Annotated in this window: 52 protein-coding genes and 2 pseudogenes (1 of these 54 running past the window's edge); 21 read left to right on the top strand and 33 right to left on the bottom strand. The window is 58.5% G+C overall.

What is annotated here, in order from left to right:
- The 5 genes and pseudogenes from PMI22_RS18335 to PMI22_RS18340 all read right to left on the bottom strand — a co-directional run.
- Window positions 1-623 carry the 5' portion of a hypothetical protein gene (locus PMI22_RS18335; protein WP_007945011.1) on the bottom strand. 808 nt of this gene lie to the left of the window's left edge, so the window shows 623 of its 1,431 coding nt (coding positions 1-623); the start codon lies at window positions 621-623; its stop codon lies beyond the left edge, outside the window.
- A gap of 21 nt (window positions 624-644) precedes the next feature.
- Window positions 645-1,265, bottom strand: a complete 621-nt coding sequence (locus PMI22_RS0129340) for a 4Fe-4S dicluster domain-containing protein (protein ID WP_007945010.1) — start codon at window positions 1,263-1,265, stop codon at window positions 645-647.
- Window positions 1,246-1,944: a TetR/AcrR family transcriptional regulator gene (locus PMI22_RS29945; RefSeq protein ID WP_007945009.1), complete on the bottom strand. Its 699-nt coding sequence runs from the start codon at window positions 1,942-1,944 to the stop codon at window positions 1,246-1,248. The genes PMI22_RS0129340 and PMI22_RS29945 overlap by 20 nt, the downstream gene beginning before the upstream one ends.
- A 90-nt stretch (window positions 1,945-2,034) precedes the next feature.
- Window positions 2,035-2,358 carry a ferredoxin FdxA gene (fdxA, locus tag PMI22_RS0129330; protein ID WP_033049108.1) on the bottom strand — a complete coding sequence of 108 codons (324 nt, stop codon included), beginning with the start codon at window positions 2,356-2,358 and terminating at the stop codon, window positions 2,035-2,037.
- Between the two features lie 25 nt (window positions 2,359-2,383).
- Window positions 2,384-3,159, bottom strand: a pseudogene (locus tag PMI22_RS18340) (ferredoxin--NADP reductase).
- Window positions 3,160-3,425: 266 nt separating this feature from the next.
- Between PMI22_RS18340 and PMI22_RS18345 the strand changes: the two are divergent.
- Window positions 3,426-4,367 (top strand): NAD(P)H-dependent flavin oxidoreductase, encoded by a 942-nt coding sequence (locus PMI22_RS18345; protein ID WP_007945006.1) that lies wholly within the window; start codon window positions 3,426-3,428, stop codon window positions 4,365-4,367.
- 43 nt (window positions 4,368-4,410) lie between these two features.
- On the opposite strand, the gene PMI22_RS18350 is transcribed toward PMI22_RS18345, so the two are convergent.
- The 9 genes from PMI22_RS18350 to PMI22_RS18390 all read right to left on the bottom strand — a co-directional run bounded on the left by PMI22_RS18350 (window position 4,411) and on the right by PMI22_RS18390 (window position 17,537).
- Complete coding sequence (locus PMI22_RS18350) at window positions 4,411-5,190, bottom strand: tyrosine-protein phosphatase (protein WP_007945005.1); 780 nt, start codon at window positions 5,188-5,190, stop codon at window positions 4,411-4,413.
- A gap of 125 nt (window positions 5,191-5,315) precedes the next feature.
- Window positions 5,316-7,697, bottom strand: coding sequence for an enoyl-CoA hydratase-related protein (locus tag PMI22_RS18355; RefSeq protein WP_007945004.1), 2,382 nt, complete (start codon window positions 7,695-7,697; stop codon window positions 5,316-5,318).
- Between the two features lie 17 nt (window positions 7,698-7,714).
- On the bottom strand, window positions 7,715-10,150 hold the full coding sequence (locus PMI22_RS18360; protein WP_007945003.1) for a CaiB/BaiF CoA transferase family protein: 2,436 nt from the start codon (window positions 10,148-10,150) through the stop codon (window positions 7,715-7,717).
- A 177-nt stretch (window positions 10,151-10,327) separates the two neighbouring features.
- Window positions 10,328-11,470, bottom strand: coding sequence for an amidohydrolase family protein (locus tag PMI22_RS18365; RefSeq protein ID WP_007945002.1), 1,143 nt, complete (start codon window positions 11,468-11,470; stop codon window positions 10,328-10,330).
- 66 nt (window positions 11,471-11,536) lie between these two features.
- Window positions 11,537-12,622: an acyl-CoA dehydrogenase family protein gene (locus PMI22_RS18370; RefSeq protein WP_007945001.1), complete on the bottom strand. Its 1,086-nt coding sequence runs from the start codon at window positions 12,620-12,622 to the stop codon at window positions 11,537-11,539.
- A 13-nt stretch (window positions 12,623-12,635) separates the two neighbouring features.
- On the bottom strand, window positions 12,636-13,829 hold the full coding sequence (locus PMI22_RS18375; RefSeq protein ID WP_007945000.1) for an acyl-CoA dehydrogenase family protein: 1,194 nt from the start codon (window positions 13,827-13,829) through the stop codon (window positions 12,636-12,638).
- Window positions 13,826-15,109 (bottom strand): MaoC family dehydratase, encoded by a 1,284-nt coding sequence (locus PMI22_RS18380; protein WP_007944999.1) that lies wholly within the window; start codon window positions 15,107-15,109, stop codon window positions 13,826-13,828. The genes PMI22_RS18375 and PMI22_RS18380 overlap by 4 nt, the downstream gene beginning before the upstream one ends.
- Before the next feature lie 37 nt (window positions 15,110-15,146).
- Window positions 15,147-15,977: an enoyl-CoA hydratase gene (locus tag PMI22_RS18385; RefSeq protein ID WP_007944998.1), complete on the bottom strand. Its 831-nt coding sequence runs from the start codon at window positions 15,975-15,977 to the stop codon at window positions 15,147-15,149.
- Window positions 15,978-16,007: 30 nt separating this feature from the next.
- Window positions 16,008-17,537: a class I adenylate-forming enzyme family protein gene (locus PMI22_RS18390; RefSeq protein WP_007944996.1), complete on the bottom strand. Its 1,530-nt coding sequence runs from the start codon at window positions 17,535-17,537 to the stop codon at window positions 16,008-16,010.
- A gap of 252 nt (window positions 17,538-17,789) precedes the next feature.
- Between PMI22_RS18390 and PMI22_RS18395 the strand changes: the two genes are divergently transcribed.
- Window positions 17,790-18,830, top strand: coding sequence for an MDR family NADP-dependent oxidoreductase (locus tag PMI22_RS18395; protein ID WP_007944995.1), 1,041 nt, complete (start codon window positions 17,790-17,792; stop codon window positions 18,828-18,830).
- Window positions 18,831-18,891: 61 nt separating this feature from the next.
- On the opposite strand, the gene PMI22_RS18400 is transcribed toward PMI22_RS18395, so the two are convergent.
- From PMI22_RS18400 to PMI22_RS18425, 6 genes are all read right to left on the bottom strand, one after another.
- Complete coding sequence (locus tag PMI22_RS18400) at window positions 18,892-20,205, bottom strand: MFS transporter (RefSeq protein ID WP_007944994.1); 1,314 nt, start codon at window positions 20,203-20,205, stop codon at window positions 18,892-18,894.
- Between the two features lie 36 nt (window positions 20,206-20,241).
- Window positions 20,242-21,435 (bottom strand): M20 aminoacylase family protein, encoded by a 1,194-nt coding sequence (locus PMI22_RS18405; protein WP_007944993.1) that lies wholly within the window; start codon window positions 21,433-21,435, stop codon window positions 20,242-20,244.
- A gap of 116 nt (window positions 21,436-21,551) precedes the next feature.
- The gene (locus tag PMI22_RS18410) at window positions 21,552-22,487 is read right to left on the bottom strand and encodes a LysR substrate-binding domain-containing protein (protein ID WP_007944992.1); all 936 of its coding nucleotides are present in this window, start codon (window positions 22,485-22,487) and stop codon (window positions 21,552-21,554) included.
- 166 nt (window positions 22,488-22,653) lie between these two features.
- Window positions 22,654-23,637 (bottom strand): aldo/keto reductase, encoded by a 984-nt coding sequence (locus PMI22_RS18415; protein WP_007944991.1) that lies wholly within the window; start codon window positions 23,635-23,637, stop codon window positions 22,654-22,656.
- 27 nt (window positions 23,638-23,664) lie between these two features.
- Complete coding sequence (locus PMI22_RS18420; RefSeq protein WP_007944990.1) at window positions 23,665-24,063, bottom strand: nuclear transport factor 2 family protein; 399 nt, start codon at window positions 24,061-24,063, stop codon at window positions 23,665-23,667.
- Between the two features lie 26 nt (window positions 24,064-24,089).
- Window positions 24,090-25,184: an alcohol dehydrogenase catalytic domain-containing protein gene (locus PMI22_RS18425; RefSeq protein WP_007944989.1), complete on the bottom strand. Its 1,095-nt coding sequence runs from the start codon at window positions 25,182-25,184 to the stop codon at window positions 24,090-24,092.
- 159 nt (window positions 25,185-25,343) lie between these two features.
- Here PMI22_RS18425 and PMI22_RS18430 point away from each other — a divergent pair, with 159 nt between their 5' ends.
- Window positions 25,344-26,495: an epoxide hydrolase family protein gene (locus PMI22_RS18430; RefSeq protein ID WP_007944987.1), complete on the top strand. Its 1,152-nt coding sequence runs from the start codon at window positions 25,344-25,346 to the stop codon at window positions 26,493-26,495.
- A gap of 44 nt (window positions 26,496-26,539) precedes the next feature.
- On the top strand, window positions 26,540-27,226 hold the full coding sequence (locus tag PMI22_RS18435) for a TetR/AcrR family transcriptional regulator (protein WP_007944986.1): 687 nt from the start codon (window positions 26,540-26,542) through the stop codon (window positions 27,224-27,226).
- Between the two features lie 69 nt (window positions 27,227-27,295).
- On the opposite strand, the gene PMI22_RS18440 is transcribed toward PMI22_RS18435, so the two are convergent.
- Window positions 27,296-28,756 carry an acyl-CoA reductase gene (locus PMI22_RS18440; RefSeq protein WP_007944985.1) on the bottom strand — a complete coding sequence of 487 codons (1,461 nt, stop codon included), beginning with the start codon at window positions 28,754-28,756 and terminating at the stop codon, window positions 27,296-27,298.
- Between the two features lie 2 nt (window positions 28,757-28,758).
- A complete protein-coding gene (locus tag PMI22_RS18445) occupies window positions 28,759-30,171 on the bottom strand; it encodes a hypothetical protein (protein ID WP_007944984.1) in 1,413 nt (470 codons plus the stop codon).
- Window positions 30,172-30,566: 395 nt separating this feature from the next.
- Here PMI22_RS18445 and PMI22_RS18450 point away from each other — a divergent pair, with 395 nt between their 5' ends.
- From PMI22_RS18450 to PMI22_RS18465, 4 genes are all read left to right on the top strand, one after another.
- The gene (locus tag PMI22_RS18450; RefSeq protein ID WP_007944983.1) at window positions 30,567-32,234 is read left to right on the top strand and encodes a flavin-containing monooxygenase; all 1,668 of its coding nucleotides are present in this window, start codon (window positions 30,567-30,569) and stop codon (window positions 32,232-32,234) included.
- Entirely contained in the window at window positions 32,231-33,046 is an 816-nt protein-coding gene (locus tag PMI22_RS18455) for an SDR family oxidoreductase (RefSeq protein WP_007944982.1), read from the top strand. The genes PMI22_RS18450 and PMI22_RS18455 overlap by 4 nt, the downstream gene beginning before the upstream one ends.
- A gap of 80 nt (window positions 33,047-33,126) precedes the next feature.
- Window positions 33,127-33,507, top strand: a complete 381-nt coding sequence (locus PMI22_RS18460) for a VOC family protein (protein ID WP_007944981.1) — start codon at window positions 33,127-33,129, stop codon at window positions 33,505-33,507.
- 29 nt (window positions 33,508-33,536) lie between these two features.
- A complete protein-coding gene (locus tag PMI22_RS18465) occupies window positions 33,537-34,301 on the top strand; it encodes an SDR family NAD(P)-dependent oxidoreductase (RefSeq protein ID WP_007944980.1) in 765 nt (254 codons plus the stop codon).
- Between the two features lie 48 nt (window positions 34,302-34,349).
- Here PMI22_RS18465 and PMI22_RS18470 read toward each other — a convergent pair whose 3' ends face one another.
- Window positions 34,350-35,075 carry an SDR family NAD(P)-dependent oxidoreductase gene (locus PMI22_RS18470; protein ID WP_007944978.1) on the bottom strand — a complete coding sequence of 242 codons (726 nt, stop codon included), beginning with the start codon at window positions 35,073-35,075 and terminating at the stop codon, window positions 34,350-34,352.
- 231 nt (window positions 35,076-35,306) lie between these two features.
- Here PMI22_RS18470 and PMI22_RS0129325 point away from each other — a divergent pair, with 231 nt between their 5' ends.
- From PMI22_RS0129325 to PMI22_RS18500, 7 genes are all read left to right on the top strand, one after another.
- Window positions 35,307-36,341 (top strand): zinc-dependent alcohol dehydrogenase, encoded by a 1,035-nt coding sequence (locus tag PMI22_RS0129325; protein WP_007944977.1) that lies wholly within the window; start codon window positions 35,307-35,309, stop codon window positions 36,339-36,341.
- 153 nt (window positions 36,342-36,494) lie between these two features.
- Entirely contained in the window at window positions 36,495-37,244 is a 750-nt protein-coding gene (locus PMI22_RS18475) for an electron transfer flavoprotein subunit beta/FixA family protein (RefSeq protein WP_007944975.1), read from the top strand.
- A gap of 2 nt (window positions 37,245-37,246) precedes the next feature.
- The gene (locus tag PMI22_RS18480) at window positions 37,247-38,176 is read left to right on the top strand and encodes an electron transfer flavoprotein subunit alpha/FixB family protein (RefSeq protein ID WP_007944974.1); all 930 of its coding nucleotides are present in this window, start codon (window positions 37,247-37,249) and stop codon (window positions 38,174-38,176) included.
- Window positions 38,177-38,284: 108 nt separating this feature from the next.
- On the top strand, window positions 38,285-39,406 hold the full coding sequence (locus tag PMI22_RS18485) for a Re/Si-specific NAD(P)(+) transhydrogenase subunit alpha (protein ID WP_007944973.1): 1,122 nt from the start codon (window positions 38,285-38,287) through the stop codon (window positions 39,404-39,406).
- Window positions 39,407-39,417: 11 nt separating this feature from the next.
- Window positions 39,418-39,771: an NAD(P) transhydrogenase subunit alpha gene (locus tag PMI22_RS18490; RefSeq protein ID WP_007944972.1), complete on the top strand. Its 354-nt coding sequence runs from the start codon at window positions 39,418-39,420 to the stop codon at window positions 39,769-39,771.
- Complete coding sequence (locus PMI22_RS18495) at window positions 39,768-41,201, top strand: NAD(P)(+) transhydrogenase (Re/Si-specific) subunit beta (protein WP_007944971.1); 1,434 nt, start codon at window positions 39,768-39,770, stop codon at window positions 41,199-41,201. The genes PMI22_RS18490 and PMI22_RS18495 overlap by 4 nt, the downstream gene beginning before the upstream one ends.
- A gap of 135 nt (window positions 41,202-41,336) precedes the next feature.
- Window positions 41,337-41,534 (top strand): DUF7740 domain-containing protein, encoded by a 198-nt coding sequence (locus PMI22_RS18500; protein WP_007944970.1) that lies wholly within the window; start codon window positions 41,337-41,339, stop codon window positions 41,532-41,534.
- A 404-nt stretch (window positions 41,535-41,938) separates the two neighbouring features.
- Here the strand turns inward: PMI22_RS18500 and PMI22_RS31345 are convergent, their stop codons facing one another.
- The 7 genes and pseudogenes from PMI22_RS31345 to PMI22_RS18520 all read right to left on the bottom strand — a co-directional run bounded on the left by PMI22_RS31345 (window position 41,939) and on the right by PMI22_RS18520 (window position 47,805).
- Window positions 41,939-42,262, bottom strand: a complete 324-nt coding sequence (locus PMI22_RS31345) for a hypothetical protein (protein WP_157214426.1) — start codon at window positions 42,260-42,262, stop codon at window positions 41,939-41,941.
- 103 nt (window positions 42,263-42,365) lie between these two features.
- Window positions 42,366-43,031, bottom strand: a complete 666-nt coding sequence (locus tag PMI22_RS18505) for a helix-turn-helix transcriptional regulator (protein WP_007944969.1) — start codon at window positions 43,029-43,031, stop codon at window positions 42,366-42,368.
- A gap of 19 nt (window positions 43,032-43,050) precedes the next feature.
- Entirely contained in the window at window positions 43,051-43,683 is a 633-nt protein-coding gene (locus tag PMI22_RS18510; protein ID WP_033049115.1) for a hypothetical protein, read from the bottom strand.
- A 345-nt stretch (window positions 43,684-44,028) separates the two neighbouring features.
- Window positions 44,029-45,417 (bottom strand): undecaprenyl-phosphate glucose phosphotransferase, encoded by a 1,389-nt coding sequence (locus PMI22_RS18515; protein ID WP_007944967.1) that lies wholly within the window; start codon window positions 45,415-45,417, stop codon window positions 44,029-44,031.
- A 210-nt stretch (window positions 45,418-45,627) separates the two neighbouring features.
- Window positions 45,628-46,167, bottom strand: coding sequence for a transcription/translation regulatory transformer protein RfaH (rfaH, locus tag PMI22_RS30470; protein ID WP_007944966.1), 540 nt, complete (start codon window positions 46,165-46,167; stop codon window positions 45,628-45,630).
- A 452-nt stretch (window positions 46,168-46,619) separates the two neighbouring features.
- Window positions 46,620-46,912 (bottom strand): annotated as a pseudogene (locus PMI22_RS30465) (bestrophin family protein); the annotation flags it as partial.
- A gap of 104 nt (window positions 46,913-47,016) precedes the next feature.
- Window positions 47,017-47,805, bottom strand: a complete 789-nt coding sequence (locus PMI22_RS18520; RefSeq protein WP_007944965.1) for an alpha/beta hydrolase — start codon at window positions 47,803-47,805, stop codon at window positions 47,017-47,019.
- A gap of 99 nt (window positions 47,806-47,904) precedes the next feature.
- Between PMI22_RS18520 and PMI22_RS18525 the strand changes: the two genes are divergently transcribed.
- Window positions 47,905-48,849 carry an aldo/keto reductase gene (locus PMI22_RS18525; protein ID WP_081502766.1) on the top strand — a complete coding sequence of 315 codons (945 nt, stop codon included), beginning with the start codon at window positions 47,905-47,907 and terminating at the stop codon, window positions 48,847-48,849.
- On the opposite strand, the gene PMI22_RS18530 is transcribed toward PMI22_RS18525, so the two are convergent.
- Window positions 48,846-49,517: a glutathione S-transferase family protein gene (locus PMI22_RS18530; protein WP_007944962.1), complete on the bottom strand. Its 672-nt coding sequence runs from the start codon at window positions 49,515-49,517 to the stop codon at window positions 48,846-48,848. The genes PMI22_RS18525 and PMI22_RS18530 overlap by 4 nt on opposite strands.
- Window positions 49,518-49,647: 130 nt before the next feature.
- Between PMI22_RS18530 and PMI22_RS18535 the strand changes: the two genes are divergently transcribed.
- A complete protein-coding gene (locus tag PMI22_RS18535; protein ID WP_007944961.1) occupies window positions 49,648-50,019 on the top strand; it encodes a nuclear transport factor 2 family protein in 372 nt (123 codons plus the stop codon).
- Window positions 50,020-50,063: 44 nt separating this feature from the next.
- Here the strand turns inward: PMI22_RS18535 and PMI22_RS18540 are convergent, their stop codons facing one another.
- A complete protein-coding gene (locus tag PMI22_RS18540) occupies window positions 50,064-51,455 on the bottom strand; it encodes an aldehyde dehydrogenase family protein (RefSeq protein WP_007944960.1) in 1,392 nt (463 codons plus the stop codon).
- A 100-nt stretch (window positions 51,456-51,555) separates the two neighbouring features.
- Here PMI22_RS18540 and ptrR point away from each other — a divergent pair, with 100 nt between their 5' ends.
- Complete coding sequence (gene ptrR, locus PMI22_RS18545; RefSeq protein ID WP_007944959.1) at window positions 51,556-52,434, top strand: putrescine utilization regulator PtrR; 879 nt, start codon at window positions 51,556-51,558, stop codon at window positions 52,432-52,434.
- A 122-nt stretch (window positions 52,435-52,556) separates the two neighbouring features.
- Here ptrR and PMI22_RS18550 read toward each other — a convergent pair whose 3' ends face one another.
- Entirely contained in the window at window positions 52,557-53,468 is a 912-nt protein-coding gene (locus PMI22_RS18550; RefSeq protein ID WP_007944958.1) for a LysR substrate-binding domain-containing protein, read from the bottom strand.
- A gap of 146 nt (window positions 53,469-53,614) precedes the next feature.
- Here PMI22_RS18550 and PMI22_RS18555 point away from each other — a divergent pair, with 146 nt between their 5' ends.
- The 3 genes from PMI22_RS18555 to PMI22_RS18565 form a co-directional block, all read left to right on the top strand.
- Complete coding sequence (locus PMI22_RS18555; protein WP_007944957.1) at window positions 53,615-54,916, top strand: NAD(P)/FAD-dependent oxidoreductase; 1,302 nt, start codon at window positions 53,615-53,617, stop codon at window positions 54,914-54,916.
- 39 nt (window positions 54,917-54,955) lie between these two features.
- Window positions 54,956-56,044, top strand: coding sequence for a polyamine ABC transporter substrate-binding protein (locus PMI22_RS18560; RefSeq protein WP_007944956.1), 1,089 nt, complete (start codon window positions 54,956-54,958; stop codon window positions 56,042-56,044).
- A 207-nt stretch (window positions 56,045-56,251) separates the two neighbouring features.
- Window positions 56,252-56,942: hypothetical protein (locus PMI22_RS18565; protein ID WP_007944955.1), on the top strand; the 691-nt coding region annotated here is incomplete at its 3' end.

Here is a 56,942-nt window from a genome sequence, read left to right as displayed (position 1 = left end):
TTGCTGACGCGGTCAATGACTCGGTGGGCATAGATTTCCCGCGGGTCGTCGTAGTGGGTATGGATGATCCATTTGGCGTTATAGACCTTGGCCAGTCCATAAAGCGTACCGACCTCGGTTTCGATGGCGATACCGCGATCAAATGGCGTAGCTCCGCGTACCATGTTGTTGCCTTTGAACGCTTCGCGGAAACCATAAAACTCGATGATTTCTTCAGCTTCCTTGAAGCCCAACCAGGCGATAACCACCAAGCGCAGGCTCTCACAGCCGGTGCGCTGTTCAACGACATCACGTACGGTCTTGATCATCTCTGCATAGGCAAACCCGCCGAGAATGCCGAAGCCATGTTCAGAACATAGAATATTGACGCTGTCCTTGGGCTGAATCATCGACATGTCGATATCCGCCAACACCGCTTCAGTGGCCGCACGGATGGCGCTGACGTCTTCGCCGCCGTGATAGATCGCCTCGGGAATATCCGGAAACAACTCGCGGACCTTCAATGACACAAGCCCGGCAATATCTTTGGCACGCTGAGTGGGCGGGCCTTTCGGACCGTAGATCGAAGCCATGACCACTGGTGGTTCAATCACCGGATCGAATGAGGTGCTCTGAACGTTCATGACGAATCCTCCTTCGAACCGTTAGACCGGCACGACTTTTTGGGCGGCCGCTTCGGCAGCCAGGGTTTGAGTTTCTTCTGCAATGTAGAATTGCGGATAACGGCTTGCCACCTCGGGCGATATGTCAGAAGGGACATAGGAGGTGTCGTAGAACTGGTTTTTTGAATGCGGCATTGGAGCAACGCCCAGAAACGTCTTCAGCAACCGGTGGGTTGGGGCGAAGCAGTACATCAAGCAGCCGGACTGCACGCCGGTGGCAAGCGCAACATCGGCCATGGTGTGCGCACCATTTAGAATTGCCGCAGCAACTTCACGGGCGCCGGTCATGCTGCACGGGCAAACCATTTTGTCTGGGTCGATTTCTGCGCGATGGCAAAGATCAACGACGTCGGCTTCAGGAGCAGATTTTGGATCGGTGCCAAACACCAGCGGGGATTCCCGCTCCGGGGCAAGCAGTGCGTCGTCATCGCAGACATCCACGCAGCGAAAGCAGGCTACACATTTGTCGTTGTTGACCACCGCCAGCGCTGCCGACTTGGGGCCCTCCATCACAATGGCCCCCGTCGGACAGATGTGCTCGCACAGGTAACAGCCCGTGCAATTTTCGGTGAGAACCTCGATCTTATAATTCACGCTTTTCATGAGATTGTCCTGGTGGGGCTGGGCTATGCTGGCGCAAGGTATTCATAAAGTTCTTGAGGGTCTGCACAGCCTCATTGAGGTGTTCCTTGCTATCGGGTTCGGCAAAGAGTGTGTTTACCAGGCCCCAAATGCTTGAGGTATAAAAAGTGGCAACACTGCTGGCGTCGACATCAGCTCGTATCACCCCGTCGCGTATACACAGTTGCAATGCATGCCTGACTCGCTGAATGAGAACCTGGGAAACGGCCTTGAGTTTTTCCCGTAGAGCTGAATCGGAGGAAAAAATGGCGGTGACGCAGAGAATCATTTCGCCGCGCGCAGCCAGGTTGGAATCGCTGCCATCGAGCATCGAGCGGTAGTTTTGCCAGCTCTCGTCCAGATGACATTCCAGCTGCTGCCACGCCAGTTGGCCATCGGCATCGTCGGGCAGTTTCAGTACATGGGCTTGCAAGTCGCGGTTGCCCATGTCTTCAAGTAGCAATTCCCCAAGTTGGGTTTTATTTGCGAAGTGATACTGCGCAAGGCTACGGCTGTAACCTGCGCGTACGCCGATATCGGCGAGACTCGTGCTGTCATAACCACGCAACGCGAATAGCTCCAGTGCGGCCTCACACAGTTTTGCCTTGGCAATGGCGTTGCGTTCTTCCTGGCTACGGCTGTTCTTGATAGCAGTCGGCATGTTTCTGGTTCCTGGCGGGTAGTTGGACGCTCAACCCTTATGATACTTGCTGAATCGCAGCAAGTATCATTCCGAAAAAAATAGCGCTGCTTAACGCTCTAACTGTTTGAGCTTGCCTTTCTTCCCATCCCAGATGGCTGCATCTTCGAGCGCGGCCTTTTGCGTACTGATGTTTGGCCAGAGCTGCGCCAGTTCGGCATTCAGTTCAAGGAAATGGGCGTTTTCTTCCATCAGATCGTCTGCGGCAACAATGGCAGCGGCCGGGCACTCTGGTTCGCAAAGTGCGCAATCAATGCATTCGTCTGGATGAATGACCAGCATGTTCGGCCCTTCGTAAAAACAATCGACAGGACATACTTCTACACAGTCGGTGTATTTGCATTGGATGCAGTTATCGGTAACGACGAAAGTCAAAATCAGTACTCCACGCTGTCAGCAGTCATTGGTCGACAAAGGCACGCTCGATCACATAGTCGCCAGGTGCACCAATGTGCGGGAAACGACAAAACCCAGTTCGTTGAGCAGGTTGCAACTGTCTGTGAGCATTGCCGGGCTGCCGCAGATCATGAAACGGTCTGTGGACGGATCAGCAGGGGGGAGGTCAAGGTCACTGAATAGCTTGCCGCTTCTGATCAGGTCGGTCAGGCGACCCTGGTTGCGGAAGTTTTCACGGGTGACTGTCGGATAATAGAGCAGGCTTTCGCGGACTTTTTCGCCGAAAAACTCGTTATCGGGCAAGACCTTATCGATGAAGTCGGCATACGCGAGCTCGGAGACGTAGCGCACGCCATGGACCAGTACGACCTTTTCGAATCGCTCATAGGTTTGCGGATCCTGGATCACGCTGATGAAGGGCGCCAGACCGGTGCCAGTAGACAGCAGATAAAGGTGTTTGCCTGGCAGCAGGTCGTCGAGGATCAATGAGCCCGTTGGCTTCTTGCTGACAACAATGGGATCGCCAGGTTTGAGGTGCTGCAGTTTCGACGTCAGTGGACCGTCGGGTACCTTGATGCTGAAGAATTCGAGGTGCTCTTCGTAGTTCGGGCTGGCGACACTGTAGGCGCGAATCAACGGACGGCCACCGTCCTCAAGACCGAGCATGACGAACTGGCCATTGCTGAAGCGCAGTCCTGGATCCCGTGTAGTACGGAAGCTGAACAGGTTGTCATTCCAGTGATGAACATTCAGAACGCGTTCGGTCGTAAGTTTGCTCAAGGTGCGATCCCCTTCTCTGATCAGTCATGTGATGGTGTGGATGAGCAGAGCTTATTTTGTTTACTGAACGTCAGCAAGTATTTTATGTGTTAATGATGTGTATGATTGTGCTGGCCGTCGTCTTCTCGAAATGTCGTCCGATTTTCTTGACCGCCGGCGCGCCCTGATCCGTTGATTACCTTCGAACAACGTAAAAAAGTGTATATCATACGAATGATAAATTCTGCGGCTCACGGTCGCTTCCTGTAGCACAGAGGCCATGAGTCATGAACAAGATTGAACTGTTGCGCAGCCTGCGACTGCCCTTGATGGCCGCGCCGATGTCAATCGCTTCGAGCCGCGCGTTAGTCAGTGCGGCGATCCAGGCAGGCATCATGGGTTGCTTTCCCACCCATAACGCTGCGCGCGAGGGCGGCCTGGCGCTGTGGGTTGACGAGTTGCAGACCGTGCAGCGCCAGGGGCGTGAGCGGGGTGAGGCCATCGCGCCATTCGCGGTCAATATCAATGTCTCGCGGGCCAAGCCTCAAGCGGTGCTTGCTGAAGAAATCGCCGTGTGCCGCAAGGCCCAACTGCCAGTGATCACCAGCAACGCCGGCAACCCCAGCGAGTTGGTCAAGCAGGTCCATGACTGGGGCGGTCTGGTGATCCACGACGCCACGACGGTGGAACAGGCCGAACGTGCCATCGCCGCCGGCGTCGATGGAATGATGCTGGTCTGTGCCGGAGCCGGCGGTCTGGGCGGCCTGTTGTCGCCCTTCGCTTTTGTGCCCAAGGTGCGGCAGATGTTCGACGGTATCATTCAGTTGGCCGGTGGCGTGGCCGACGGTGCCGGCATCGCTGCCGCGCAAACTCTGGGCGCCGATATGGTGTGCATGGGTACACGCTTCATCGCCACGGTCGAATCCGGTGTCGATTCAGGGCATAAACAGATGCTGACCGAGGCAGGCAGTGCCGATGTGCTCTGGACGGATGCGATCTGCGGCATCCCGGCGAACTTCCTGGCGCCCTCGATCCGCCACAATGGTCTGGATCCGGCGTGCCTGCCGGCGCTCGTCGATGGTCGCGCCAACATCCCCGCGTCGATCAAACCCTGGAAAATGGTCTGGAGCGGTGGCCACAGTGTTGAGTTGATCGAGCATGTGCCAACAGTGGCGCAACTGCTGCTGGAGTTGGAGCAGGGTTACTGGAAGGCGAGGGGCGCGGTGTAAGTGCCTGGCAGTGCATTCCCCTGGACGTCTTTTCAGGATTGCCTTAAGCCAATAACCGCTCGCGAAGTTTGCCGACAGCATGTTCATCCAGCCCTGCACAGGTATGCAGATAATTTTCCACAGAGCCGAAGTTTTCCTTCACTTCATCGAGCGCAGCATCCAGGTAGGCGGCGTCAACTGCCATCATGGGGTGGATGACGTCATCTGGCGGCACACCTGCGAAAAATGCTTGAAGCGAACGTTTCAGTGAAACCTCGCCGCGCACGCCATCCCAGTACATGCCACTCTTGAGGTAGTCTTCGAGGATAGCTTCACGATCGACCCCTAACGCACTGAGCAAAATGGCAGACACGAACCCGGTTCGATCCTTGCCAGCAGTGCAGTGGAACACCATTGGCACGCCATCATCTGTCAATAAACGGTCGAAAAGTGCTCGTAACTTGCCAGAGAAAGCGTAAGGAAATTGCCGGTAGATAGAAACCATCGCACGTGTTGCCACTTGCCTGGTTGGCGTGTCCACCAGCAGTTTTATCATCGATTCCTCCCCTGCGCGGACGTCGGCCGAGATGTCCAGATGCAGCAACTCAGTGCCCTTGTTCAAAGGCCAGCGGGAGGGGCTGCGGTCGCATTCATGCTTGCTGCGAAGATCACAAACCAGGCGAATACCCAGCGTTTGAGCCACTTCAAGGTCATTTTCGGTTAATTGCGAAAGGCCCTCTGATCGAAACACCAGGCCATGGCGGATTGACCGCCCATCTCTGGTAACAGTGCCGCCCATGTCACGAAAATTAGGTGCACCCGCCAATAAGGGCGTATGAGGCATGAATGTTCTCCTGAGGAACATCGGCGTTGAATTAGTCACCACAACTCTCATTCGCGGGCACAACCCGCCCCCACAACTGGCAAAATGGGGGCGGGCATTGCGGCTTGCCCGTGAAAGGTCCGGTGCTAGCGGTTCTTCCAGACCGGTTTGCGCTTCTGCATAAACGCCATGGTGCCCTCGATACGGTCTTCACTGTTGACCACTTTATCAATGGCCTTGTACGGAACGCGCACCGCCTCGGTTTCGCTGGCGTAGAAATCCTGTTCGTTGAGCAGTTGCTTGCTCAACCGGATACTATTGGGCGAGCACTCCAGCAGCGTCTCTGCCAGTTCCCGGGCCGCCTGCAGGGCCGTGCCCTCGGGGACCACTCGATTGATAAAGCCCAGCCGCTGGCCTTCCTCTGCACCGACGCGGCGGCCGGTAAGGATCAACTCCATCGCCAGCTTGTAAGGGATCTGGCGGGTCAGGCGCTGCAGGCCCCCGGCACCGGCCAGCAGGCCAACACGCACTTCGCTGAGGGCGAATTGGGCGGCACTGTCGGCGACAATAAGGTCGCTGGCCAGGGCAATTTCGAAACCGCCGCCCATGGCAAATCCGTTCACCGCGCAAATGATCGGTTTCTCGCGATTGAGGCGCGCCGTCAGGCCGCCGAAGCCATTGCGCGGCATCCACATGCGCCGGCCGGTGGAGCTCGCCTTGAGGTCATTGCCGGTGCAGAAGGCGCGGGTGCCGGCGCCGGAGATAATCGCAACCCACAAGCTATTGTCAGCTTCGAAAGCATTGAAGATCTGGTCCAGTTCGTCGTTGCCTTCGGGGGTCAATGAGTTGTTGACCTCAGGCCGGTTGATCATCACCTCGAGAATCGGCCCGCGGCGCTCGACTTTGATGAACTCATACTCATCGAGCAGGTGCGTGGGGGCCGGCGGCACCAGGCGATCGAGGGAATTCTGGCTCATGGCGAAGCGGTTGGCGCCTTGCACAAGACGCACGCAGATCTTCAGGTCCAGGCCGTCCTGACCGCTAAACGCCTGGAGTGCCTCGGCATCTTCGGCCACGCTGTTGGCGACGAAGCGTTCGCCTGTACGGTCAAGTCGGCCAATGACGATGACTTCCTTGGGCCCTTGTTTGTCATGCAGCACGGTATAGCTTTCGACGCTGCCCCAGCCCGTTGGCGACAGGTTGAGTGCAGGGGCGGGCAGGGCGTCGATGCGCGCCTGTTGTGCACGGCTGTCACAGGTTTTGAAAGGTTTTGGTGTCGTGGAGTAAACACCCACCGCATGGGTGGACAGGAACCCGCCATTGGCACCGACCAGGCCCAGCGAGCCTGGGTCGGCGCGCAGGCGCTGGACCACTTCAGCCAAGGCGTGCATCGAGTAATTGTTGCCCGGCCCGCCAAAGAACGGCAGACCGCCAGTCAAGGTCAGGCCACGCGGGTCATTGGCCTTGAGACCCAGGGCATCGATGGCGCTGAAGACGGCGATCGGGAAGCAACTGTAAATGTCCATGTAACGGATCGCGTCGATACCGACACCGGCTTCCTGCAACGCCTGCTCATAGGCCAGGGCCATGGCCGGCGAGCTGCCCAGATCTTCACGTTCGAGCACCGAACGTTCGTCCAGGGCGCTGTAGCCGTGCAAGTAGACCCACTTGTGTTCCGGTACGCCGAGTTCCCGTGCCATGCCTACGGTGGTCAACAGCACCGCGGCGCCCTGGTTGACCTGGTCGCGGGCGACCACCGAGATTGGATGCGGGTCACCAATCAGGCGGTTTTCGGCACTGATCGTGGCGATCGCTTGCGCACTCCATTGTTTCTGGCTGCTGGCATGGGGGTTGGCCTGCGCCACGTCACTGAACGGCGCCATCAGACGACCCATTTCCAGTGCATAGTCTTCGCGAGACAGCCCCAGGCGCTTGCGGCGGGCTTGCTCGAGCAGCGGGTAGACCGTGGTCGGCATCAGCATGTTCTGGTCGTTCATGTGCTTGGTGCGCATGGCGCCCACGTTCCAATGACGATCATCCAGCTCGCTTGGGTATTCCTCGGCCCAGTCCAAGGTCTGTTTGGCGGCCTGGGCGGCGCGTTGTGTCGAGGCCGCTTCGGCGCCGCACAACAGCGCCAGGCGCAGCTCACCGGCATGCAGGCGCTCGCAGATCTCGCCCACCAGTTTTTGCGGCTCATCGCCGCACGCCGGGGAGTAGACCTGTACACCTGGAGTGGCGCCCAGCCGTTTGGCCACTGCCGCCGGTACGTTGTTGGGGCTGCCGAACGGTGCGCGCAAGTGACGCATTGGCGCGGGCGCTGAATCGGCGACGGTACGAATGGCGTAAATGGCGTCGATGCGACTGGCCAGTTCAACCGCGCCCTGTGCATCGGCACAGGCGGCTTTTGCAGCTTCGGCCGTAAGGTCGGTAGGCGAAAGCTGACGGTAGCCGGCATCGTCCAGACGTTCAGAATACTGGCCGACGCCAATCAGTACCGGAGTCGAATCGTTAATCAAAGAGTTGCTCATGTTCGGATCCTTATAGGTCATGCCTTGGCAGGCGTGGCGGCAACGTCTTCCAGGTGCCCGTCGTTGATCAATGCGTCAATGTCACCGGGTGCCAGCCCAAGCAGGCTGGCCGCCAGCTCGCGGGTGTTCTCAGCCTGCAAAGGCGCTGGCTCCAGAGGCGGTTCGGGCATATGCAGCGAATGGACAATACGGTTTTCAGTAGGCAGCGGATCGGGCCAGCCAGGTTGCACCAACTCACGTATGAAGTGGCGAGCGGCGAAGTGCGGGTCGCTGCGGTAGTCGCTCAAGCGCTGCATGAAGCCCGCCGGCACGCCGCCCGACTGTAGCGCTTGGGTGACCGCCTGCGGGCTGCGCTGCGCCGTCCACGCCGCTACCAGGGCATTGACTTGTTCGCGGCGGGCCAGGCGTCCTTGTGTTGTCGCAAGGCTGCTGTCGCCGGCCAGGTCCTGGCGCTCCATGGCAGTGAGCAAGCGCTGCCAATCGTCGTCGTCACGGACTGAAACCGCGCACCATTGATCGTCTCCGGCGCAGGCGAATACCCCGTCCGGTACTTGCCATGACGAGTGGTTACCCTGGGCCTTGAACGAACCCGGTTGCAGGGACTCAAGCAAGAACTGTTCACTGGCACTGTTGAGGAAAATCTCGGCCTGGGACACGCTGACAGTCCCCCCCAGACCCGTACGCTCACGGCGCAGGAGCAGCGCCAGAACACCGATTACCGCAATCCGCCCGGCCGTATGGTCAGGGAAGATGGTCACGCCATCGCCGAAGAACTCCGGCATGTCCGGGTAACGCCACAATGAGGTCAAGCCGGTGGAGGCGCGCACCAGCGGCCCGTAACCGGGCGTGCGGCTTTGCGGCCCGGTATTGCCCATGGCGCTGCTGTCGAGAACGACGATGCCGGGGTTGATTTGCTTGAGTACGTCGTAACCCAGGCCCAGCGAGTCCAGGGTGCCGGGTTTGAAATTCGACAACACCACATCGGCCTTGGCCACTAGCTGCTTGAACAGGTCGCGGCCGGTTTCGCTGCGCAAGTTGATGCCCAGGCTGCGCTTGTTGCGGTGGCCCAGGGCGATCGAAGGGGTCATGGGGGTGCCGGTGCTGGATTGACGACCACCGTCCGGGAAGGCCTTGTTCTCGATCTTGACGACTTCTGCCCCCTGATCGGCCATCAGTCGACCGGCTTCGGCGCCAGCGACAATCACGCCCAGGTCAAGGACTCGCACGCCCTCGAGCGGGCGACGCATGAACGCATGCTCGCGACTGCCGGCATGTTTATCGGCTTTGTCCGACTCGCCCAGCAGCGCCTCGGTATCGGCGCCCAGCGTCGGTGCTGTATGACGGATACCGGCGCGTAGGCCATCAAGCTCCAGGTAACCGGACGGCACTTGACCGCGAACGCCCTCGCTCAGTTGCAGCGGCACGAAGGCGCCGCGAGCCTGGAAGTGCTCGTCCTCGAGAACCTGAGAAGGCTCGGCAACGATTGCGATCGGCACGCCGTGTTGCTGACCTGTGAGCAAAAGTTCAGCAGCGGTATGACGGGCGAACAACTCGCCGGTCAGGGCGTTGATCTCAGTACTTTTGGACCTGCGCTTGACGAGGCTGAGGTATTGCGGGTCATGAAAGTCATGGTTGGGTCCCAGCCAGTCGCGCAGGCCTTCCCATTGCCGAGGGTTGAGTGCGCAAATACGTACGAAACCATCTTTGCAGGCGATGATCGGGTACAACGGCACGGCCTCTGGCCGGCCATGGCTGGTGGAATCCAGCGCTGACTTGCCGGCCTGGGCGCTGCCGGTGACACCAAGGCCTGGGTCCATCACCTGGGCGATCGCTTCGTGAATGGAGAAATCCAGGTGGTCGCCGCATCCGGTCTTGAGGCGCTGCCATTGGCCGAGCAAGGCGGCCCAGGTAGCCTGAACGGCTGCTGATTCCCAGCACAGTTTGCCCGGTGGCAGCAGCGGAGTATGCCCGGGCTTTCCGGAGCGGCAAAGCACACCGCCAAGCGCCGCGTGCACGGCGTGGCTGGCGTGATAGTCGCTGTAGGGGCCGGTAAGACCAAAATCGCTGATCGACAGCACGACCAGGCCAGGATAGCGGTTGCGCAACTCATCTGCCCCCAGGCCGAGTTGAGCCAGAGCGCCGGGGCCGCTTGCGTCCAGCAACAGATCGGTGCTGGACAGTAGATGAATGAAGGCTGCCTTGTCGGCGTCGGCATGCAGGTCCAGCACCAGGCTGCGCTTGTTGGCATGATGGGTCGCGAAGTACAGGCTGGTGCCCTCGAACATCGGGGCAATGTGACGGCTGGCGATGCCTTCTGGCGGCTCGACCAGGATGACCTCGGCGCCCAGATCAGCCAGCAAACGCCCGGCCGTATCTGTCTTGCCGTCGGCCAGTTCGACAACACGCATGCCCGCCAGGGGCAGCGTCGGGTCGGTGGAAGCTGCGTAGGCCATGCTTCATCCTCGATGATTCGTAGTGTTGTTATTGTTGGAGACTGCTCTTAATCAACTATATTATTATAATAGTTGTTGGGCAACGTTCTTCACTTTGGAAGTTCCTGAGGCCCGCAAATAGTGTTAGTCGACACGTTCGTCATGGGGTGCGATGCGCACACCCCATGTGTTCAAGGCTCAGGCCGAGAGTGCCCGTGCGGTTTCTTCGTGCACGGTTTTAGGGTCGATACCGAACATCTTCGCGGCATTGATGCCCAGTACCGCAGCCTTGTCGGCATCGGTGAAGTGCGGCACGTGTTCGAACATGCCTTCTACCAACTCGCGCGAGTAAGGGAAGGTGCCCTCGCTGTGTGGGTAATCGGTGGCGAACAGGAAGTTCTCGATGGTTAACCCTTTGGCCGTCAGCAGGCAGCCCAGGTCGTTCTGGAACGAGCAGTGCACCTGATCGCGGACGATCTGACCGGGCATGCGCGCCAGTTTGGGATGAATCGACGGCGCATGACCTACGTACACTTCATCCATCCGCTCAGCCAGGCCCAACAACCATCCGGCACCGGCCTCAACGAACAGAATGTGGGCATTGGGATTGCGGTCCAGAACGCCACCGCCCACCAAGGCGCTGATCACGTCAACGGCGTCGTTCATTTGCCGCGAATAGTTGAACAGTGCGCCACCAGGTCCGCGCAGAGCGCGCAGGTTGACGTTGCCCACGCCGGTGTGGAAAGCCAATGGAATGCCTGCCTCGCCACACAGAGCGAAGAACTCGTCCCACGCTGGATCGTTGAAGGCCTGGATCGAGTCGAAGTTGACGGTTGGCATCATTACCGCTCGAAAGCCGATGGCGATGATGCGTTTGAGTTCCGCAATACCGTCTTCAAGGTTCACAAGAGGGATGACCGCTGCTGGCACCAGTTTGGAGCGCACACCCTCGACGTAGCCCCAGGCCCAGTCGTTGTAGAGACGAGCGCATTCGCGGGAGGCTTCGGCATCGGTGATGCGGGAGATCAACAGACCAAGGCTGGGGAATACCAGTTCAGCATCGACGCCATCACGCTCCATGTCGGCGAAGCGCGCTTTGAGTTCTCGGGTGCCCAGGCGACGGATGTCGACGAGGTCGTCCGACTCTCCGACTTTGTGGCTATGGAAGCCGAGCGGGATCTTGAATTGCGTCACTTCGCCAAGGCGGTTCAGGCGCAGTTTTTTCTCACCGTCGATCGCCACATTGGGTGCCCATTGCTGCAAATGATCAGGCAGGTTAGCGGTGAACAGGTCTGCTGGTTCGACGATGTGGGCGTCGCAGCTGAATACGAATGGGCGCATGGTAACTCTCCTGTCAAAGACTTCGTTGGCGTGCGATTGGCCGCCGATTCTGATTTTCAATACGGATCAACGGTTGCCTGCCAGGTTCTGGCGCAGGCTCAGGGGACTACCAAGATGCGCCGAAAGGAACATGGCGCGCTTGAGATACAGGTGCAGGTCAGCCTCCCAGGTATAGCCAAAACCGCCATGCAACTCGATGGTCTTGCGCGCTACGCGTAAGTAGGCATCGGCCAGATGGGCTTTGGCCAGTGCGGCGTGACGGCTGGCGCCAGGTGCGCTGGAAGCGACACACTGGGCTGCGTGCCAGACCAGAGGGCGGTTGGGTTCGCCGTCCAGGGCAATTTCAGCTATTTGGTGCTTTACGGCCTGGAACTGGCCGATCGGCACACCGAACTGTTCGCGTATCTTGGCATATTCGGCTGACAGCTCTACGCATTTGCCGATACCACCAGTCGCCTGTGCGGCTTGCAGGGTCAGGCCAGCATCAACCAGCGCCTGGCTGCAGGTGTTGCCTGCCGCAAGCGGCTGGATATCACGTTCATTGACCTGGAAGTCGGCAAGAAATCCGATGGGGTCGACGCAGGGTTTGTCCTGCCTTACCAAGCTTGGTGCCTGTGGATCGATCAGGCCCAGACCGCCACCGGCCAGGCCGGTCACGATCAGCGTCGGCAATTGACTACCGGAAACCTCCAGATTGCCCAGTGTCAGGGTCTGTTCACCGCCTGCTTCCGCCTGCCAGCTATCGGGCTGGTAGCAGCCTGGTCGGCCCAGCAGGGCGACACTACCGACCAGTTCACCACTGGCCAGGAGCGGCAGCCAGCGGGCTTTCTGTTCGGCACTGCCGGCTTGGTCAATGGCTAGGCAGCAGAGCTGATGGGCAATGAACGGCAGCGGCGCTGCGCTCGCACCGATCACTTCGTTGATCAACGCGGCGTCGAGCAGCGAAAGTCCGATGCCGCCATCGTCTTCGGCGATCAACAGACTGGCGAACCCCAGTTCGGCAAACGCTTGCCAGAGGTCAGCGAGGTCCTGCTGCCAGTCGCCATGGCGATCGGCGATGCGGTGCAAAAACAAGGGCTCGGCGTGTTCGGCGAGGAACTTGCGGGCGGTATCGACGAAAGCCGTCTGGTCATCATTGAGCAGGTAGTTCATGGCTGTTTCGCCTTCAAGATGCCATCGCCGGATCGCGGGGCAAACCCAGACCGCGTTCGGCGATGACATTGCGTTGAATATTGGAAGTGCCGCCGGCAATGGCAATGCCCAGCGAGCCCAGGTACTGGTTGAGCCATTTTTCCGGCCCTGCTTCGGCTTCACGGCCAAATGGCGAGAGCATGAAATCGTCGCCGAGAACATCTCGGGCGATGTCGGCCACTTCTGCGGCGATGCGGGTAACGATCAGTTTGTTCATCAACGCCACGCTACCGGCATCCTGTCCGGCCAGGCGTTGGGCGAACTGGCGCTGCATATTGTGGTAATGGGCGCTGACCATGCCTTCCAGAACAATCAGGCGGTCCTGGGTGCGAGGTTCCTCGATGGCCGGGCGACCGTTGTACTGGCAACGGCCGGCCAGCTCCACCAACTTGCGATGCAAGGTCACCGACCCTTCGGCGGCGCCGATGAAACCGGCGCGTTCGGCTGACAGCGTGGTCTTGGAGACTTTCCAGCCTTCGCCGCGCTGGCCTACGATCCAATTGGCCGGAGTGCGGGCACCATCAAAGAAGATTTCGCTGAATTCTTCGCTGCCGTTGATCTGCCGCAACGGGCGGATGGTTACGCCAGGCTGCCGCAGGTCAACCAGCAGATAGGAGATGCCAGCGTGTTTGGAGGCCTCAGGCTCGGTGCGCGCCAGCATGAACAGGTAGTGAGCCTTGTCCGCGCCGGAGCTCCAGATTTTCTGGCCATCAATGACCCATTCATCACCTTCCAGGCGCGCCTTGGTGCGGATCGAGGCCAGGTCTGAACCCGAGTTCGGTTCACTGTAACCCTGGGCCCAGCGGATCTCACCACTGAGCGTAGGTGGGACGAACTGGCGCTTTTGCCATTCCTCGCCACACCCCAGCAAAGTGGGTACCAGCATGCCGTAGCCAACGCCAGGCACTTCCATCGGTGCCCGGACGCGGTTGAAAACCTCCTGAATAATTTGCGCCTTCAGGATATCGGCCGGTTGCTCCGAACCGCCGTAGGCTTTTGGCACGTTGCGATACAGATAGCCGTGCTCGGTGGCCAGCAGTCGAAAGGCCCGCTCATTGGCAGCGCGTTCCGGTCCCTTCACGGGTTGCCAGTGAGCTGCCAGGAACGCCTCGACTTGCGCACGGAAGGCGAGCAGTTCGGGGGTGTCGAGAAAGCCGTTGCTGCTCATGGCTTGCGCTTCCCGGCCAGCAGCTCCCAGTGCCGTGCCATCATCTTCGAGGCGCGGGTTTGCAGTTCGAGGGGTACAGGTGGCAGCACCAGGGCACCATCACGGCTTGGGAGGGCAACCACGGCATCGCACAACACCGTTTCTTCACCGCGCTGGTTGGTCATCTTCACCTTGACGTCTACCAGGTTGAGGCCGTTCTCCACACGCTTGCCGACCACTTCACCGCTGATGAACTGGGTGTCGCCCATGTAGTTGAACTTGCGGATTTCGTCGTACTGCTTGAAGACCCAGCCGTTGTCGCCGACCCAGTCGGTGAGGTAGCGGAACAGGTAGTTCTCGCGCATGACGCCATAGTCGTACGCCATCGGGTTGCCGATCGCCTGGGCCCACTCGCTGTCCCAGTGCAGGCGCTGTGCAACGTCCGGGATGCCGTAGGCATTCTTGACGTAGAAAGGGGCAATGCGCTTGCGGTTGTTGTTCCACATCCGGCCGCTGCGTAGACCATAAGGGACCCAGCCATAGCCGCCACCGTGAAAGTTGACCACGTCGGTGACGGTCAGTGGACCACTGGCACCACCCGGCAGTGCGCTGCCAATTTCCAGGTCTTCGAAATACAGGGGTTCGGCACCGCGCGAGCGTTCGGCCGAATAGACTTCATCGATGTGCGCCAGGTCTTCTTCGGTGTAGGTGGCTGGCTGGATGTCCTTGTACTTGCCGGTTTCACGGGCCTTCTTGCGTTCGGTAAGGATTGCCCGGTAGCGATAGACCGAAACGACCTCGCCACGCTGGTTCACCTTGACCTGACTGTTGAAACGCGTGACCGAACGGCCGGCGAACTCCGACTGCTTGACCTCCAGGCCATCCTCGCCACCGAAGCTATAGAGTGTGTCGCCCGGGAAGATTGGGCGGTAGAAGGTCCACTCGCCACCGGAGATGAACATGTGAATGCCGCGGAACAGGCTCTTGGTCGCTGCCTTGAGCTCTTCGGGCAACGGGTCTCCGAGCATTGGCCGGTTGATCACACCCGCCATCATTGATGGCGCGATCACCGAGCCCCAACGGCTGCTGGCAGCATGCTCGGGGTTGCAGAACAGCGGGTTGTCGCTGCCGCAGGAATAAGCGAACGAGCGAATGTTGTCGATCGAGGCGGTACCGATCTGTTCCTGGTCGCGACTGGCGAGGTCGACGTGCAGCATCAGCTTGGCGCGCTCGATATCGTGGTCAGTCAGTTCGTAGGCGGTGGCTTTCTTGAAATCTTCGGTCAGGGTCTGCTCGGACATGATATCTCCGTCTGTTCTTCGCGTAGTCGAGTGAGGTTCAGCTACCGCTGAAAACCGGGTCGCGGCGCTCGATGAAAGCGCGCACAGCTTCTTTGTGGTCGTTGGTTTGGGCGCTGAGGACGTTAAGGGTCGCCTCCAGGTCCAGGGATGCCGGCAATGACATCTCCATCGCAGCATTGAGGTTCTGCTTGATGTAGCGTTGGACGATCGAGGAGCCCGAGGCGAGTTGCCGCGCCAGGGCATAGGTGTTGTCTTCCAGCTCTGCATCGCTCACCAGCCGCGAGGCATAGCCGATTCGCAGGGCTTCGGCGGCGTCGAAGCGCTCCCCCAGCAGCATTAATTCGCGGGTCTTGGCGGTACCCAACAGGCGGGTGAGGAAATAACTGACACCATAGTCACCGGACAATCCGGCCTTGGCGAAGCCGGTCATGAAACTGGCGTTGTCGGAAACAACCCGAAAGTCGCACGCCGCTGCGATGGCCATACCGACCGAAACGGTGGCGCCGCGGATCATGGCGATGGTCGGCTTGGGCATTTCGAACAATTGGCGAGTGGCGTCCATGTTGCCGCGCAACCAGTCGATACGAGTGGCCAGGCTATCGGGTGCCTTTGGCTTTTCCGGCTTCGGTTCAGACTGGTCGGATGGATCTTTTTTCGGCTTGCCGGCCAAATCACCACCGGCACAGAAACCACGCCCGGCGCCGCGGATGACGATGACCCGGGCTTCGGGGTTTTTGTTCGCCTGGCCAACCGCTTCGGTAAACGCGCGCATCAACGGTGGATTGAAGGCATTCAAACGCTCGGGTCGGTTGAAGGTCAGCGTCAGAACGCCGTCTTCAAGGTCTTGCAACAGCACTTGCTCGGACATGGGTCCCTCCGGACGGCCAGGTGGTTGGTTTCAGACGGCGGTTTGTGCAGCGACTTCGGGGGCGCTGAACAACTGGCGCACTTCGTGCTGGCTGATTTTCAGTGACGGCGTTCGTGGCAAGGTGTCGACCACCATCCAGCGCACCGGAACCTGATAGGCCACCAGTTTTTCTCGGGCAAACGCGATGAGTTGGTGTTCGTCCAGATCGACCCCCGGACGGACTTCCAGTGCGGCAACAGGTACCGCACCCAAGCGCGGGTCAGGCAGGCCGACTACGCAGATTTCCTTGACTGCCGGATGTTCGCGCAGCACGTGTTCGACATCCCGTGGCAGCACCTTGAAGCCGCCACGGATGATGGCCGAGTCGGAGCGTCCACGAATGAAGATGAAACCATCTTCGTCGATTTCGGCAAGGTCAGTGGTGCGTACCCAGCGGGTGGCGTCGACCTGTGCCGAGCGCACTTCCAGCAGTCCGATGTTGTTGTTGTCTATCACCTCGTGGGTCACCAGGTCGATGATTCGGACCTCGCAACCGGGCTGGGCGCGTCCTACCGAACCGCGCTTGTACTGAGCAAACTCTTTGTGATCGCGCAGGCTCCAGCCAGCCACTGCACCGGCGAACTCTGTGGCGCCATAGGCATCGAGCAAAGGAATGTCGTAGCGAGTTTCGAACTCAATCTGCATGTCCGGGTCAAGCGGAGCGCTGCCGGTACGAATCGCCAGCAGGCTGTCGATGTCGCTCTTGGCCACATCGGCATCGAGGATCATGCGAATGGCTGTCGGTGGCAACGAAACCATTTTCGGGCGATAGGTTGCTACCGCTTGGCTCCACTCCAGAACCGAGAATTTCTCGAGGATCACAATCGGCCGGGCAGCGACGATAGCTGCGACGGCGAAATACATGCCGCCAATGTGCACCAAGGGAGTGGTGAGCATGGCCGGGCTTGTTTTCAGGGTCAGGCCGTCGGTGGCCTTGCCTGCTTCGTAATGCGCCGCATCGGACAGCGAGGCTTCGAATTTGACGTAGGGCAGTGCGATGCGTTTGGCGGGGCCTGTGGTACCGCTTGAGAGCATCAGGATCGCTGTTTCACGCTGGTCGGGTAGGGTGGCGGGATCAAGTTTGATGCCAACGCCCGGTTGGGTCGCGACGGTCAAGGTGTCGCCACTGCTGATGCTCAGGCCCAGGCAGCCCTTGGCTTGCGCGGCAGCTTGAATTGCGGGTGCCTGCCAGTCCTGCTCATCGGCAATCAGTGCACCGATCTGGGTCGCTTCCAGGTCATGGGCAATTTTTTCGGCCGACTGAAAGGGGTTGAGGGTCACCACACAACGCCGTGAAGCCAGGATTTGCAAAAGCACGCTTACGTGGGCTGGGCGATTGCGCAGCAGAATGCCTATCGGTGCACCTTCACCCAGGCCTGCATTGGTCAGCAGGTCATTGGCTTGAGTCATCAACGATGACATCTCGGCCCATGAGTACCAGCGCTGCTTGTACTCCAGTGCCGGCGATTCCGGGGCAAGCGCAAGTACGCTGCGGATTCTCAATGCAAGGTCAAGCGTCATAAGCGTGCTCTCATGTTGTGGTCCATTCGCCCCAGGGAGGCATGGCAAGTGCTGATGAAATTATCATATCAATGAGCTGTATGATTAAGCAAATTCTTTCCCATCGATTTTTTCACCTGCTTACCCGAGAATCCCATGCAGTACGTGGGCTGTGGCAAGGCTCGCGCTGTGCGGCTTGAAAAAATGCGTTTTTTAATATTCCCGCTTTATCATATATACAATTCGTACAATAAATACAATTGGAGGTGGAGAATGTCCCTGTCGTCGATGCCGGACAACATCATCGTCCGTCTGAACCGCGTTCCGGATCCTGGAGTGCTGCCAGCCGATATTTTTGATCTGGTCACCGAACCTGTACCCGAACTGCGATCCGGACAGATTCTGGTAGAAATTCTTTATCAGGCCATCGATGCGGGAAGCCGCGGCATGCTGGACAGTGCTGCGGGATATGTTCTCACCGTGCCGCCAGGAGATCGCTTGCCTGCTTCCGCCAGTATTGGCCGGGTCTTCAGCAGCCTTTCTGATCAGTACGGCGAAGGCGTGCTGGTACGCTTGTTCGGCGGCACCCGCCAACGCTACCAGCGCATCGATCCAAGCCGCTGTGTTGGGCTTCAGGTGCTGGAACCCGACGTTGGCGAGCCTCTGCACTACCTGGGCATCCTGGGAATTACCGGGTTCACCGCCTGGCTGGGTATCACCGATATTTGCCGTCCAGTACCCGGCGAGACGGTGTTGATTTCTGTCGCGGCCGGAGCGGTGGGCAGTGCTGCCGGTCAGTTTGCCAAGGCCTTGGGCGCGCGAGTCGTTGGTATTGCCGGCGGTGCGACGAAGTGCCAATACGTTCGCGATCAGTTCGGTTTCGATGATTGCGTGGATTACAAGGCCGCCGACTTTACCGAGCGCCTGGCACAGGCATGCCCGCAAGGCGTGAACAGTTATTTTGAAAATGTAGGGGGTGCCGTGCAGCGAGCAGCGTTCGCGCTATTGCGTGATTTCGGTCGAGTGGCGATGTGTGGCCAGGTGGCGCAGTACAACGGTGGGGGCGAGGTGCCCGGGGCCAATCTCATGACCGTGGTGAACCGACAGCTTGAGGTGCGTGGTTTCCTGGCTCATGTGCATTACCACAGGCTGCCCGAGTTCATGGCCCAAGTGGGGCAGTGGTACCGCGAAGGCAAGCTGGTTCAACCCTGCAACGTGGTCCAGGGGCTGGAAAACCTGCATGAAGCCATCAACTCCTTGGTCGAGGGGCGCAATATCGGTCAGCAGGTGCATCAGCTCACGGCTAGCCGTTGATCATACTGTGCAGCGCCGTCCGGTGGTCGACGGCGCCTGTCCGTGTACTGTCCTGGAAGGCTCAACTCCTTCCAAGTGACGGGGCTAGTTGTTCGCGGTCAGCCAATGCCTGCCCACCTTCGTCGCCGGCGCCCAGAATTTGCTGTCGAGTGAGATGGGGATTGATCCCGACAAAGCCGAGCAGCGCGACGGCCAGTGTACAGATACCAAAGCTTGCGATTGCAGTTTCGAATCCATGGGCGATGTCATTACCGCTCAATGCAATCAGCTGCCCAACCAGGGCGGGGGTCACGATGCCAGATGAGGTTTGCACGGCATTGTGGATAGCCAGCAGCGATCCCCTTTGCTGCGTCGGGGTGAAATAGGCAATCAGGGTCATGCTGAAGCTTGGCAATGCAGCCAGCAACGCGGTTGCCAGAAACATCAGGGCCAGCTTGACGCCGGGTTGGCTGCTCATTGCGATCATGGCCAACATCGCACCACCTGAAACACAACAGAGTAACGGCGGTGCAACCAGCGCCCGGAACACGCTGGCACCCCGTTTATAAGCCCGCTGAGCAAAAGCTGGAATCATCAACCCACTGACGATCGCCAGCGTCGTCATGCTCAACAGATAGGCGCTGAGCGCCTCGGTCTGAAGTCCGATCCCCTTTTTCAGGTAAACGATCGTCCAGCTGAAGCCGAGGGCAGCGGGGGTGTAGCAGAAGAACGCCAGCAGGGTCAGGCAGATGAATGTGCGATTCAACAACAGCCGACGGTAGGCGACCGCCTGGGTGTCAGGCAGTGCAGTGTCAACCTCGCTGTGCTGATTGCCTTCACAGCCAAACGCCAGCCACAGCAGCATCCATAGGCATCCCGCAGCAGCCAGCGTCAGGTAGGCCATGCGCCAGCCGAATCGTTCAATGGCCAAAGGCAGTATCAGTGCGCCGATCAAGCTGCCGATCATGATCGATGTGTAGATCAGCGAAGACGGAAGCATGCGTTCGGAGGGTTTGTACCACTTGAATGCCGCATGTTGCGTGACTGCAGTCGCAGGGCCCGTGCCAGCACCGAGTAGCACCCGGCTGGCAATCAGCGTTGTAAGCTGACTGCTGAATGCAACCATCGCTTGTGCCGCCATCCAGACCAGTGACATACCGACCAGGATCCAGCGCGTCGGGCAGCGATTGGCCAAAAAACCCACCATGATCCCGCTCAAGGAATACAGCAGGAAAAAAGCACTGCCGACCATGCCATATTGTTCGGGTGTCAGCTTCAGTTCATCGATGATTTGCACACCGGCGAAGGCGAAAATGGTTTTATCCAGTGCACTGATGATCATCACCGCCATCAGCAGTGCCACGATGATCTGACGTTTCTTTAGGCCTTGGGTCATGTCGTTCGCCTCCTGGCGATACTGGAGGGGCAAACGTCAAACCAGGTAGGTCTGTACCAGGCGGGCCCAATAGCTGGCGCCATAGGCGATGACCTGATCGTTGAAGTCATAACCCGGATTGTGCAGGGCATGGACCTCGCAGCCGGTGGCAGCGCCGTCGCCATTACCGATCGCAACGTAGCAGCCGGGTTTACGTTCAAGCATCCAGGCGAAATCTTCGCTGCCGAAACTGCTTTTGCCGGGGCTGGTGAGGAGATTCTTCTGTCCCACCAGCTCAGTGATGACCCGGCGCGCCAGGAGGGTTTCCGTCTCGCTGTTGTTCAGGCAAGAAACCAGAGGGCGATAATCCATTTCCAGGTCCATGCCATGGATCATTGCCACGCCTTGAGCGACCTCATTAATGCGCTGCTTCAATTGTGCGCGCACCTGTGGGTCGACTGCCCGGATGCTGAGTTTGAGCGTGGCATGGGCGGGAATCACGTTGGGCGCGTCCCCAGCGTTCAGGGCACCGACGGTAATGACCGCGGCTTCGGTCGCCGCTATGCTGCGGGACACGATGGTTTGCAGGGCCAGCACCATTTCGGCGGCTGCAACGATCGGGTCTCTGGCCAGGTGAGGCATTGCACCATGGCCACCTTGGCCGATCAGGCGAATGACTGCCTGGTCCGACGACGCTCCCAGCGTACCGCTGCGAGCGGAAAAGCAGCCCACGGGCAATCCGGGGGCATTGTGCAGCGCATACACGGCATCGCAGGGAAAACGCTCGAAAAGACCGTCTTCAATCATGCGCAAGGCGCCGCCAAGGGTTTCCTCCGCCGGTTGGAAAATCAGGTTGAGCGTACCGTTGAAGCTTCGATGCTCGGCCAGGTAGCGGGCGGCGCACAGTAACGTTGCCGTATGCCCGTCGTGCCCACAGGCGTGCATCTTGCCGATGTGTTTGCTCTGATAAGGCAGGCCATTGTCTTCCTCGATGGGCAGGGCATCCATGTCGGCGCGCAAGCCGATGGCGCGCGTTCCTTCACCGGCCTTCAGGACGCCGACGACACCGGTTGCGCCAACGCCCTCATGGACCTGGTAACCCCATTGACGCAAGTAAGTGGCCACCAGTTTGCTGGTTTCGCGCTCCTCGAAACCCAGTTCGGGATATTGGTGTATGTGTTGGCGAATGGCGGCAAAATCGGATTGCATTGCCACGATTTCGGGAAGAAGACCAAGGGGTTGCTGGGACATGCCGGAATCTCCGTTGAGTAAGGCGGGTGATTCGCAGCATGCCAAGCTCTGGCGCAGTGGAGTAATCGTCTATGGGTATAGGCATAGCGCTTTTGTATGGCGAACATGCAGTGAGTTCAGTCGGCCAGTACTTCGTGAGTCGCCTGGGGCTGCCCAATGGCACAGCGGTTGCCGTAAAACTCGTAGACGATGTCTTCTGCCAGGGCGGCAGCTTCGCGGGTGAGAAGCCCGGTTTCGCGGCTAACCATGGAAAAGGTAAACGATGGTACAGGTTCAATCACCTGCAAGACCTGCAGGTGATTGCGTAAATCACCCAACGCCATCCCGCGCCTGGCCCAGAAACTGACGGCGTCCGTACGCGTGGCCAACTCCAGGTACATGACCAGGGAAGAGCAGGTCATCAGGTTGTCCGGTGGCGCCAGTCGTTGTTCGGCGAACATCTCGGCGAGCGGTGAGTCTTCAATGCGGTCAGGCAATATCCAGTCCAGATTACGGATGTCATGTAATGTGCGTAAATCGCTTTTGGGGTGATCCTTGCGAACGGCCAGAGCACCCGGCTCCTGGTACAGCTCCACGCATTCGAAACCTTCCAGTTTGCGTGCGCCGCCATACGAGGTGAGCACCAGATCCAGTCGTCCCTCACGCAGTCCTTCGATCAATTTATTCGGGCGCAGCTCTTCGATCTGCAAACGGACTTGAGGGTGGCGTTGACGGAACCGGGCCACGCAATCGACGAACCGTGTGCTTGGGGTCACGGGTGAAACCCCGAGCGTGACACTGCCGTCCATAGAGCCCTTGAGTGTTTCGATCTCGTGTTTGGCCCGGCGAACTTCCTCGACGATCAGTCGTGCCCGAGTGACTAGATGTTCACCGTACTGCGTGAGTGTGATGCCGCGGTTCGAGCGCACCAACAGGCTTACCCCCAGTTCCGCCTCAAGCTCCTTGATACTGCGCGATAGCGAAGGTTGGGAAATGTGCAGCGTCCTGGAGGCTTCCTGAATACTGCCGCTTTCACAGATAGCCAACAATGCGCGTAGCTGGTGAAATTTCATGGCAGCAAGGAACCTGGGATAATTGACAGGAAAGTTGGATTTGAGTGATCGGCTCCCGGGCGACATGGGATGCCGGTTTGGGTGGTCGACACTCTATCAGGGGAGGCAGCATGCGGTTAGCTCGGCGCCGGGAGGCGCCTGCCAACTTTGATGCGGTACGTGTTACTCAGTTGAAACCAACCACCGCATGCGGAAGGTACGGCCCTTCCAGGCGCTGCCGTTCTTCAGTGGTCAATTGCAGGCTCAGCGCGGCGATGGCATCGGTCAGATGATGGGGCTTCGAGGCGCCGATCAGCGGCGCGGTAATTCCAGCGCTCTGGATGACCCAGGCCAGCGCGACTTGAGCCCGCGGTACATTCCGTTCGGCAGCGATAGTGGCCACCGCTTCGACCACCTTGCGATCAGACTCGGCTGTATGTTGGGTGTAATAGGCTTTGGCGGCGTCATCGCGTTCTGCGCGATCGCTGCTCTGATCCCAATCTCGCGTCAACCGCCCGCGTGCCAGTGGGCTCCAGGGGATTACCGCGATGCCCGCATCCCGGCACAGCGGGATCATTTCCCGTTCTTCTTCCCGGCTGATGAGGTTCAGCTGGTTCTGCATTGACACGAACGGGGTCCAGCCGTGGCGCTGCGAGGTGTGCAAGGCTTTGGCGAATTGCCAGGCGTACATGGACGAAGCACCGATATGCAAAACCTTGCCTGCTTTGACGAGGTCGTGGAGGGCTTCGAGGGTTTCTTCGATGGGCGTGCGGTAGTCCCAGCGATGGATCTGGTACAGGTCGATATAGTCGGTGCCCAGCCGCTTGAGGCTGTTGTCTATTTCGTTGAAAATAGCTTTACGCGACAAACCGCTGACATTGGACGCGCGCCGTGAGTTGAAGTAGACCTTGGTGGCAATCACCACCTCATCGCGTTGAGCGAAATCGCGCAGGGCACGGCCGAGAATTTCCTCCGAGTTGCCGTCGGAGTAGATATTGGCGGTGTCGAAAAAGTTGATACCGCTCTCTATTGCCTGCCGGATCAGTGGTCGGCTCTTTTCTTCGTCCAGCGTCCAGGACTGTGCCCCTCGATCAGGTGCGCCGTAAGTCATGCAGCCTAAGGCCAGCGATGAGACTTCAAGACCGGTGTTGCCAAGTTTCACGTAATTCATTTGGGTTCCAGTAATGACGTTGGTTGCTCAAGGCATCATGGGTTGGAGACTGCGCTCGGCAAACTTCCAGCCTTGTTCGGTATGCACATAGCGGTCTGTGTAGCGCAGGGTGGCACCCAGTGCCCAGCCCGAGTCGCCGGCGCGAAGGATCAGCATGTCCATGCTGCCGGACGCTTGTGCAGGCGAAGTCACTTCGATGAGCGGATTCATGAACAGATGGCGGGTCTTGCCGGCTTTCAATGTGGCCTGCAGCCATTGCTCGATTTCGGCTTGGCCTGCGCATTGCTTTCCAGGCAATGAAAGAACACCGTCGGTGGTAAACAGCGCAGCAAAGCCTGCTGCGTCCGGGTCATCAGCCAATTGCGCATAGCGTGCGATCAGTTGGCGAATATCACGTTCGGCCGCCAGTGTTTCGATGAGTTCCATGGGCAATTCCTCGTGGGTAATGCAGACTAGTAAACGATCACAGAGCGTATGGACTCGCCACGTTTCATCAGCTCAAAACCTTGGTTGATCTCGTCCTGCGCCAAGCGATGGGTGACGAGTTCATCCAGGCGGAGTTTGCCTTGGCGGTACCAATCAAGAATCTTCGGTGTATCAGTGACCGGGTTGGCGTCACCGATGAAGGTGCCGCGAACGGTGCGTCCGAAATAGAAGGATGTAGCAGGCAAGCTGATCTGCTGGTTGAAGGGCGGTACGCCCACTGCCAGGCAGACGCCCCAGAAAGGGTTTACCAGTTCCACGGCTTGCTTGAGCACCTCCACGTTGCCCACGCACTCGAATGCGTAGTCCGCCGAACCGCCCAGAAGTGTCGTGATGTGCTGGGCCAGAGGCTCGTCAAGGTCATTGGGGTTGATGAAATCGGTTGCGCCAAACAGGCGGGCTGCCTGTTCCTTGCTGGCGCAGGTGTCGATTGCAATGATGCGCCCGGCGCCTGCGAGCCTGGCTGATTGCAACACGTTCAGACCGATGGAGCCGATGCCCCAGACGAGCACTGAACTGCCACTTCGGACTTTGGCGTTGAACAAGACAGCCCCTACGCCTGTCATCACCCCACAGGGCACCAACGCGGCGGATTCGAACGGCATTTCGTTGGGAATTACCGTCAGGTTGTAACTGCGCAGCACGGTATGGCTGGCGAAGGTTGCAGCCTGCCCCATGGTCATCAGTGGTTCTCCATTCCAGGTGAACGCAGACGGACGCAGGCGCGCCAGCGCGATGTCTTCGCAATAGTTGGTGAAGTCTGAGCGGCAGCACCGGCAATGTCCGCAATGGGGGACGTTGTTGAGAATGACGTGATCACCAGCTTTCACGTTCTTCACGTCCTTGCCGCACTCCAGGACCACGCCTGAACCCTCGTGACCAAGAATGGCCGGAAGCTTCAGGGGGAATTTACCTTCGTTAATGAAGAGGTCGGTATGGCAGAGCCCGGAAGCTTTCAGTTCGACCAGCACCTCGTCGTCGGCCGGGGGCCTGAGGTGAACATCTTCAATTGTCAGGGGCAGTCCGTTTCCATGAGCCACTGCGGCTCTCACCTTCATATTCATTCACGTTCCCCGGTGGGTAGGCCTTGATAGTGGCGGCACAGAATAAATCAGGTTAATCGTATCTATTATATATATAATTGTTCAAGCTGTTCTTTTTACAGCAGGAGGCACCATTGAGCAATCCGTGCGCCAACCTGCATGCAATCCAGGGAGATGACGATGCAACTGCCCGGTAAGGCATTTCGCGTAAACACCGATGAGGCGGTATTAACTGACCTCGCCAGGCGTCTGGCCCAGGTGCGCTGGCCTCAGACCCCGACGAGCGCTGGATGGCGACAGGGCAGCGCCTTGCCCTATATGCAGGATCTGGTCGAACACTGGCGCAATGACTTCAACTGGCGAGCCTGGGAGGCGCGGATCAACCGCTACGAACAGCGCCTGGTGGATGTCGACGGTCAGATCATTCATGTCCTGGTCGAGCAAGGCTCGGGTGATGATCCCTTGCCGCTGATGCTCACTCATGGCTGGCCAGGGTCGTTCCTCGAATTTATCGACCTGATCGAGCCGCTGGCGCACCCGGAACGCTTCGGTGGGCGCGTCGAAGACGCCTTTACTGTGGTGCTGCCGAGCCTGCCGGGCTACGGTTTTTCTTCGGCGCCGCTTGAACCGCTGGGGCCGCGTGCTATCGCCAGCCTTTGGAGCAAACTGGCAACCGAGCACTTTGGTTTCAAGCGCTACGCCATCCAGGGGGGGGATTGGGGCGCGGTGGTGGGTGGATTGCTCGCTCGTCTTCATCCACAGAACCTCGTCGCGGCGCACTTGAACATGCTCGGCGGTCTACCGGTCCTCGGCGCTGATAGCGCGTTGACGCAGGAAGAGGGTGCCTGGCTGGCGCGCCTTGGCGCATTGCAGCAAGAGGAGGGTGCTTACCAGCAGGTACAGGCCACCAAACCGCAGTCGCTGGCTTATGGCCTGACCGATTCACCGATTGGTCTGGCAGGCTGGATCGTCGACAAATTTCAGGCCTGGACCCTCGGTGCCAACGAGAGTGTTCCTCCCTTTGACCGGGATTGGATGCTCGCCAACCTGATGCTCTACTGGATCAATGGCATCAATGGTGCGAACTGGCTGTACCAGGCCGCTCGCAGTGGAGGCGATACGCGCATTGCCGCCCATGAGTGCAACACAGTGCCAACGGGCTTTGCGCTATTTCCGCATGACCTGATCCCGCCGCCGCCACGTAGTTTCCTTGAACGGATCTTTGATGTACGTCACTACCGAGTCTACGAGAGCGGTGGGCATTTCCCCGCACTGGAGCAGGGGACGGCGCTGGTAGCGGACATCCGTGAGTTTTTCCGCGCCTTCCGTTGACCAGGACGGATGGTGTCGCTATTGCACTATAGGGGGAAGGGTACATGTCCAGAACCGTCGATATGCATGCCTTGCCGGAAGGCCGGTTGCTGATCGAAATTCCCGAAACACAGCGCAAACAGCCGCGACAAGCACGCTCGATCGCTATGGTCGAGGCGCTTAAACAAGCTGCCGTGCAGATACTGGAAGACGAGGGTCGTGATGCGTTGTCCTTGAGCCGGTTGTCTGAGTATTCGGGCGTTTCGGTGAGCTCGATCTACGAATACTTCCCCACCCTGGACTCGCTCATTTCGTCGATTTTCGATGACTACCGCAAGCATCAGCATGCGAAATTGCTTGAGGATATTGGCAATCTGCCGGCCACCAGCACGCTCTACGACGGCCTGCTGTTGATGCTGCGCACCTTCTTGCGCCTGCGTCGCAAGCAATGGCTGATCGATCGCGTCTTCAGTGCCAAGTACCTCCACTACAGCGAGTTGCAACGCATGGACATTGTGAAGCCGGACAGCCTGCCGCAGTCTGAGTTGACCTCGGCGTTGATGCAGCGCTTCTCGACAGAGCTTGCCGTGCAGGACGCCGAGAAGGCGCTGTTCATTGCTTATCACGCAATACCGGCGCTGACTCGGGTTGTCGCCCTGGAGCGCCCAGAGTATCTGGAGCAGGACGACACCGCGCAGATGATTGCGCGCATGCTGCACGCACTGCTGTGCAAGCCGAACACCCTACCTTGAGCACTTGATTAAACAACGCAGCCGGGTTACCCGATCTTCCGGCAGCGGTGCAAGGCGCTACGTGATGTTTTAGTCAATGTTCGGGCGTTGCCAAGGCCCGGGTATGCGCTCCGGCGAGCAGATCTCATTGACGATCCACTTGCCCATGCGCCGCATGGGTTCGATCGAATCCTGTGGCAACGCCCAATTCAGTGCGATGGCATAGCCCAGCGAAACAATACGTTGGGCGCCGTGAAGCGGCAGGCGGTCCTTGAGTTCGTCCTTGAGGTTTTCAGGGTAGATACCGACGGTCTGAGTGGACGCATCCACTGCATTCATCACTTCATCCAGCGAATCCACTGGAATCAGGTTGGCCGTTCGGTCATTGAGCGATGCCGCGAAGGACACCGGGTCGGGCAATTGCGACACGATCACTGCGCCTTCGCCTTCCTCGCCGCCGATTACGCGATACCATTCGTCTTCCAGGCGCAGCGAGCGCAGGTGGGCGGCCAACTCCGGGTCATAGCGCTTGGCTGGGGTGCTGATGCTGGTAGGCAAGGACTGCAGCGCGGCGTAGACGTGCTCGCCAAACTGGTTGAGTTGATTGAGCCCTGCCTCGTCAGTACCGGAAACGGCATACACCACACGAGCGTTGACGCAGCCCTGCTGATTATGTGCACCCATGTCGCAGGCCAGGCGCAGGGCAGCCTCGCGCATGCGTTCGGGGCAGCTGAAGGTCTCGGCGCCGAGGATGCTGACGCTGCGCTTCGGGTCGAGGGAAATCAGCTCAAGTCCGGGCTGGATGTATTGGGTGACATGTTTGATCGACGCGAATCCGCCCCAGGCGACGATCTTCTCGAAGTTCTGCGGCTTGTACAGTTTCGCTTCGAATTCCTCGTCGCCGCCACGCCAATAGGCAACGCTGATATGTCGGGTCAACGGATGGTCCGGGGCCATGTCGATCATGGTGCGGGCGATGGCGGCGGCGGTGAATGGGTCATTGGACGGCGCTTTGATCAGTGCATCGCTGCGCAGGATCATGTTGCGAATGATGGTCAGCAGCGACAGTCCCGGTGAATTGCCCGCGACGATGTGCAGCGTGCGCGCGCCAAAGCAACGGATCTCTGCATCGCGGCCGTCGTTCAGCGTTTTGCGTACCCAGCCTTCCAGGTAGTCGATGCCGATGGATTGTTCAGCTGCTTCCCGGATGGACCGGCGGTCGAGCATGCGTGCCAGGCCCATATACTGCGACTTGACCAGGGGTGGGGTGGTCGGCGCAGTGGCGTAGGACAGCTCGCAGGCCTCCTGCAGATGGTGGTTTTTCGAGAATTCAAGCCGGCTCGCCAGTTCATCGGTGTAGTCGAGGATATCGTCGAAACGCAGTCGGTACTGATCCGCCAATCTGGCCGGGTCGCGCAGTGGCAAGCGATCAAGGTAGCGATGGGCATCAGGCGTGTGAAAGCGCAGGTCGCCGCCTCGACCACCAATCTCGATCAAATGATCGGTGATGACCTCGCCACGGATGATCATTGGTGCGATGGGTGCGGACATCGTTATTCTCCCAGATTGTTCAGGAAATCCATGGCTTCCTGGTGTGCGCTTTCGGTACCGGCACAGGTGATTTTGTCGTCGCCGCCATTCTTCTCGCTGTAGCGCTGCACTTCACCGACGATATAGCGGCTGGTGCGCCCGCAGGTGCAGGGCTGATCCCATTCGATAGTGATCTCGTCACCGGATATGAAACCGCCCCAGCGCGAGTCGGCGCCCAGGTCGAAGAATGCGGCGCGCCCGGTAACGCGGCCGTGACGGGGCAGTGGTTGGCTGGTTTGCGGATCAAGCTGGAAAGGGATCGCCAGGTGTGACAGATGATAGTGGCCGTGCTCGCAACGCATGTGCGTGGTCAACACTTCGCTCATTGCATACAGTTCGTGCAGTTGACGTGCACCGGTGAAGCGCAAAATATCCTCGCGCCAGCCTGGCGGTTGCACCAGACCTTTGGTGCCGCCGCCGGTGCTGACGTAGGAGTCGGCGGCGAACACACCCTCCAGACCTGCCTCAAGGCCAGCCTTGGCCATATTGTGCAGCATGTTCCAGGTGGCCCAGGCGTAGATACGCTTACCACGCAACTCTTGTGATATGTGCTCGAAAAATTGTTTGAGGTGCGCCGGCATCTTCGTCTGGAGCGCGTCATGCTCCTCCTTGCGCGCCAGTATGGCCGGGCTCACTTTCAGCCGGTCCAGGGTGCCCTTGGCCTGGGCGCCCTTGATACGTGCCGACAGGTACAGGACATCGGAACTCATCTTTGCCGGATAGGCAGCGTGGAAGTATTCCTCGCCACGCAGAAGGTGCTTGACGACTCCGTCGTTGCCCCGCGCGTGCGCCGAGCAACCCGAACGGAAGAACGGATAGGCCACATGCAGCTCGGGGCGCTCACCCCGTAGCGGGCCGCCGAGGTTCCAGACGCTCATCTGCTTCATTGCGCCACTCTTGTCGATCTCGCTCTGGCTGTGCGGCAGGAAGGACACCGTGCCTGACGTCCCGGTGGAATGAGAGATACGCAGTTCCGGCAGGGCGGCATCCATGACTTGCAGCCATTCGTCGATGCCTTGGCAATGAGAGACATCGACGTCTTCGACAGGATGGAGTGTGAGCTTGGCCAGCCATTTGTTGATTTGCTGGAAGCGATTGTTTTCCAACAACGATGGCGGATAGGACTTGTACATGGTGTGGTCGAACAGCAGCGGGATAACGTCATCGACACTGTCGATGCTGACCACGCCTTCGGCATTGGCGAGCTTGCTCAGCATTGGAATGGCATCGCGCAATTGAGTGAATCGTTGCTTCAGACCTGCAAGCTGCAGAGCGTCCACTTCCTCGCGGGGCAGGTGTTCCCAGGTATCAAGGGAGTAATCCGCGAGCATGGGCGGGTCGGTTAACAGCCATTGGGTTTTTGTTGTAATTGTCATGTTCACGCCCTGACTCATTGGGTGGAGATGCCGAGTATAAGGTCGTAAAAAAGCGCGTATCTCCGGATTGGAAGTTGTTGGTCTTAATGTCTATGTTGTTGATTTTAATTACTTAATTTTCTGTTTTTGAGAGTCGGTTGGTTATGGCTCCGCATTCAGTCAGGGAGGCCCGTTCATGCGGGCGCCAGCATAGTTCGTCTGTTACTCTTGCCCAGGTCGTTAAAACGTATTAATCATATTTATGATTGATGTGTATAAACACAACTTCTCGATTTTGCACAGTCTCTGTGCCAATGCGAAATGGATCGTGTTCGAAAAATTTCTTTGATGCTTAATCATAGTAATCATTCATGTAGAGACTGAATGTTGGGCCGCAGCGTCCAGGAGAAATCAAGATGAGCAAAGCACAGCAAAACAAGGCCAACCCCGGCGCGCATGAGTTTGATGTCGTTGTAGTGGGGGCGGGATTCGCCGGGCTGTACCTGATTCACAGCCTGCGCCAGAAGGGTTTGAGTGTCCGAGCCTTCGAGGCCGGCGCCGAGGTGGGCGGCACCTGGTTCTGGAACCGTTACCCGGGTGCCCGTTGTGATATTGAAAGCGTGATTTATTCCTACTCTTTCTCCAAAGAGCTGCAGGATGAGTGGCGCTGGTCAGAGCGCTATGCGACTCAGGCTGAAATCCTTGCTTACATCCAGCATGTCGCCGATCGTTTCGAGCTGCGCCAGGATATCCAATTCAATACGCGTGTCAGCGCGACCACATTCGATGAAAAAAGCGAGCGGTGGACTGTCGAGACCGAGCAAGGGCAACACGTCAAGGCACGTTTTGTGATCATGGCGACCGGTTCACTAACCGTTCCCAAGCCTATCGACATTCCAGGGCTGGAGGACTTCAAGGGCGCCTGGTATCACAGTACCAATTGGCCTGCTGAAGGCGTGGACTTCACTGGTAAGCGTGTAGGCTTGGTTGGCACTGCGTCGACCGGTGTACAGATGGCTCCGCTGATCGCCCAGCAAGCGGAACATCTCACCGTATTTCAACGCACCGCCAATTTCGTCTTGCCTGCGGGGAACCGTCCGCTGAGCGAAGATGAGCAGCGTCATTACCGCGAGATCTACCCACAAATTCGTGAGAAAACACGATATTCCAACGGTGGTTCTCACTATCAGGTCAATGATAAGTCGGCTATTGCAGCAACACCGCAGGAGCGTGAGGCACGCTACGAAGAAAACTACCGGATCAATGGCCTCGCGTATCTTGGCTCGTTCAACGACTTGCTGACAAATGAAGCTTCCAACACCACGGCGGCGGAGTTCATTCGCGGCAAGATCCGCAGCATTGTGAAGGACCCGGCGGTGGCCGAGGATTTGTGCCCGAACGATCATCCGTTAGGCTCCAAGCGCTTGTGCATTGGTAGCAATTATCTGGAAACCTTCAACCGGTCCAACGTCAGCCTGGTCAACCTCAAGCGCACGCCTTTGGAGCGCATCACCGCCGAGGGCATGCGTACCTCCGAGCAGGAACTGCCGTTCGATGTGCTGGTGTTCGCAACAGGGTTCGACGCGATCACCGGTGCGTTGTCGCGCATCCAGGTGACTGGCCGAGACGGCCTGAAACTCAAAGACAAGTGGAAGGATGGCCCGCGGTGCTATCTGGGACTTGCAACGGCTGGCTTCCCGAATCTGTTCATCACGACTGGCCCCCAGAGTCCAGGTGCGCTGGCCAACGTGGTGGTGGGCATCGAGCAACATACAGACTGGATCATGGATTGCATCGGCTACCTGCAACAGCAGAATAAGTCCCTGATCGAGGCGACCCCGGACGCCGAAAACGCTTGGGTGGAGAAGGTTGCGGCGCTGGCCCAGCTCACGCTTCATCGCAAGGGCGCGTCCTGGTACTCCGGGGCCAATGTGCCGGGTAAACCACGGGTGTTCATGCCTTTTGTCGGTGGTTTCGGTAATTACCGGCGCCTGTGCGATGCCGTCGCTGCCAATGGCTATGAAGGCTTTGTGCTGTCGGGTTGCACCGCTGGCGCAGCGGTTGAACAGGAGGCATTGGCATGACTCGAAAGATCTTGGTTACTGGCGCGGCCAACGGCATCGGCAAGGCAACCGCTGCATTGGCTGAGGCCAGGGGGTTGAAGGTCATTCGTGCCGATTTGCATGAAGGTGATGTGGTCGCTGATCTTTCAACCGCCCAAGGGCGGGAGGAGTTGATTGCCAGTGTGCAGGCATTGACCCCCAATGGGCTTGATGGGGTGATTACTTGCGCGGGCCTGCTGGTATCCAGCACCACCAGTGCCAGCTTGAATTACTTCGGTTCTGTCGACGTATTGGAAGGGTTGCAGCCGTTACTGCTCAAGTCGCCGGCGCCCCGTGTGGTCCTGGTGTCCTCGCGCATGGCCTATGCCAATGGGGCTGATTCGGCGCTGGTCGAATTTTACCTGGCCGGAAATGAAAAGGCCTCCAGGGAAAGGGCTCAGGACCTGGCAGCACGTGCCGAGGCGCAGACTGAAAGCCGCCTGGTCAATCAGCTCACGCCTTTGGGGATCTACGCCAGTAGCAAGGTCGCCATCGCCCGTTGGACTCGGCGCGCGGCAATAAGTCCTCGCTGGGGTGGCAGCGGCATCATCGTAAACGCCGTGGCCCCGGGTTTCATTGAAACCGAGGCGGGCCTGGCATTGCGCGAACATGCCGTGCGTAGCCAGGTGGTGCGTGACATGCACCCTCAGGTGTTGGGCCGTTATGGCCGTCCCGATGAGGTGGCGGAACTGATGCTATGGCTGGCCAGCCCCGCCAACAGTCTGATGATTGGGCAACTGCTGTGCATCGACGGTGGTACCGAGGTGCTCGAGCGCGGTGATTCGCACTGGTAACAGGTAACAGGCATTTTTCTGGGATCAAGCCCCGGCTGTTTGATTGACAACAATAACAACACCCATCAGAGAGGTTACCCATGATCGGCTACGTCATGATTGGCTCCAATGACATTAAAAAGTCGCGCCGCTTTTACGATCCATTGATGAAGTTCCTCGGCGCTGCCCCCAAGGCAACGGCGTCCGATGAGCGCGTTGCATATGTCCCCGCTGGCGGGTCGCCCGTTTTAGCCCTGACACGCCCCTATAACGGTGAACCCGCTTCTGCGGGCAATGGCACCATGATTGCCCTGCCTGTGGCCTCTCGTAGCCTGGTCGAGGAAGCCTATGCGCTGGTCTTGAGCCTGGGCGCTGTCGATGACGGGGCTCCTGGTGTGCGCAGCGATGGTGTGAACTCGTTTTACAGTTGTTACTTCCGCGATACCGTGGGCAACAAGCTCTGTATTTGTCACTTCGGTTGATTTTTTTACTTCGGAAAAAGGATTGAACAATGCAAATTGCAGGAAGAAACTTTCTGGTGACAGGTGCGGCGTCCGGCATGGGGCTGGCAACCGCTGAAAGATTGCTGGCAGCGGGTGCAAACGTGACGTTGGTGGATCAAAACCCGACGTTGAGCCAAACGGTGGAAGGCCTGGGCGAAAAGGCTCTGGCCTTCACGGGTAACGTTTCCAGCGAAAGCGACATGCGTACGGCCGTGGATTTGGCCGCCCGAGGTGGCGAGCTTCACGGCGTCGTGCATTGTGCCGGTGTCGCCGACCTCGACCGGCTTCTGGACGATGATGGTCATCCGGCCAGTCTGGATCGCTATCGCCAGGTGCTCGATATCAACCTGGTCGGTACGTTCAACGTGATGCGTCTTGCCGCAGCCATCATGCGCAAGAATCTCCCGCAAGGGGTCGATGGCGAGCGAGGCGTTATCATCAACGTGTCCTCCATCTGCGCGTACGAGGGTACGGTAGGTACCTGCGGGTATGCGGCTTCCAAGGGCGGGGTCATCGCCATGACATTGCCGGCGGCGCGGGAGCTGGGGGACTATGGTATCCGGGTGATGTCCGTTGCTCCGGGTACTTTCGGCACGCCAATGCTGGCAGACAAAGTGGCTGATCGTGTGCAGGCTTCAGCGCAGGCCACGCCTTTCCCTCGGCGCTTGGGCCAGGTCGAAGACTTTGCACTGCTGGCAGAGCAAATTATCGTGAACGTAATGTTCAATGGCGAAGACATTCGCCTGGATGGTGGTCTCAGGCTGCGATACTGATTTGATGATGCGGCTTGTCGGTTCGACAAGCCGCATCCTGCTTGGCACTCAAGCGCCGAACAGGAACCCTCCATCTACCGGCAGGGTAACGCCGGTGATGAAGGAAGCATCGTCGCTGCACAGAAAACCTATCGCCTTGGCAATCTCTTTTGCCTCACCAAAACGCTTCATCGGTGTGCGACGCTTGACGCCCTCCAGAAAGTCCTCCGGCAACCCGCGCAAAATTGCACTGTCGACCCATCCCGGTGCGACGGCGTTGACCCTGACATTGTGACCCACCCATTGCGCGGCCTGCTGGCGAGTCAAGGTCACGATTGCACCCTTGGACGCCACGTATCCCGGGGTGTTGGGGCCTGCGAATGCCATGGCCATGGAGGCGAAGTTGACCACCGCGCCGCCTCCGCTGCGAGCGATGACAGCTGCGCCTTTGAGCACGCTGTAATGCACGGCCATCAAATCCACCTCGATCACTTTGCGAAAGCCTTCAGGTTCAAGCTCCTTCGCGCCGAGGGTGATGCCTGCTGCCGTGATCAGGAAATCCAGCCGGGGAAGTGCATCGAAGAAACGGTCCACGGCGGGATAGTCGGTGACATCAAGCTCGCAGGTTTCAATACTCAGATGTGAGGCAAAACGTGCCGCTTCGGTTTGCAGGCCAAGGGCATAAACCTGGGCTCCAAGGCTGGCAAAGTATTCGGCAGTTGCGAGCCCCAGGCCTGAAGTGCCGCCCGTGATCACGGCAACCTTTCCCTTGAATGCATCGGCGTTCAAATTCATGTTTGATCCTCTTTATTGTTGTTGGGCTGTTGACCCGGTTTACGCCAGCGTCCCGGTTTGCTGTCCGGGGAAACACACAGCGACAAGTGGCCGGTGACAGAGCGTGCTTTGAAAATAAACATTGTTATGATATATATGATTAAGCTTGTTATGTGGCAGGCTTTGGAAAAAACCATGAGAGTTGGAACCGTTCATGCCGACGTCCACATCGACCACTTATGAGACCCCCCAATGAGTAACATGCATGCTGCGGTGCTGCATGGACGCCATCACATGACCATTGAAGAGGTCAACGTTCCGGCTCCCGGGCCAGGGGAAATACTGCTCAAGGTTGAACGCGCGGGCATTTGCGGCAGTGACTTGCATATCATCGAGTCAGATTCCGCGCAGGCTGCCGTGCTCGGTCATGAGTTCGCCGGAACCGTGGCTGAGCTGGGGCCGGGCATTGAGCGCTTTAAGCTCAACGACGGCATTTGCAGTCTGCCCATGATTGGCTGTGGTCGCTGTGTCCACTGTCTGAGCGGCGATCCCGCCCATTGCCCGACCACGCGGATGATCGGCATGAATATGCCGCGCAATGGAGCGTTCGCCGAATACGTGATTGTGGGTGAAAAAGAGACCTTCCTGCTGCCACCGGGTGTCGATGCTGCGCTTGGAGCACTGGTCGAGCCTTTGGCGGTGGGGCTGAAAATGGTCGAAGCCGTGCACTGGAAGCCGGGCGAAACCCTTGCAGTACTCGGTGCGGGTCCTGTGGGCCTGGCAGTTGTCGTGTGGGCGAGAGCATTGGGATTTGGGGATATTGTCGTCAGTGACCCGGTGCAGGCCCGCCGCGAACTTGCCCTGAAGCTGGGCGCCACCGCGGTCTGCGATCCTTCGTGTGAGGAGGTCGCCGGGTTCTGTGAGCGGGAACTGGGCGGCGCGCCACACTTGGTTATTGAATGCATCGGCCGCCCCGGCAGCCTGGACCTGGCCTGCGCACTGGCGCGAAGTGGAGGGCGGGTGGTTATCGGCGGGTTACACATGCACGAGGAATCAACACGGCGAATCGTCCCATTCCTCAAGGAGCTCAAGATCAGCTATTGCATGATGTACGAGGCCCGTCACTTCGATTACACCTTGAAGATGCTGGCTCAAGGGCGCATTAATCCGCGACCGATGATTACCCACGAGGTGAGCCTGAGCGAATTGCCGGCCACTATGGCGGCGCTGGCACAACCCAATGCTTTCGGCAAAATCCTGGTCGCACCGGGTCGCTTGCGATCTTGAATTGAGGCAGATGATGTTGTCTCGGATCTACGCAGGCTCCAGCGAGATTCAACGCCTGTTGATTGCTCGCGAACTAACCCACTACCTACCGGTTGTAACTACCTTTGAGCATTTGCCCTACGGCTTTGCTCTTTTTTATCGAAGAGAAACCTTATGAAAGTCCTCATCGCAATCAAACGGGTGGTCGATTACAACGTCAAGGTTCGCGTCAAGGCGGACAACTCTGGCGTCGACCTCGCTAACGTGAAAATGGCTCTGAATCCCTTCTGCGAGATCGCCGTTGAAGAAGCTGTACGCCTGAAAGAAAAAGGCGTTGCGACTGAAATCGTCGTCGTCTCTGTCGGCCCGACCACCGCTCAAGAGCAACTGCGCACTGCGCTGGCTCTGGGTGCCGACCGCGCCATCCTCGTCGAGTCCGCCGAAGATCTGACTTCCCTGGCCGTTGCCAAACTGTTGAAGGCTGTTGTCGACAAGGAACAGCCTCAGCTGGTGATCCTTGGCAAACAAGCCATCGACAGCGACAACAACCAGACTGGCCAGATGCTCGCTGCCTTGAGCGGCTACGGTCAGGGCACGTTCGCTTCGAAAGTGGAAATCAGCGGCAACAGCGTTGCTGTAACCCGCGAAATCGACGGCGGCGCGCAGACGGTCTCCCTGAATCTGCCGGCCATCGTCACCACCGACCTGCGTTTGAACGAGCCGCGCTATGCGTCCCTGCCAAACATCATGAAAGCCAAGAAGAAGCCTCTCGAAGTGCTGACTCCGGAGGCTTTGGGCGTTTCCACCGCCTCCACCAACACAACCTTGAAAGTCGAAGCGCCGGCTGCCCGCAGCGCGGGTATCAAGGTCAAGTCGGTGGCTGAACTGGTCGAGAAACTGAAAAACGAAGCGAAGGTGATCTAATCATGACTATCTTGGTAATCGCTGAGCACGACAACAAGGTTGTGGCTCCTGCCACCCTGAATACCGTTGCTGCTGCCGCCAAAGTCGGTGGTGACATCCACGTTCTGGTCGCAGGCCAAGGTGTTGGAGTCGTGGCTGAAGCCGCTGCGAAAATCGCTGGCGTGAGCAAAGTATTGGTAGCTGACAATGCTGCCTACGCGCACCAGTTGCCGGAAAACGTCGCGCCGCTGGTTGCAGAGTTGGGCGCTGGTTACAGCCACATCCTGGCTGCCGCCACTTCCAACGGCAAAAACATCCTGCCGCGCGTTGCCGCTGCACTGGACGTTGACCAGATCTCCGAGATCATCTCGGTAGAAAGCGCCGACACCTTCAAGCGTCCGATCTACGCCGGTAACGCCATCGCTACCGTTCAGTCGAACGCTGCAGTGAAAGTGATCACTGTACGTGCCACTGGTTTCGACCCGGTGGCATCAGAAAGCGGCTCGGCAATCATAGAAAGGATTACCACCGTTTATGATTCTGGAAAATCGAACTTTGTTGATGAAGAACTGGCCAAGTCCGATCGTCCGGAACTGACCGCTGCCAAGATCGTCGTTTCCGGCGGCCGCGGCATGCAGAACGGTGACAACTTCAAGCACCTGTATGCCCTGGCCGACAAGCTCGGTGCTGGCGTCGGTGCCTCCCGCGCCGCGGTCGACGCAGGTTTTGTACCCAATGACATGCAGGTCGGCCAGACCGGCAAGATCGTTGCACCGCAGCTGTACATCGCGGTCGGTATCTCCGGGGCTATCCAGCACCTGGCCGGTATGAAGGACTCGAAGATCATCGTTGCGATCAACAAGGACGAAGAAGCGCCGATTTTCCAGGTGGCGGACTACGGGTTGGTGGGTGATTTGTTCGACCTCGTTCCCGAGCTGGCACAAGCCCTCTGATCTCTGGCCTGGCAACCACCAGGCATAAGCAACTGGCCCTGCCCATGGATGCGTGTCGATGCATCCATGGGCAGGACTTTTCCAGGATTTTTCACCGGAGAACAATACGTGCATATCGGTGTTCCTCTCGAGACCTTTACCGGCGAGACGCGGGTTGCCGCGACTCCCGAAACCATCAAGAAGCTGATTGGCCAGGGCCATAAGGTCACTGTGCAAAGCGGCGCCGGCATCAATGCCAGTATTCCGGACAGTGCCTATGTCGCCGTGGGTGCCGCCATCGGTAACGCTGCCGCCGCCTTCGGTGCCGACCTGGTACTGAAAGTCGTCGCACCGACCGACTATGAACTGGCGCAGTTCAAGAACGGTGCCGTTCTGGTGGGCATGCTCAATCCGTTCAACAATGAAACCATCGCCAAGCTGGCCGAGTGCGGCATCACCGCCTTTGCTCTGGAGGCCGCGCCACGCACTTCCCGCGCCCAGAGCCTGGATGTGCTGTCGTCGCAAGCCAACATCGCCGGCTATAAAGCCGTGCTGCTGGCCGCGCATCACTACCCGCGCTTCATGCCGATGCTGATGACCGCGGCGGGCACTGTGAAAGCAGCGCGCGTGCTGATTCTGGGCGCCGGCGTGGCAGGTTTGCAGGCCATTGCAACCGCCAAGCGACTGGGTGCGGTGATCGAAGCCTCCGACGTACGCCCTGCAGTGAAAGAGCAGATCGAATCCCTCGGCGCCAAGTTCGTCGACGTCCCGTACGAGACCGATGAAGAGCGCGAATGCGCCGTCGGTGTCGGCGGTTACGCCCGACCGATGCCGGCCAGCTGGATGCAGCGCCAGGCCCTGGCCGTGCACGAACGCGCCAAGCAGGCTGACATCGTCATCACCACTGCACTGATTCCGGGCCGCAAGGCACCGACACTGTTGAGCGCGGAAACCGTGGCGCAGATGAAACCGGGTTCGGTGGTCATCGACCTCGCGGCGGGCCAGGGCGGCAACTGCCCGCTGACCGTAGCGGATCAGGTGGTCGTCGAAAACGGCGTGACCATCGTTGGCCCGACCAACCTGGCCGGCGCGGTCGCGGCAGACGCTTCGGCACTGTATGCACGCAACCTGCTGGACTTCCTGAAACTGGTCTTCACCAAGGTAGGCCAGTTCGAAATCAATCTCGAAGACGATATCGTCGCCGCGTGCCTGATGTGCCGCGACGGCCAGATCGTGCGCAAGAACGGCTGAGGATAAAAACAATGGAAGACATGCTGATTTCTCACGGTATCTACAACCTGATCATCTTCGTGCTGGCGATCTACGTCGGCTACCACGTGGTCTGGAACGTGACACCTGCACTGCACACACCACTGATGGCGGTCACTAACGCCATCTCGGCCATCGTAATCGTCGGCGCCATGCTCGCCGCCGCCCTCACCGTGACCCCGCTGGGCAAGACCATGGGCACCTTGGCCGTGGCCCTGGCCGCAGTGAATGTGTTTGGTGGCTTTTTGGTCACCCGGCGCATGCTGGAAATGTTCAAGAAGAAAGCTCCGGCAAAAGCTCCGGCCGCCAAGGCCGTAGTCGTCCAGGGAGAGGTGCAGCAAGCATGAGCATGAACCTGGTTACTTCCCTGTATTTGATCGCCTCGGTCTGTTTCATCCAGGCGCTCAAGGGCCTCTCGCACCCCACCACGTCGCGTCGCGGCAACCTGTTCGGCATGCTCGGCATGGGCCTGGCGATCCTGACCACGGTCGGTTTGATCTACAAGCTCGGCGCTGAACTGGCTCAGGACGGCATCGTCTACGTGATCGTCGGCCTGCTGATCGGCGGCACCGCCGGTTCGATCATGGCCAAGCGCGTTGAAATGACCAAGATGCCCGAGCTGGTTGCCTTCATGCACAGCATGATCGGCCTGGCCGCTGTGTTCATCGCCGTGGCTGCCGTGGTGGAGCCACAGTCGCTGGGCATCGTCCAGCAACTCGGTGACGCGATCCCGGCCGGCAACCGTCTGGAACTGTTCCTCGGTGCGGCGATCGGTGCAATCACCTTCTCCGGTTCGGTTATCGCTTTCGGCAAGCTCTCCGGCAAGTACAAGTTCCGCCTGTTCCAGGGCGCACCGGTCCAATTCAACGGCCAGCACAAGCTGAACCTGCTGCTGGGTCTGGCCACACTGGCCCTGGGCGTGACGTTCATGCTCACCGGCGACCTCAACGCCTTCGCCTTGATGCTGGCCCTGGCCTTCGTGCTCGGCGTGCTGATCATCATCCCGATTGGCGGCGCGGACATGCCGGTGGTGGTGTCGATGCTCAACAGCTACTCCGGCTGGGCAGCGGCGGGCATCGGCTTCTCGCTGAACAACTCGATGCTGATCATCGCCGGTTCGCTGGTAGGTTCGTCCGGTGCGATCCTCTCCTACATCATGTGCAAGGCGATGAACCGCTCCTTCTTTAACGTACTGCTCGGCGGTTTCGGCAACACAGCCGACGCAGGTCCCGCAGGCGCCCAGGAAGCCCGCCCGGTGAAGTCCGGTTCGGCTGACGACGCGACCTTCCTGCTGACCAACGCCGACACCGTGATCATCGTCCCTGGCTACGGCCTGGCGGTTGCACGGGCGCAGCACGCACTGAAAGAACTGACCGAGAAGCTGACCCATCGCGGCGTGACCGTGAAGTACGCCATCCACCCGGTGGCCGGTCGGATGCCTGGCCACATGAACGTATTGCTCGCCGAGGCCGAAGTGCCTTACGACCAGGTGTTCGAGATGGAAGACATCAACTCCGAGTTCGGCCAGGCCGACGTGGTACTGGTGTTGGGCGCCAACGACGTGGTCAACCCGGCCGCGAAGAACGACCCGAAATCGCCGATTGCCGGCATGCCGATTCTCGAAGCCTTCAAGGCCAAGACCATCATCGTCAACAAGCGCTCAATGGCCAGTGGCTACGCCGGTCTGGACAACGAATTGTTCTACCTGGACAAGACCATGATGGTGTTCGGCGACGCCAAGAAAGTTATTGAAGACATGGTGAAGGCGGTCGAGTAAGTTTGGCTAATGACGACTCTGCCAAACAGGTTTCGGTTCCCAGAAAACCGGAGATGTGAAATGTTTACCGTCCTCGGTTTTGCTTTCGCAGCGAAAAGGCGCAGTCAACAGCTATTCTGAGTTATAGGGCGTGTTATGAACCTCTCTGACGCAACACTAGTGCTGCTACTGGCGGCTCGAATCCATGGAACGGATGAGGCTGTCAGGGCTTCGGCGAAGAGCGTTGTGAAGAAGCTGCCGCGCAGCAAGCGCGATCTCATTTACAAGGTGATTGACGCAAAAAACCCCCTTCAACTCGTGGGCTTTATTGCTGAAAATCTGGATGAGTTATGAATCCTTGTGGTCATGTCGTCACGAGCGTCGCATCTTGTCTTGGCGTTGCTGACAGAGTTGGATTTGCTCTCTCTATGGCTTGAATGTCCTGTTCTGGGGCAGGACATTCTCGCTTCTCTGTTGAGGCGCCGCCGAACTCAGCGACCTCAATTTTCGCGGCAACCTCTGTGCCTTGCTTACAACTCCTACATTTTTCCTTTGGTATAATTGCTAGCGTAAGCGACTTCAAAGTGAAGTTCGCTCATTGAAGGCGGTGAGCGGTCTTTGCTAGGAAGGAAGGATTGGAAGGTGATGGATCACTCGTTCCCGTTGAAGGTTGTTAATTAAGCGAAAATTGAATCAATGCGCGATCGGATGGATGACGCAGGAGGCACGTTTCAGTCCAGCCGTTAGTGAAAAAAAATTCAAACGTAGTAAAAACTCATGGCTGATTCGCGTGCCGGGTAGGGACCATGCCAAACAAGTCCGTCGAATCCTACAGGCCTTGGGGTGGAGGAGCGCAGTCGGATGAGTTCACCGGATCGACTAAGCCAATCTGGCTGGTTGAGTCCTAAGGTTTGACATTGAAGTTTTCCGATCACATTTCCGCCGAGCAGTGCGCGGCGAAACTGGAAAACGCGTAAATACGGCCCATGTTCTGTCACGACCTCCAGCGACAAACTCAAGGTTGGGTAACTGATCGCTTTGGTGATCGCTTTGGTGATTGGTTTGATGGTCGGCGGTGGCATTTTCTCACTGCCACAGAACGTCGCCCCAAATGATGCTCGACTCTGAAGAAGCCTGCCAGCGGGACAATGCCGGAAACTGGCAGCAACGGCTGTCACGCAAGCGCTAGGCTGGCTTATCGGTATTGGCTGAAGCAGCCTCTGTCGCGGTGTCAGGGGGGGCACTCGGTCGCAGCTTGAAGCGACAGACATGCCCGCCGCGCACCAAGCATTCGCTGTGCTCGACATCACCGCCACCCAATTTGCCGATCAAGGCCAGGTCCAGTTCGCAAACCACCGGGTGCGCGGCGGCGAGGCGGTGGAACACGCAGTTGTGCGCGACGATTTCCTTATCGTCCGAGCTGCGAAAGATCACTTCGGCTTCGTACCCGGCCTGATTCATGTGCTGCACGATGGTGCCTTCGTCCACCACGTCCTGTTCGCGGTCCCGCGCCAGTTTGCGACCCATGCTGCGCATCAGTGACGCCAGTGCTTCGGGTCCGATGATGCCAGCCACTTCGTCGATCAGGACACTGGCCAGCAGTTGATACTGGCGGGGGAACTGCTCCTTCGCGTGGTCGGTGAGCCGATACAACTGCTCCGGACGCCGCCCCGTCGGGCGCGTGTCGCCGCGCCGCACCAGGCCGGCACCCTCCAGCGCCGCCAGGTGCTGGCGAATCGCGGTGCGGGTGACGGCCAATTGCTCAGCCAGCTCGTCAATGCTCATGCCATTGGCATGGTGCAGCAGCGCATTGAGCAAGTCCTGCTGAGTACGGCCCAGTCCTTTAAGCATGACGTGTCCTCGCCTGGGATCAGAATTTGTCCGGGAATTGTTTGACCAGTGCTGCCGTCAGTGCGTCGGCCAGCGCCAGTATGTGCACGCGCATCATCTGCCAGGTGCTGGCTTCACCGGCATAGTCATGGGCGGCGATTTGATCGATCTCACTGACATGGTGCCCGCCGTGGGCCGACAGCAGGGTGACCAATGTGCTTTCAGGCAAATTGGGGTTGGCCCTGGCCAGGAAGGCGGCAATCGCCTTGGCATTGCTGGTCAACTCGGCGACGGCAGCCTGCCTGCCCTTGGCGTCCTTGGCGACGGTGGCATCGCTGTAGTGTTTCACCGCGCCCCAATGACCGGCCAGCAGTTTGAGCAGTTGATCAGCCGCCGGCTGGCCATAGAAGGGGGCAATGCTGTTGGCGATTTGGGTGGCGTTATTGACCACCTGGTCGGCCGCGACCTTGGCTTGTTTCTGATCTCCGGACTGGTTGGCCAGCGCATAGTCGCGCATCCAGAAAATATGCTCGACCCATAGATCCCGCAGCGACAGGCGCGTGGTCAGTGCAGGCGAGTCGGCATCCGTGGACGCGGGCGATGGAGCGGCGTGGCTCCAGGCTGGAAGGGCAAGCAAGGCGAGGAGCAGGTAGATCGCGATTTTATTGTTCATCATGGCACCTCCGTGAATTGGACAAATAAAAACAAAGCATCAAATGGGTTAACTGAGCTGACCAGCGATGAGGCAGCGCACACCGAGCTATGAACGACAAGTTCGTCGGTCGAATGAAACTGGTCTGGCGTAATTCAGCTTTTAATGAACCGAATTCAATTTCTAATGAATCTCAACGTTCATCACGGCACCCTCTATTCGTGGGATGGTTCGACAATATCAATTAAAGCATTAAAATATGTTTTTATTGAGCCGCAGTGAAACTTGCGGATCAACGGTCGGGTTGATCGTAATTATTAGCGCGCACCACGTTGTGGCCGCAGTGCGCAGTGTAAGAGCAGGACATCAGTAGATGTTTTTCGAGAACAGCGTGAAGGGCGTCTTGATCAGAATCTTGATGTCCAGCCACAGTGACCATTGGTTGATGTAGTTAAGGTCCTGGGCGACGCGCAGCTGCATTTTTTCCACTGTTTCTGTTTCACCGCGATGCCCGGTCACCTGGGCCAACCCGGTAATGCCCGGCTTGAGGCGATGGCGGGCCATGTAGGCGCGCACTTTGCCGGTGTAGTAGATGTTGTGGGTCACGGCATGCGGACGGGGTCCGACCAGGGCCATTTGGCCGAACAACACGTTGAACAGCTGCGGCAACTCGTCGATGGAACTGCGGCGCAGGAAGCGTCCCACCGCCGTAACGCGATCATCTTCACGGGTGGCCTGGCGCACTTCGCGGTCGTCGTGAACGCGCATCGACCGAAACTTCCAGACGTTGATCACTTCACCGTTGCACCCGTGGCGGTTTTGCTTGAACAACACCGGGCCAGGGGAGCTCAGCTTGACGGCCGCCGCGACCATCAACAGCAGCGGGCTGAGCACCATTAGGGCCATGGCCGCCAGGCTGCGTTCGAACAGGTCCTTGCAAATCAGGCTGGCGGGGTGCGAACTGATCAGGCTTTCGTTGAGGTAGATAGCCGGCATCCGCTCGATTTCCGAGATCGAATGGTTGAGTAGCACCATGCTGCCTAAATCCGGGATCCACACCACGTCGACGCTCATGTCCAGCAGGTCGATGTACATGGCTTCGATGGTGGCGGCATGCTCCATCGTCAAGACGATATAGACGCGCCGCACGTTCAGCCGGGTGATGATGTCTCGAATTCCGTCGACCCGGCCTAGCAGCGGCAAATTGCTGGGTGCCGGGCCGCTGTCGTCGGCGGCGATGAAGCCCAGGACCAGTGCGCGGTTCGGCCGGGAAAGTTTTTCCGCCAGATCATGGGCGGTCGGACTGGTGCCGATGATCACCGAGCGGCGTTCATTGCAGACCTTTCGCGAGTGCAACCGGGCGAGGAAATGCAAGGGCAGAAAACTAAGCGCCTGAATCACAAACCCCATCACCGCCCAGACCATGATGACCTGGCGCGAATAAACCGCGCTGGTTTGGGTGATGAAGGCAATGGCCCCTAGAACAGCCAGCAGGATCAGCCAGCCAGCGAGCAATCGGCCGAGCCCGGCCAACAGGCCATGCCGCTTGTGGTAGACCTGCATCAGGCTGTAGATCGGCACCGAGCCGAGCACGGTCAGAATCAGCAGAATCCGGTAATCGCTGGTCAGGCTGCCGACGCGCCACCACACGAGTAGCATCAGCAGCGAGGTGGTCAGCGTCATTGCGCACACCCACTGCCCCCAGAACGTCAGGCCGCGGCGGTGTGTCATGTGAGCGGTATAGAGCGGAGTCATGGGCTTAACCTCAGAGCAGAAGTAGTGCACCAGCACTGGACGGGCAGACACGGCGTGGCTCCCGCAGGCTTTTCCGTAGTTCGGCAGAGGCGAAGCAAGTTTTTTTGTTATGGCGTTGAGGCAGCTTTTTTTATGGCGGACTGTTTGTTGGTTTCTAATGCCTGGAAGTTATCTTTGTAACTTTCTGGTAATAAGAAAGTGGGTGTGAAGTTAAACCACGTTTTTATGAAGTGGGATGTGCCGGCGTTCGAGATCGCTGCTTGGAACACAAATCGTTTGATCGCGATTAAGAAACTGCAACAGGATCATGACCCGCTCGGCCCCAAGCGAAGATATGAAGATGCTCTCCAGTGGCGACAATGGGCCTCCAATGATTTGAAAGTGTTCGCCGGGAGTCAGGTCATGATCGGCGTGCAGTTCCGTGGATTCAACACAGCGCGCACGCAGATGCTCGATGACGCACTCGGCCACCGTCGCAGGACCATGATTAAATTCGACAATGCGACTGACGCCGCGGGTAGAACGTATGGGCGCCCAATTGTCGTTACGGCTGAGGCGGATAAACAAATACCCGGGGAACAGCGATTCCAGCCCGCTGACACGTTTTCCGCGTATCACGCGTTCACTCACCAGCTGCGGGTGAAATATCACATAGTTTTGTTGAAGCAGGTTGAGGTGGGCGCGCTCATCCTGCCGGGGTTTGCATTGCAGAAGGTACCAATTAGACCGGTCGGAACTCTGTGCTGACATGCTGGTAAACTCTTTGAATTGAAAAGTTTAGGCAGGGCAGTGGCTCTATTGAGACCCAAGAAGTTCTAATCGAATAGATTTGTTTTTTTAGAGGTGCGCAGCTGTGTATCGCTAATGAATCACAAAATGCCTCACGAAAGTGCATGAATCAATAACGTGACGCTATATCGTGCATTACATTGACATAAGCTTGAAGTGAACTTTGCAGCGGGCAAAGCTACCGCACGGTCTGCACATGGACCCGCGAAAAAATTACATTGAAAGAGATCTGCCGAACAGTCGCTAACGAGATAGTCTGCACTCGTGTCCTGTACCAACAGACCGGTATAGTTATCGGCCACTCTTGGCGAACTGTCAAACGTTCCTTGTCAAAAAGCATGCCTTTTATCCTATAGAGATTAAGCGGGTGCTTAAGTAATTGTTTTAGCGAGGGTTCACCGAAGTCGGTGAAATCACCGCAACACAAAGTCCACTGGCACCAGCACCGGAGGTAGTTGGGTTTCTCCCATGGCCGTGAGGATTTCCCGCTCGATGGTGCGCACGAATGCGTCGAGGGGCAGATCGTTTCGTCGCGGCCAAAAGGGTCCTCCAGCTCATCGCCAATCGCGTCCAGGCCAAAATACGTGTAGCTGACAATCGCCGTGAAAATCGGAGTCATCCAGCCCAGGGGTTCGGCCATGGCGAATGGCAGGAGGAAGCAGAAAAGGTAGCTGGTTCGGTGCAGCAACAAGGTGTAGGAGTTCGGCCTTCAGCTGTTTCGCATCGCGCGCAGGCTAAGAGCAAGCGGGGGCTGAGTCCAATCACTCTGCGTTACCGCATGATCGATGCGGTCTATGAAAGGGCGCGCACTCATAATCCATCGCCCAGTAACTTGAGGTATTCGGGGCTGGCGGAAAGGGAGTTGTGACCAGCGTCCGGTATCACCTTCAGCGTCGCCACGCTGGGGGCGAAACGGGTGTAGAGCTGCAGCGTGCTTGAACGCGGTATGACCTCGTCATGCCCGGCGGCGATCAACAACGTTGGCACCGTGATGTGGGCTGCGTATCGCCAGGATTCGAATCGGTCCTTTAACAGCCACTTCACCGGAAACCACGGGAACCGCTGTTTGGCGAGGCCTTCCAGGCTGTCGTAAGGCGTGATCAGAATCAGCCGCGACGCCGGGCGTTGACTCGCCAGGCGCACGGCAACGCCTGAGCCGAGGCTGCGACCGACCACTGCAATAGTCGGATGGCGGTTATAGACCGTGTCAAACAAGGTCAAGGCATCGCGCGCAATCGCCTCTTCGGACGGTGAGCCGGTACTGGCGCCGTACCCTCGGTAGTGCATCAAGTACAACGCATGTTCGGGAAACGCCTGCGAAAACCCGGCCAGGTTGCGAGAGACATCCTCGGCATTGCCGCCGAAATAGATCAGCGCATTGGGGCCGTCATGGGGCCGGACAGTCACCTGCACCTGCGCATCCTCGACAGCCAGCGTCAGCAGCGAAGCCGGTGTATCGACGGCACTGGGTTGCGGGAAGTAGATCAGGGCGCGCTGAAACACGAACAAGGCCGCACACAGCGCCAGGTACAACGCGGCAACGATGACGATGGAAAACGCCAGGGTTCTGAACATTCGACTAACTTTAGGGGGCGACATTGATGGCTCTGGAGTCGAGGACCGCTAACACGTAATCAGTGCCAGAGTTTAGTTCAACGGTATCGGGGCACACAGGGGTGGGCCACACAGGCAAATACGATGAGCCACACTGACGGATACACGCGTCGACAACTACTCACGCTGGCTGCCGGTGCTTCGGCGGTTTTCACCTTCGATCGGGCGTTGGCAACTTCTGCGCCGTCGACGGAAACAGGAGGCAAGACCATGCTGACCCGCGCCATTCCATCCAGCGCCGAGCCATTGCCCATCGTTGGGTTGGGCACGTATCGCGGCTTCGATGTCGAGCCTTCCAGCCCCGCCTACAAACAATTGCCGGAGGTGCTCAGCGCCTTGTTCAAGAAGGGTGGCACGGTCATCGACAGCTCGCCCATGTATGGCCGCGCCGAACAGACGACAGGTAAGTTGTTGTCGATCCATGAACCGCGTTCGCCGGCCTTTCTCGCCACCAAGGTGTGGACCAGCGGCCGCGAGGAGGGCATCGCACAGATGGAGCAGTCCTTTCGCTTGCTACAAACCGATCGCATCGATCTGATGCAGATCCACAACCTGCTGGACTGGAAAACCCATTTGCCGACGTTGCGCCAATGGAAGGAACAAGGGCGCATTCGCTACATCGGCATCACCCATTACACGGCGTCGGCGTACGACGAAGTAGAAGCGCTGCTGAAGGTCGAACCGGTGGATTTTTTGCAGATCAACTATGCCCTGGACGATCGTGGTGCCGAGAAACGCATTTTGCCGCTGTGTCGTGAACGCGGTGTGGCGGTGATCTGCAACCGGCCGTTCGGCGGCGGTGGTTTGCTCGAACGATTGAAGGGCAAGCCTCTGCCCGGGTGGGCCGCGCAAGTGGGGGTCAACAGTTGGGCGCAACTGGCGTTGAAGTTCCTGTTGTCCCATTCGGCGGTGACCTGCGTGATCCCCGGCACCGGTAATCCGCGTTACATGGCGGACAATGCCGGTGCCGGTTTCGGGCCCATGCTCACGGGCGCACAGCGTGAGCAGTTGATCGATATCGTGCGTTAGGGGCGTGGGTAAAACCGTTGCGGGATGTCTTGCTCAAACGGGTAGAGCGAGAAGTAAGGCCTGGCTTCGTCGATCACCTGTTGTACCGACGGCCTGTCCATCAGCCGGTCGAAATAGGCGTTCAAGTGGCTTTGCTCTTCAGGAATCCGCTCCAGCGTACTGGCATAGAAAAGTGCCGGGGCGGCGGCGCAATCGGCCAGGCTGAACTCGTCGCTGGCCAGCCAGGTGCTGGTCGCCAGTTGACGGTCGAGCATGCCGTACACGGTCTGAAGGGTGGAGCGCTGCGGGGTCAGATTGCCGTTCGCACCGATGATGCGATCCAGGACAATTTGCTGCACTGGAGTCTGCAAATAGTTATCGCAGATCCGGTCCCACAGACGGACCTCCAGCGCAGTGTCCCAATTCCCCGGAATCAAGCGGGTTTGCCCGGCAAAATAATGATCCAGGTATTCAATGATGATCGTGGATTCCGCCACATCGAACTGAGCAGTGTGATCGCGAAAAACCGGGAATTTGCCGATCGGCCATAGCGCCTGCAACTCTGCTTTTTCTTCAGCGTTGCCCAGATCAATGATCCGTTTTTCGAAGTCGACCCCGTGTTCATAGAGCGCAATCAGTACTTTGTGGCAGTACGACGACAGTGGATGGTAATAAAGCGTCAGTGACATCGTTCAGCTCCTCCCGGGAAGTGGCCTCCCTCAGCATAGTCGCCGTCCGCGACGGTCCGAATGGCGGTGCTAGACTTTTGAGGTTGAGCCCTCACCTGCGGTGTGAGGACGATAAAGCTGGAGGTATGTCATGGCTGTTCATTCGCTGGACAGGGAGCACATCAGCGTTGTGATTCGCAATTATGTAGAAGGGATGGTGTTCGCCGACGAAGTGCTGCTGCGGCATGCGTTTCATCCCGCTTGTCGCATCATTGGTCACTACCATGGCGAGCTGGAATGGTTATCGCTGGATGATTTTGTCAGCGCGATCAGGGCCGAAGGGCCGGCGCCCAAAGAGGTCAAACCGTCCTGGGAAACGATCAACGTCGATATCACCGGGGATGCCGCCGCCGCCAAAGTGATTGATGACTACGTTGGCATGCGCTTCACGGATTATTTGTCGTTACTGAAAATCAAAGGGCGCTGGATGATTGTTAACAAGCTCTATTACCTGCACGAATAAAACCGCTGCCTGGGAGCCATCGACTCCCAGGCAGCGTTTTTCGCTTAGCGACGATCCAGCCACACGGTCTGCGCATTGCAGAACTCGCGGACCCCGAAGTGCGACAGTTCGCGGCCAAAACCGCTTTTCTTCACACCGCCGAAGGTCACGCGCGGGTCGGACGCGCAGTAGCCATTGATGAACACGCCACCTGTTTCCAGCTCAGCGGCCATCTGTTGGGCGAGTTCGACATTGCCCGTGTAAACGGTTGCAGCCAGGCCGAACTCACTGTCATTGGCCAGCGCCAAGGCATGTGCAGCGTCCCGCGCCGTGATGATCGACGCCACCGGACCGAACAGTTCCTGCTTGAACGAGGTCATCTGATCGGTGACATCGGCGAACACGGTCGGCTCATAGAAGTTGCCTGGGCCTTCAGCCTTCTTGCCGCCCATCAACAGGGTTGCGCCTTCTTCCAGGGTGGCACGCACTTGTTGATCCAGCTCATCGCGCAGATCAAAACGGGCCATCGGGCCAATGTACGTGTTGGCGGCCAGTGGATCGCCGACCAGCAACTTGCGTGTGGCTTCGACGAACTTGCGTGTGAACGCCTCGACAATGCCTTGCTCGACGATCAGGCGCTTGGCTGCTGCGCAGACTTGCCCGGTGTTCTGGTAACGACCGATGACGGCGGCTTTGACCGCTTCATCAAGGTCGGCATCGTTGAGCACGATAAAGGGGTCGGAACCGCCCAGTTCCAGCACGCATTTCTTCAACGCCGCACCGGCCTGAGCGCCGATGGCGATGCCGGCGCGCACGCTGCCGGTGAGGGTCACCGCCGCGATACGAGGGTCGGCAATTGCGGTGGAAACACCGTCGGGCGTGACGTGCAGAACCTCGAAAACGCCTTCAGGGAAATCGGCGTTCTTGAAGGCTTCCAGAAGCAGGTAAGCGCTGCCCATCACGTTCGGCGCATGTTTGAGTACATAAGTGTTGCCGGCAATCAGCGCTGGTACGGCGCCGCGCAGCACCTGCCAGATCGGGAAGTTCCACGGCATTACCGCGAGAATCGGCCCGAGCGGGCGGTATTCAATGCGCGCCTTGCCGCCTTCAACCAGGGTCGATTCGGCGTTGAGCATGGCCGGGCCGTGTTCGGCGTACCACTCGCAGAGCTGCGCGCACTTCTCGATTTCGCCGCGGGCCTGGGTGATCGGCTTGCCCATTTCCAGGGTGATCATGGTGGCCATTTTGTCCGCACTGTCACGCAGTGCCTGAGCCAGAGCGATCAACAACTGCGAGCGTTGCTCGACGGCTGTTTTGCGCCAGACGCGAAACCCGCCAGCGGCCCGCGCCAGGGCGGCTTGCAGGGCCGCTTCGGACTCAAAAGGGTAGTGGCCGATCTGCCCGCCTGTAGCCGGGTTGATCGAAATCGCGTGGGTAAGGCTGGAAACGCTGGTCATGGCACCGTCCTGCTGGGTGGGGATGCGCTCAGGTTACGGGGGTGTCTATTTTCTGGAAACTGAATAATACTGAGTATAACGTTCACGTTTGGAGAATGACTTGGATCTGGTTCAGCTGGAGATTTTCAAGGCGGTTGCCGAGCACGGGAGCATCAGCGTGGCCGCGCAACACATCCACCGGGTGCCCTCCAACCTGACGACGCGGATCAAGCAGCTGGAACTGGATCTGGGCGTGGACCTGTTTATCCGCGAGAAAAGCCGCCTGCGTTTGTCGCCGGCCGGCTGGAGTTTTCTCGACTATGCCCGGCGCATCCTTGACCTGGTGCAGGAAGCCCGCGCCACCGTGGCGGGTGAAGAACCGCAAGGTGCGTTTCCCCTGGGGTCACTGGAAAGTACGGCGGCGGTGCGAATTCCCGAGTTGTTGGCCGCCTACAACCAGAAACACGCCAAGGTTGAACTTGACCTGTCCACCGGGCCTTCGGGGACCATGATCGACGGGGTGTTATCGGGGCGACTGGCTGCGGCGTTTGTCGACGGGCCGGTGCTGCATCCGGCACTGGAGGGCGTGCCGGCGTTTGAGGAAGAGATGGTGCTGATCGCGCCGCTCAACCATTCGCCGATCCATCGCGCGCAGGATGTGAACGGCGAAAACATCTACGCTTTCCGCTCCAATTGCTCCTACCGGCACCACTTCGAACGCTGGTTCACCCAGGACGCGGCGGTGCCGGGCAAGATTTTCGAAATGGAGTCCTATCACGGCATGCTGGCCTGTGTCAGCGCCGGCGCCGGCCTGGCATTGATGCCGCGCAGCATGCTGGAAAGCATGCCGGGATGCACCACGGTAAGTATCTGGCCATTGTCGCAATCGTTCCGGTATTTGCGCACCTGGCTGGTGTGGCGCCGAGGCACGGTGTCCCGCAGCCTGACGATGTTTGTGCGCTTGCTGGAGGAGCGCGGGGTGGTGCAGCCACAACCCTGAACCCACCCCAAAACCCCTGTGGGAGCGGGCTTGCTCGCGAATGCGGACTGACATTCAAAAGGGATGTTGACTGACCCACCGCTTTCGCGAGCAAGCCCGCTCCCACAGGGGATCTGTGGTGGTCAGTAGGATTTGCGGGTACTTGCCATCCCCTCAGCCTGGCCGGCAAACCATTGCATGATCAGCGCGCATGCCGGATGCGATGCGGCCGAGGGTTGCAGGCATAGCGAATAACATCCTCGGGTCTTCAAGGGATGACCAAACGGGACGACGAGCACGCCACGTTCGATCGATTCCTCGGCCAGGGTCATGTCCGTCATGGCCACCCCCAGTCCGCGCGCGGCGGCATCCAGCGCCAATTCATCGAGATTGAAAGGGATGTGGCGGTAATCCTCCAGCGACTGGCCGCCATTGGCTGCCAGCCAGTCGATCCAGGCTTGCTTGTCCGCCGAACGATGCAGCAGCGCGAAACCCCTCAAATCCTCCACCGAGGCCAATGGCCGGGTCGGACTGCCGAGACCGGGGGCGCACACCGGAATCAGCGCTTCCTCGAACAGGGTCAGGCACGCAGGATCACTGGACGGCTCGGGCAGATAGAGGATGTAGGCGTCACTGTCGCTGGCCGGCTCGACGATCTCGGTCGCCACGGTCTCGATCGACAGGGAAATGTCTGGATGATGGCGATAGAAATCGCTCAGTTTCGGCAGCAACCAGCGAACCGCCAGCGACACATGCATGCGTATGCGCAAGGGGCGTTTTTGCGGGGACAGTCGATCTTCGAGGGTTTTCAATTGCTCAAGGATGGTGCGCGCGCTGCCCAGCACCAGTTCACCCTCCGGTGTCAGGCGAAGGCTGCGACTGCTGCGCACAAACATCGGCACGCCGAAGTGGCTTTCCAGTTGCTGGATTTGCCGGCTGACGGCGCTTTGGGTCAGGCACAGCGTGTGCGCCGCCTGCGTAAAGCTGCCGGCTTCAGCGACTTTCACCAGCGCCTGCAAGGCCTGGAGATTGGGTATGTTGCGAATTTTATCCATGCGTTTTCAGAATAGCTCAATGATTTTATAACGTTGGTTGTATCACCGAAGACCTAATAGATTCTAGCCATGACGGCCGCCATCAATCATCGTCCATGCGATTACTGCATGCGCAGGCCGGGAACGACAATCCAGGCAGGTGATGCATGAAAAATGAATGTGGCTGGATCGCGCAAACCGAAAGCATACCGGCGCGTGATCGTCTGAGCGGTTTGCAAAAAGCCGATTGGCTGGTGATCGGTGCCGGCATTACCGGCCTGAGCGCCGCCCATGCCCTCGCACAATTGCACCCTCAGGCGCGCATCGCGGTGGTCGACCGCCAGCGTGCGGCGCAAGGTGCTTCGGCACGCAATTCCGGCTTTGTGGTGGCCCACGAACACCCGACCAACGCTGAGTTGATCGGCAGTCCGGGGTTTGCCGAGTTTGAAGTGGACACCACCATTTCTCGCGCCGCTCGTGCAGAAGTCGGCGAGATGATTGCCCGCCACGGCATTGAGTGCGACTTCAGGGACTCCGGCTATTTCTTCGCCGTCAGCGATCCAGGCAAGTTGACCCGCGTCGAGGAAAAGCTGCAAACGCTGGGGGCACTGGGCGCCTCTGCGCAGTTTCTGGAAGGAGAACAACTGGCTCAAACACTCGGTACCCGGCATTACCGCGCAGCGATCTGGTGCGGCAATGGCAACGCGCTGCTGCAACCGGCCAAATACGTGAAGGGCTTGCTTGATGCGCTGCCCCAGACGGTCACCGTCTACGAAAACACCGACATCACCAGCCTTGAGCGTCTGGATAAAGGAGGTCTGCGGGCCAACGGTGTCGAGGGCAGCGTCGAGGCGAAACAGGTGCTGGTTTGTCTCAATGCCTTTGTGCCCCGCGCGGGCATCCAAGACAGCGGCACCTTTGCCATGGAACTCAGCGCCAGCCTCACGCGGCCGTTGAGTGACGCCGAGTTTCGCGACATGGGCAACGTCGAACCTTGGGGCGTTTTGTCCACCCGTCCGCTGGGCGCCACGGTGCGCCTGACCCCGGATCGCCGCGTGATGGTCCGCAACACGGCGGAATACCGTTCGCGGGATTTGTCTGCCAGTGAACTGTCGATCCGCCGTCAACACCATGTACTCGGCTTGCAACGACGTTTTCCCTGGTTGGGCGAGCAAGACATCCAATACACCTGGACCGGACACCTGAGCGCCTCGCGTTCCGGGCAACCGTATTTTTCACAGGTGCAAGAGGGCGTGTTTGCCGTGGCCGGTTGCAACGGTTCCGGCGTGGCGCGCGGCACCCTGTGGGGGCGGTTGCTCGCTGAACTGGCGTCGGGTGTTGACTCGCCGCTGCTCGATTCGGTGATGCGCCGGGCACAACCCGGCTGGCTGCCACCCCGGCCACTGCTCGATATCGGTGCCATGCTGCGGATGCGCATAGAGGCCATCCGGGCAAAGACAGAAATCTAGAAAACCGGTTACCACAAAAGAACAAAAAGGTGATTGAACATGCGCGTTAACACTATGCCCTTGATGGTCCTGCTCACGACGTTTTCGGCAGCCACGTATGCCGACGAACAGGTCAATATTTCCAACTGGAACGGCTACATCGCCGACGACACCCTGGTCAACTTCACCAAGGAAACCGGGATCAAGGCCACTTACGATATTCACGACAGCAACGAAGTGCTGGAATCCAAGTTAATGACCGGTAACACCGGTTATGACGTGGTCAGCCCGTCGAACCATTTCCTGTCCCGACTGATCAAGGCCGGGGCGATTCAGAAACTCGACAAAAGCCAACTGCCCAACTGGAAAAACCTTGACCCGGCGTTGATGAAAAAACTCGAGGTCAACGATCCCGGCAATCAGTATGGCTACCCGTATATGTGGGGCACGGCCGGGATTGGCTACAACGTCGAGAAAATCAAAGCGATCTTTGGCAACACCGACGTCACCCGTTCCTGGAACCTGTTTTTTGATGAAAACAACATCAAGAAGTTGAGCGAATGTGGGGTGGCGATTATTGATAACCCGACGCAGATCCTGCCGATCACCCTCAACTACCTTGGCCTGCCGCCTCACAGTCACGACCCGGCGGATTACAAGAAAGCTGAGCAGGCACTACTGAAAATCAGGCCCTACGTGCAGTACTTTCATGCCTCCAAGTACATCAGCGATCTGGCGAACGGCAATGTCTGCGCGGTAATCGGGTTTAACGGTGACGTGGTGCAGGCCGCCGCCAGCGCAAAGGAAGCCAATAACGGCATTAACATCGCCTATTCGATTCCTGACGAAGGCTCGACGCTGTGGTTCGACATGGTGGTCCTGCCCAAGAGCGCACCCCACGAGAAGAATGGCTACACCTACATGGACTACCTGCTGAAGCCGCAAGTGATTGCCAACATCAGCAACAGCATTCATTACGCCAATCCCAACAGTGCAGCGGATGAGTACGTGGTGCCCGCCGTGAAGCAGGACCTGGCGATTTATCCGCCAAACAGCGTGTTGGATAAACTGTTTACCGTAGAGGAACTGCCGGCGGCCATCGCACGGTTGACTACCCGGTTGTGGACCAAGTTAAAGACTAATACCTGACATTTGATGAACTTCGGGTGTGCATCACGGTGGTATCTGGCCGCTCTCGGAATCGTGATGAACATTAGGAAGAACACATTCAGGCCACGCTGGAGGGCACGACTTTGTAGTCCGTCTCCTACACAAACTTAGGACTCGCCAGCGTTACTCCAAAGCCGCACCTGAGCAGAATTCGCCGCCTCTTCTTCTTGTTGTCGGTGGATCCTTATGTTCGCGTTGGGTATGCGGTTGTCTCGATTGTCGGTGTCGGTGTCGGGCGCTTTGTTGGTGCTGGGAGCCACGCCAGGTGAGGCTGAGGCTACTTGCTATTGGTACAGCGGTTGCTACAAGACAACACAGACTTGGGATCTCAATAATGATTACGACGTACATTTCGGCACCGGTGGCGTGTACAAAGACGGCAGCGTAACTAATAGCAATGTCTTCCTCCACGATCAGGGGCGGGCAACGGGAATCACGGTCAAAGACAAGGGATTTCTGGAGGCCAGAGAGGACAGTTTGATCGAGGACAGTACTCTGCAAGCCGGTGGTGAAATTGAAGTGCAGGGCTCGGCCAAGGCCATTCGCATCACCGTCGAGGGGGGGAGGCTGGAGCTCTTTGAAAACGCTGTGGCCGAGGACAGCACTGTGCAAGCCGGTGGTGAAATTGAATTGCAGGGCTCGGCCAAAGGCATTCGAACCACTGTCGAAGACAAGGGGCGCCTGAGAATCTTTAACAGTGCTGAAGCCTATGACAGCGTTGTGCAAGCAGGTGGTCATCTTCAAGTCGCCAACATGAGCAAAGCCATTGGCACAACCGTTGACGGGGGAACCCTAGAGCTTTGGCACGACGCTGTGGCCGAGAACAGCACTGTAAAAAATGGTCTTATGGTTGTAACCCCCGGTGTCAGGATAGTTG

It is taken from the genome of Pseudomonas sp. GM21, assembly GCF_000282215.1.
GTDB lineage: Bacteria > Pseudomonadota > Gammaproteobacteria > Pseudomonadales > Pseudomonadaceae > Aquipseudomonas.
This window is presented reverse-complemented; position numbering and strand designations above follow the sequence as displayed.

Bases quoted from the DNA above. Each gene is read 5' to 3' on its own strand.
- PMI22_RS18380 (WP_007944999.1), bottom strand. From the start codon at position 15,109: ATGTCCGAGCAGACCCTGACCGAAGATTTCAAGAAAGCCACCGCCTAC.
- PMI22_RS18345 (WP_007945006.1), top strand. From the start codon at position 3,426: ATGAACAAGATTGAACTGTTGCGCAGCCTGCGACTGCCCTTGATGGCC.
- PMI22_RS29945 (WP_007945009.1), bottom strand. From the start codon at position 1,944: ATGCCGACTGCTATCAAGAACAGCCGTAGCCAGGAAGAACGCAACGCC.
- PMI22_RS18390 (WP_007944996.1), bottom strand. From the start codon at position 17,537: ATGACGCTTGACCTTGCATTGAGAATCCGCAGCGTACTTGCGCTTGCC.
- PMI22_RS18490 (WP_007944972.1), top strand. From the start codon at position 39,418: ATGGAAGACATGCTGATTTCTCACGGTATCTACAACCTGATCATCTTC.
- rfaH (WP_007944966.1), bottom strand. From the start codon at position 46,167: ATGTCAGCACAGAGTTCCGACCGGTCTAATTGGTACCTTCTGCAATGC.
- PMI22_RS18495 (WP_007944971.1), top strand. From the start codon at position 39,768: ATGAGCATGAACCTGGTTACTTCCCTGTATTTGATCGCCTCGGTCTGT.
- PMI22_RS18445 (WP_007944984.1), bottom strand. From the start codon at position 30,171: ATGACAATTACAACAAAAACCCAATGGCTGTTAACCGACCCGCCCATG.
- PMI22_RS18510 (WP_033049115.1), bottom strand. From the start codon at position 43,683: ATGAACAATAAAATCGCGATCTACCTGCTCCTCGCCTTGCTTGCCCTT.
- PMI22_RS0129325 (WP_007944977.1), top strand. From the start codon at position 35,307: ATGAGTAACATGCATGCTGCGGTGCTGCATGGACGCCATCACATGACC.
- PMI22_RS18410 (WP_007944992.1), bottom strand. From the start codon at position 22,487: ATGAAATTTCACCAGCTACGCGCATTGTTGGCTATCTGTGAAAGCGGC.
- PMI22_RS18470 (WP_007944978.1), bottom strand. From the start codon at position 35,075: ATGAATTTGAACGCCGATGCATTCAAGGGAAAGGTTGCCGTGATCACG.
- PMI22_RS18435 (WP_007944986.1), top strand. From the start codon at position 26,540: ATGTCCAGAACCGTCGATATGCATGCCTTGCCGGAAGGCCGGTTGCTG.
- PMI22_RS18525 (WP_081502766.1), top strand. From the start codon at position 47,905: ATGAGCCACACTGACGGATACACGCGTCGACAACTACTCACGCTGGCT.
- PMI22_RS31345 (WP_157214426.1), bottom strand. From the start codon at position 42,262: ATGCCACCGCCGACCATCAAACCAATCACCAAAGCGATCACCAAAGCG.
- PMI22_RS18385 (WP_007944998.1), bottom strand. From the start codon at position 15,977: ATGTCCGAGCAAGTGCTGTTGCAAGACCTTGAAGACGGCGTTCTGACG.
- PMI22_RS18375 (WP_007945000.1), bottom strand. From the start codon at position 13,829: ATGAGCAGCAACGGCTTTCTCGACACCCCCGAACTGCTCGCCTTCCGT.
- PMI22_RS18440 (WP_007944985.1), bottom strand. From the start codon at position 28,756: ATGTCCGCACCCATCGCACCAATGATCATCCGTGGCGAGGTCATCACC.
- PMI22_RS18415 (WP_007944991.1), bottom strand. From the start codon at position 23,637: ATGAATTACGTGAAACTTGGCAACACCGGTCTTGAAGTCTCATCGCTG.
- PMI22_RS18430 (WP_007944987.1), top strand. From the start codon at position 25,344: ATGCAACTGCCCGGTAAGGCATTTCGCGTAAACACCGATGAGGCGGTA.
- PMI22_RS18400 (WP_007944994.1), bottom strand. From the start codon at position 20,205: ATGACCCAAGGCCTAAAGAAACGTCAGATCATCGTGGCACTGCTGATG.
- PMI22_RS18550 (WP_007944958.1), bottom strand. From the start codon at position 53,468: ATGGATAAAATTCGCAACATACCCAATCTCCAGGCCTTGCAGGCGCTG.
- PMI22_RS18365 (WP_007945002.1), bottom strand. From the start codon at position 11,470: ATGCGCCCATTCGTATTCAGCTGCGACGCCCACATCGTCGAACCAGCA.
- PMI22_RS18350 (WP_007945005.1), bottom strand. From the start codon at position 5,190: ATGCCTCATACGCCCTTATTGGCGGGTGCACCTAATTTTCGTGACATG.
- PMI22_RS18355 (WP_007945004.1), bottom strand. From the start codon at position 7,697: ATGAGCAACTCTTTGATTAACGATTCGACTCCGGTACTGATTGGCGTC.
- PMI22_RS18475 (WP_007944975.1), top strand. From the start codon at position 36,495: ATGAAAGTCCTCATCGCAATCAAACGGGTGGTCGATTACAACGTCAAG.
- PMI22_RS18530 (WP_007944962.1), bottom strand. From the start codon at position 49,517: ATGTCACTGACGCTTTATTACCATCCACTGTCGTCGTACTGCCACAAA.
- PMI22_RS18515 (WP_007944967.1), bottom strand. From the start codon at position 45,417: ATGACTCCGCTCTATACCGCTCACATGACACACCGCCGCGGCCTGACG.
- PMI22_RS18535 (WP_007944961.1), top strand. From the start codon at position 49,648: ATGGCTGTTCATTCGCTGGACAGGGAGCACATCAGCGTTGTGATTCGC.
- PMI22_RS18455 (WP_007944982.1), top strand. From the start codon at position 32,231: ATGACTCGAAAGATCTTGGTTACTGGCGCGGCCAACGGCATCGGCAAG.
- PMI22_RS18450 (WP_007944983.1), top strand. From the start codon at position 30,567: ATGAGCAAAGCACAGCAAAACAAGGCCAACCCCGGCGCGCATGAGTTT.
- PMI22_RS18420 (WP_007944990.1), bottom strand. From the start codon at position 24,063: ATGGAACTCATCGAAACACTGGCGGCCGAACGTGATATTCGCCAACTG.
- PMI22_RS18480 (WP_007944974.1), top strand. From the start codon at position 37,247: ATGACTATCTTGGTAATCGCTGAGCACGACAACAAGGTTGTGGCTCCT.
- PMI22_RS18560 (WP_007944956.1), top strand. From the start codon at position 54,956: ATGCGCGTTAACACTATGCCCTTGATGGTCCTGCTCACGACGTTTTCG.
- PMI22_RS0129340 (WP_007945010.1), bottom strand. From the start codon at position 1,265: ATGAAAAGCGTGAATTATAAGATCGAGGTTCTCACCGAAAATTGCACG.
- PMI22_RS18370 (WP_007945001.1), bottom strand. From the start codon at position 12,622: ATGAACTACCTGCTCAATGATGACCAGACGGCTTTCGTCGATACCGCC.
- PMI22_RS18540 (WP_007944960.1), bottom strand. From the start codon at position 51,455: ATGACCAGCGTTTCCAGCCTTACCCACGCGATTTCGATCAACCCGGCT.
- PMI22_RS18520 (WP_007944965.1), bottom strand. From the start codon at position 47,805: ATGTCGCCCCCTAAAGTTAGTCGAATGTTCAGAACCCTGGCGTTTTCC.
- PMI22_RS18465 (WP_007944980.1), top strand. From the start codon at position 33,537: ATGCAAATTGCAGGAAGAAACTTTCTGGTGACAGGTGCGGCGTCCGGC.
- PMI22_RS18555 (WP_007944957.1), top strand. From the start codon at position 53,615: ATGAAAAATGAATGTGGCTGGATCGCGCAAACCGAAAGCATACCGGCG.
- PMI22_RS18395 (WP_007944995.1), top strand. From the start codon at position 17,790: ATGTCCCTGTCGTCGATGCCGGACAACATCATCGTCCGTCTGAACCGC.
- PMI22_RS18360 (WP_007945003.1), bottom strand. From the start codon at position 10,150: ATGGCCTACGCAGCTTCCACCGACCCGACGCTGCCCCTGGCGGGCATG.
- PMI22_RS18500 (WP_007944970.1), top strand. From the start codon at position 41,337: ATGAACCTCTCTGACGCAACACTAGTGCTGCTACTGGCGGCTCGAATC.
- PMI22_RS18460 (WP_007944981.1), top strand. From the start codon at position 33,127: ATGATCGGCTACGTCATGATTGGCTCCAATGACATTAAAAAGTCGCGC.
- PMI22_RS18405 (WP_007944993.1), bottom strand. From the start codon at position 21,435: ATGTCCCAGCAACCCCTTGGTCTTCTTCCCGAAATCGTGGCAATGCAA.
- PMI22_RS18425 (WP_007944989.1), bottom strand. From the start codon at position 25,184: ATGAATATGAAGGTGAGAGCCGCAGTGGCTCATGGAAACGGACTGCCC.
- PMI22_RS18505 (WP_007944969.1), bottom strand. From the start codon at position 43,031: ATGCTTAAAGGACTGGGCCGTACTCAGCAGGACTTGCTCAATGCGCTG.